The 57,495-nt window shown below is 59.3% G+C and carries 48 protein-coding genes and 2 pseudogenes (2 of these 50 only partly in view); 23 read left to right on the top strand and 27 right to left on the bottom strand.

Features of this window, described 5'->3' with window-relative positions:
- A protein-coding gene (metE, locus tag ASG55_RS19460) for a 5-methyltetrahydropteroyltriglutamate--homocysteine S-methyltransferase (protein WP_056789365.1) crosses the window boundary here: on the bottom strand, positions 1-707 show its beginning. It extends 1,582 nt beyond the left edge of the window; the window shows 707 of its 2,289 coding nt (coding positions 1-707); it begins with the start codon at positions 705-707; its stop codon lies off the left edge, out of view.
- 364 nt (positions 708-1,071) lie between these two features.
- Here metE and ASG55_RS19455 point away from each other — a divergent pair, with 364 nt between their 5' ends.
- From ASG55_RS19455 to ASG55_RS26470, 3 genes are all read left to right on the top strand, one after another.
- Complete coding sequence (locus ASG55_RS19455) at positions 1,072-2,448, top strand: pyridoxal-phosphate dependent enzyme (RefSeq protein ID WP_056789363.1); 1,377 nt, start codon at positions 1,072-1,074, stop codon at positions 2,446-2,448.
- Positions 2,445-3,617 (top strand): cystathionine gamma-synthase, encoded by a 1,173-nt coding sequence (locus ASG55_RS19450; RefSeq protein ID WP_056789360.1) that lies wholly within the window; start codon positions 2,445-2,447, stop codon positions 3,615-3,617. Before ASG55_RS19455 ends, ASG55_RS19450 begins: the two co-directional genes overlap by 4 nt.
- Positions 3,618-3,867: 250 nt before the next feature.
- On the top strand, positions 3,868-4,476 hold the full coding sequence (locus tag ASG55_RS26470) for a hypothetical protein (protein ID WP_177342729.1): 609 nt from the start codon (positions 3,868-3,870) through the stop codon (positions 4,474-4,476).
- Between the two features lie 50 nt (positions 4,477-4,526).
- Here the strand turns inward: ASG55_RS26470 and ASG55_RS19440 are convergent, their stop codons facing one another.
- A complete protein-coding gene (locus ASG55_RS19440; protein WP_056789355.1) occupies positions 4,527-6,155 on the bottom strand; it encodes an ATP-binding response regulator in 1,629 nt (542 codons plus the stop codon).
- A 114-nt stretch (positions 6,156-6,269) separates the two neighbouring features.
- Between ASG55_RS19440 and ASG55_RS19435 the strand changes: the two genes are divergently transcribed.
- On the top strand, positions 6,270-6,872 hold the full coding sequence (locus ASG55_RS19435; protein WP_056789353.1) for a LuxR C-terminal-related transcriptional regulator: 603 nt from the start codon (positions 6,270-6,272) through the stop codon (positions 6,870-6,872).
- Between the two features lie 6 nt (positions 6,873-6,878).
- Here ASG55_RS19435 and ASG55_RS19430 read toward each other — a convergent pair whose 3' ends face one another.
- On the bottom strand, positions 6,879-7,877 hold the full coding sequence (locus ASG55_RS19430; RefSeq protein WP_041480047.1) for a bile acid:sodium symporter family protein: 999 nt from the start codon (positions 7,875-7,877) through the stop codon (positions 6,879-6,881).
- An 82-nt stretch (positions 7,878-7,959) separates the two neighbouring features.
- On the opposite strand from ASG55_RS19430, the gene ASG55_RS19425 reads away from it, so the two are divergent.
- Positions 7,960-8,748 (top strand): AraC family transcriptional regulator, encoded by a 789-nt coding sequence (locus ASG55_RS19425; RefSeq protein ID WP_056789351.1) that lies wholly within the window; start codon positions 7,960-7,962, stop codon positions 8,746-8,748.
- A gap of 239 nt (positions 8,749-8,987) precedes the next feature.
- Positions 8,988-9,962, top strand: a complete 975-nt coding sequence (locus tag ASG55_RS19420; RefSeq protein WP_056789343.1) for a TerC family protein — start codon at positions 8,988-8,990, stop codon at positions 9,960-9,962.
- Positions 9,963-10,086: 124 nt separating this feature from the next.
- Here the strand turns inward: ASG55_RS19420 and ASG55_RS19415 are convergent, their stop codons facing one another.
- Together ASG55_RS19415 and ASG55_RS19410 are read right to left on the bottom strand one after the other, a co-directional pair.
- On the bottom strand, positions 10,087-11,187 hold the full coding sequence (locus ASG55_RS19415) for a polyamine ABC transporter substrate-binding protein (RefSeq protein WP_056789341.1): 1,101 nt from the start codon (positions 11,185-11,187) through the stop codon (positions 10,087-10,089).
- A gap of 249 nt (positions 11,188-11,436) precedes the next feature.
- On the bottom strand, positions 11,437-12,843 hold the full coding sequence (locus ASG55_RS19410; protein WP_056789339.1) for a purine-cytosine permease family protein: 1,407 nt from the start codon (positions 12,841-12,843) through the stop codon (positions 11,437-11,439).
- 323 nt (positions 12,844-13,166) lie between these two features.
- On the opposite strand from ASG55_RS19410, the gene ASG55_RS19405 reads away from it, so the two are divergent.
- Positions 13,167-13,652, top strand: coding sequence for a flavin reductase family protein (locus tag ASG55_RS19405; protein ID WP_056789336.1), 486 nt, complete (start codon positions 13,167-13,169; stop codon positions 13,650-13,652).
- A gap of 140 nt (positions 13,653-13,792) precedes the next feature.
- Here the strand turns inward: ASG55_RS19405 and ASG55_RS27730 are convergent.
- Positions 13,793-14,392 (bottom strand): annotated as a pseudogene (locus tag ASG55_RS27730) (methyl-accepting chemotaxis protein); the annotation flags it as partial.
- 306 nt (positions 14,393-14,698) lie between these two features.
- Positions 14,699-15,583, bottom strand: a pseudogene (locus tag ASG55_RS27725) (cache domain-containing protein); the annotation flags it as partial.
- A gap of 359 nt (positions 15,584-15,942) precedes the next feature.
- On the opposite strand from ASG55_RS27725, the gene ASG55_RS19395 reads away from it, so the two are divergent.
- Entirely contained in the window at positions 15,943-16,986 is a 1,044-nt protein-coding gene (locus tag ASG55_RS19395) for an LLM class flavin-dependent oxidoreductase (RefSeq protein WP_056789330.1), read from the top strand.
- A 93-nt stretch (positions 16,987-17,079) separates the two neighbouring features.
- On the opposite strand, the gene ASG55_RS19390 is transcribed toward ASG55_RS19395, so the two are convergent.
- From ASG55_RS19390 to ASG55_RS19365, 6 genes are all read right to left on the bottom strand, one after another.
- Complete coding sequence (locus ASG55_RS19390) at positions 17,080-17,424, bottom strand: hypothetical protein (RefSeq protein WP_056789328.1); 345 nt, start codon at positions 17,422-17,424, stop codon at positions 17,080-17,082.
- A 139-nt stretch (positions 17,425-17,563) separates the two neighbouring features.
- Positions 17,564-18,115 carry a hypothetical protein gene (locus ASG55_RS19385; RefSeq protein WP_056789325.1) on the bottom strand — a complete coding sequence of 184 codons (552 nt, stop codon included), beginning with the start codon at positions 18,113-18,115 and terminating at the stop codon, positions 17,564-17,566.
- Positions 18,116-18,580: 465 nt separating this feature from the next.
- A complete protein-coding gene (locus ASG55_RS19380; protein WP_056789322.1) occupies positions 18,581-18,856 on the bottom strand; it encodes a hypothetical protein in 276 nt (91 codons plus the stop codon).
- Between the two features lie 498 nt (positions 18,857-19,354).
- Positions 19,355-19,789: a hypothetical protein gene (locus ASG55_RS19375; protein WP_016775049.1), complete on the bottom strand. Its 435-nt coding sequence runs from the start codon at positions 19,787-19,789 to the stop codon at positions 19,355-19,357.
- Positions 19,789-28,440 (bottom strand): two-partner secretion domain-containing protein, encoded by an 8,652-nt coding sequence (locus ASG55_RS19370; RefSeq protein WP_236708182.1) that lies wholly within the window; start codon positions 28,438-28,440, stop codon positions 19,789-19,791. Before ASG55_RS19370 ends, ASG55_RS19375 begins: the two co-directional genes overlap by 1 nt.
- Before the next feature lie 25 nt (positions 28,441-28,465).
- The gene (locus tag ASG55_RS19365) at positions 28,466-30,172 is read right to left on the bottom strand and encodes a ShlB/FhaC/HecB family hemolysin secretion/activation protein (protein WP_056789319.1); all 1,707 of its coding nucleotides are present in this window, start codon (positions 30,170-30,172) and stop codon (positions 28,466-28,468) included.
- Between the two features lie 223 nt (positions 30,173-30,395).
- On the opposite strand from ASG55_RS19365, the gene ASG55_RS19360 reads away from it, so the two are divergent.
- A complete protein-coding gene (locus tag ASG55_RS19360; protein ID WP_016775055.1) occupies positions 30,396-31,214 on the top strand; it encodes an alpha/beta fold hydrolase in 819 nt (272 codons plus the stop codon).
- A gap of 115 nt (positions 31,215-31,329) precedes the next feature.
- Entirely contained in the window at positions 31,330-31,953 is a 624-nt protein-coding gene (locus tag ASG55_RS19355; protein ID WP_056789310.1) for a glutathione S-transferase family protein, read from the top strand.
- A 12-nt stretch (positions 31,954-31,965) separates the two neighbouring features.
- Here the strand turns inward: ASG55_RS19355 and ptrR are convergent, their stop codons facing one another.
- On the bottom strand, positions 31,966-32,844 hold the full coding sequence (ptrR, locus tag ASG55_RS19350; protein WP_038862196.1) for a putrescine utilization regulator PtrR: 879 nt from the start codon (positions 32,842-32,844) through the stop codon (positions 31,966-31,968).
- Between the two features lie 103 nt (positions 32,845-32,947).
- Here ptrR and ASG55_RS19345 point away from each other — a divergent pair, with 103 nt between their 5' ends.
- A complete protein-coding gene (locus tag ASG55_RS19345; RefSeq protein WP_056789309.1) occupies positions 32,948-34,339 on the top strand; it encodes an aldehyde dehydrogenase family protein in 1,392 nt (463 codons plus the stop codon).
- 252 nt (positions 34,340-34,591) lie between these two features.
- Here the strand turns inward: ASG55_RS19345 and ASG55_RS19340 are convergent, their stop codons facing one another.
- Positions 34,592-35,761 (bottom strand): DUF1624 domain-containing protein, encoded by a 1,170-nt coding sequence (locus ASG55_RS19340; RefSeq protein ID WP_056789307.1) that lies wholly within the window; start codon positions 35,759-35,761, stop codon positions 34,592-34,594.
- A 182-nt stretch (positions 35,762-35,943) separates the two neighbouring features.
- Between ASG55_RS19340 and ASG55_RS19335 the strand changes: the two genes are divergently transcribed.
- A complete protein-coding gene (locus tag ASG55_RS19335) occupies positions 35,944-36,540 on the top strand; it encodes a paraquat-inducible protein A (protein WP_016775060.1) in 597 nt (198 codons plus the stop codon).
- Positions 36,537-37,223 (top strand): paraquat-inducible protein A, encoded by a 687-nt coding sequence (locus ASG55_RS19330; RefSeq protein WP_056789305.1) that lies wholly within the window; start codon positions 36,537-36,539, stop codon positions 37,221-37,223. The genes ASG55_RS19335 and ASG55_RS19330 overlap by 4 nt, the downstream gene beginning before the upstream one ends.
- Here ASG55_RS19330 and ydiJ read toward each other — a convergent pair.
- A complete protein-coding gene (ydiJ, locus tag ASG55_RS19325; RefSeq protein WP_056789302.1) occupies positions 37,156-40,182 on the bottom strand; it encodes a D-2-hydroxyglutarate dehydrogenase YdiJ in 3,027 nt (1,008 codons plus the stop codon). The two genes, ASG55_RS19330 and ydiJ, sit on opposite strands and share 68 nt — an antisense overlap.
- A 157-nt stretch (positions 40,183-40,339) precedes the next feature.
- Here ydiJ and ASG55_RS19320 point away from each other — a divergent pair, with 157 nt between their 5' ends.
- Positions 40,340-41,224: a LysR substrate-binding domain-containing protein gene (locus ASG55_RS19320; protein WP_056789299.1), complete on the top strand. Its 885-nt coding sequence runs from the start codon at positions 40,340-40,342 to the stop codon at positions 41,222-41,224.
- Positions 41,225-41,326: 102 nt separating this feature from the next.
- Here ASG55_RS19320 and ASG55_RS19315 read toward each other — a convergent pair whose 3' ends face one another.
- Both ASG55_RS19315 and ASG55_RS19310 read right to left on the bottom strand, forming a co-directional pair.
- Positions 41,327-42,601 (bottom strand): glucarate dehydratase family protein, encoded by a 1,275-nt coding sequence (locus tag ASG55_RS19315; RefSeq protein ID WP_056789296.1) that lies wholly within the window; start codon positions 42,599-42,601, stop codon positions 41,327-41,329.
- Between the two features lie 30 nt (positions 42,602-42,631).
- Entirely contained in the window at positions 42,632-43,999 is a 1,368-nt protein-coding gene (locus ASG55_RS19310; protein WP_056789294.1) for an MFS transporter, read from the bottom strand.
- A gap of 119 nt (positions 44,000-44,118) precedes the next feature.
- Between ASG55_RS19310 and ASG55_RS19305 the strand changes: the two genes are divergently transcribed.
- Positions 44,119-45,018: a LysR family transcriptional regulator gene (locus ASG55_RS19305; protein ID WP_056789291.1), complete on the top strand. Its 900-nt coding sequence runs from the start codon at positions 44,119-44,121 to the stop codon at positions 45,016-45,018.
- Between the two features lie 140 nt (positions 45,019-45,158).
- Here ASG55_RS19305 and ASG55_RS19300 read toward each other — a convergent pair whose 3' ends face one another.
- A complete protein-coding gene (locus ASG55_RS19300; protein ID WP_056789290.1) occupies positions 45,159-45,764 on the bottom strand; it encodes a DUF6338 family protein in 606 nt (201 codons plus the stop codon).
- 190 nt (positions 45,765-45,954) lie between these two features.
- Positions 45,955-46,290, bottom strand: a complete 336-nt coding sequence (locus tag ASG55_RS19295; protein ID WP_056789890.1) for a hypothetical protein — start codon at positions 46,288-46,290, stop codon at positions 45,955-45,957.
- Positions 46,291-46,474: 184 nt separating this feature from the next.
- On the opposite strand from ASG55_RS19295, the gene ASG55_RS19290 reads away from it, so the two are divergent.
- Positions 46,475-46,714, top strand: a complete 240-nt coding sequence (locus tag ASG55_RS19290; protein WP_041480783.1) for a hypothetical protein — start codon at positions 46,475-46,477, stop codon at positions 46,712-46,714.
- A 64-nt stretch (positions 46,715-46,778) separates the two neighbouring features.
- Here ASG55_RS19290 and ASG55_RS19285 read toward each other — a convergent pair whose 3' ends face one another.
- Positions 46,779-46,976: a hypothetical protein gene (locus tag ASG55_RS19285; RefSeq protein WP_056789288.1), complete on the bottom strand. Its 198-nt coding sequence runs from the start codon at positions 46,974-46,976 to the stop codon at positions 46,779-46,781.
- 218 nt (positions 46,977-47,194) lie between these two features.
- On the opposite strand from ASG55_RS19285, the gene ASG55_RS19280 reads away from it, so the two are divergent.
- Entirely contained in the window at positions 47,195-47,557 is a 363-nt protein-coding gene (locus tag ASG55_RS19280; protein ID WP_056789888.1) for an NUDIX hydrolase, read from the top strand.
- A 3-nt stretch (positions 47,558-47,560) separates the two neighbouring features.
- Here the strand turns inward: ASG55_RS19280 and ASG55_RS19275 are convergent, their stop codons facing one another.
- Together ASG55_RS19275 and ASG55_RS19270 are read right to left on the bottom strand one after the other, a co-directional pair.
- On the bottom strand, positions 47,561-47,803 hold the full coding sequence (locus tag ASG55_RS19275; protein WP_056789285.1) for a DUF1652 domain-containing protein: 243 nt from the start codon (positions 47,801-47,803) through the stop codon (positions 47,561-47,563).
- 105 nt (positions 47,804-47,908) lie between these two features.
- A complete protein-coding gene (locus ASG55_RS19270) occupies positions 47,909-48,808 on the bottom strand; it encodes a polysaccharide deacetylase family protein (RefSeq protein ID WP_056789885.1) in 900 nt (299 codons plus the stop codon).
- 198 nt (positions 48,809-49,006) lie between these two features.
- Between ASG55_RS19270 and ASG55_RS19265 the strand changes: the two genes are divergently transcribed.
- Together ASG55_RS19265 and ASG55_RS19260 are read left to right on the top strand one after the other, a co-directional pair.
- On the top strand, positions 49,007-49,687 hold the full coding sequence (locus ASG55_RS19265) for an SOS response-associated peptidase (RefSeq protein WP_056789282.1): 681 nt from the start codon (positions 49,007-49,009) through the stop codon (positions 49,685-49,687).
- 263 nt (positions 49,688-49,950) lie between these two features.
- Positions 49,951-50,223 (top strand): hypothetical protein, encoded by a 273-nt coding sequence (locus tag ASG55_RS19260; RefSeq protein WP_056789279.1) that lies wholly within the window; start codon positions 49,951-49,953, stop codon positions 50,221-50,223.
- A 44-nt stretch (positions 50,224-50,267) separates the two neighbouring features.
- Here the strand turns inward: ASG55_RS19260 and ASG55_RS27020 are convergent, their stop codons facing one another.
- On the bottom strand, positions 50,268-50,411 hold the full coding sequence (locus tag ASG55_RS27020; RefSeq protein WP_164488351.1) for a hypothetical protein: 144 nt from the start codon (positions 50,409-50,411) through the stop codon (positions 50,268-50,270).
- Positions 50,412-50,540: 129 nt separating this feature from the next.
- Here ASG55_RS27020 and ASG55_RS19255 point away from each other — a divergent pair, with 129 nt between their 5' ends.
- A complete protein-coding gene (locus ASG55_RS19255) occupies positions 50,541-50,927 on the top strand; it encodes a DUF2784 domain-containing protein (RefSeq protein ID WP_041480792.1) in 387 nt (128 codons plus the stop codon).
- On the opposite strand, the gene ASG55_RS19250 is transcribed toward ASG55_RS19255, so the two are convergent.
- Positions 50,924-51,451, bottom strand: coding sequence for a DUF3087 domain-containing protein (locus tag ASG55_RS19250; RefSeq protein WP_056789277.1), 528 nt, complete (start codon positions 51,449-51,451; stop codon positions 50,924-50,926). The genes ASG55_RS19255 and ASG55_RS19250 overlap by 4 nt on opposite strands.
- A 223-nt stretch (positions 51,452-51,674) precedes the next feature.
- Between ASG55_RS19250 and ppnN the strand changes: the two genes are divergently transcribed.
- Positions 51,675-53,048: a nucleotide 5'-monophosphate nucleosidase PpnN gene (ppnN, locus tag ASG55_RS19245; protein ID WP_056789275.1), complete on the top strand. Its 1,374-nt coding sequence runs from the start codon at positions 51,675-51,677 to the stop codon at positions 53,046-53,048.
- 202 nt (positions 53,049-53,250) lie between these two features.
- Here ppnN and ASG55_RS19240 read toward each other — a convergent pair whose 3' ends face one another.
- Complete coding sequence (locus ASG55_RS19240; RefSeq protein ID WP_056789272.1) at positions 53,251-54,654, bottom strand: FAD/NAD(P)-binding protein; 1,404 nt, start codon at positions 54,652-54,654, stop codon at positions 53,251-53,253.
- On the bottom strand, positions 54,655-55,218 hold the full coding sequence (locus ASG55_RS19235) for a helix-turn-helix domain-containing protein (protein WP_056789270.1): 564 nt from the start codon (positions 55,216-55,218) through the stop codon (positions 54,655-54,657).
- An 85-nt stretch (positions 55,219-55,303) separates the two neighbouring features.
- Between ASG55_RS19235 and ASG55_RS19230 the strand changes: the two genes are divergently transcribed.
- Together ASG55_RS19230 and ASG55_RS19225 are read left to right on the top strand one after the other, a co-directional pair.
- Positions 55,304-56,239 carry a DMT family transporter gene (locus ASG55_RS19230; protein WP_056789268.1) on the top strand — a complete coding sequence of 312 codons (936 nt, stop codon included), beginning with the start codon at positions 55,304-55,306 and terminating at the stop codon, positions 56,237-56,239.
- Positions 56,240-56,409: 170 nt separating this feature from the next.
- A protein-coding gene (locus ASG55_RS19225) for a monovalent cation/H+ antiporter subunit A (protein WP_056789267.1) crosses the window boundary here: on the top strand, positions 56,410-57,495 show its beginning. The gene runs 1,833 nt beyond the window's last position; the window shows 1,086 of its 2,919 coding nt (coding positions 1-1,086); its start codon is at positions 56,410-56,412; its stop codon lies off the right edge, out of view.

The following is a 57,495-nucleotide window of genomic DNA, read 5'->3' as shown; positions in this document are numbered from 1 at the left end:
GGATCGCGCTGGATCTGGTTGTAGGCGCGCTCGAAGGCATTCTTCCAGTCCTGCGGCAGATCGAGCACCAGAATCGGCTCGTCGATCTGCACCCACTCCACACCCAACGCCGCCAGCCGCGCGAAGATCTGGCCGTACAGCGGCAGCAGGCGGTCAAGCAAATCGAGCTTGTCGAAGTCGACGCTTTTGGTTTTACCCAGCCACAGATAGGTCAGCGGACCGATGATCACCGGTTTGACGTTGTGCCCCAGCACACGGGCCTCTTCGGTTTCCTCAAACAACTGCTCCCAACCCAGCTGAAATTGTTGATCGACGCTGAATTCCGGTACGAGGTAGTGATAATTGGTGTCGAACCACTTGGTCATTTCCTGAGCGTGGCCTTCGCCGCAGCAAGCATTGCTGACGCCTCGGGCCATGCTGAACAGGGTCTGCAGCGTGGCTTTACCGTCGTGCGGACGGAAACGTTCGGGGATCACGCCGAACATCAGCGAGTGGGTCAGCACTTGGTCGTACCAGGCGAAATCGCCAACCGGCAGCAAGTCGATGCCGGCGTTTTTCTGCAAGTCCCAATGGACCTTGCGCAGCTCACGCCCGACGTCACGCAGGCCCGCCTCGTTCAGTTCTCCTTTCCAGAACGCCTCTTGCGCTTTCTTCAGTTCGCGGTCGCGACCGATGCGCGGAAATCCAAGGGAATGGGCCAGTGCCATGACAAACAACTCCAGATGCTTATTCGATGGCGGGTATTGTCGGGAACCGGTCTTGATGAAACAAACTCAATAAATTCTAGATCATCACAAGTTCTATTCATGCACAGGCGCCCCGTAGGAGCTGCCGAAGGCTGCGATCTTCTGGCCGTAGGGACGCAGAGCGTCCAAGGCTGCATTCCCACGCTTAGCGTGGGAACGATCAGAACACCTCAGGGCAACATGCAAGTTTTCGTTCTATCGTTAGATCCAAATGGCTGGATTTTCCAAGGATTAGAGGTTGCGAGAGAGGATGTCTGCGCCTAAGTTGCACGCGAGTCTTTTCCCCGCGATTGGAACGCGGTCAACACCATAAAGAGGTGAAGAAATGTCAAAGGAATCACGCCCTGCCGTGCTTGGGCTGATAGGCAATACTCCGCTGGTGCAGGTCACCCGCTTCGATACCGGACCGTGCACGCTGTTTCTCAAACTCGAATCGCAGAACCCTGGCGGCTCGATCAAGGACCGTATCGGTCTGGCGATGATCGACGCTGCCGAACGTGACGGTCGCCTGCAACCGGGCGGGACGATTGTCGAGGCCACTGCCGGCAATACCGGTCTGGGTCTGGCGCTGGTCGGTCGCGCCAAAGGCTATCGCGTAGTGCTGGTGGTACCGGACAAGATGTCCACCGAGAAGGTCCTGCACTTGAAGGCCATGGGCGCCGAAGTGCACATCACTCGTTCTGACGTCGGCAAGGGCCATCCCGAGTATTACCAGGACGTCGCCGCCCGTTTGGCCAAGGACATCCCCGGGGCGTTTTTCGCCGACCAGTTCAACAATCCCGCCAACCCGCTGGCCCATGAATGCAGCACCGCGCCAGAAATCTGGGCGCAGACCGAACATGATCTGGACGCCATTGTCGTCGGCGTCGGTTCGGCCGGCACGCTGACCGGGCTGAGTCGCTTCTTCAAGCGCGTGCAACCGGATCTGGAAATGGTCCTGGCCGATCCGGTCGGCTCGGTGATGGCGCAATACAGCCGCGACGGCACCTTGCCGACGCCCGGTTCGTGGGCAGTCGAGGGCATCGGCGAAGACTTCATTCCGTCGATCACCGACCTCTCCAGCGTGCGTCACGCCTACTCGATCAGCGACGCGGAAAGCTTCGATCACGCGCGCCAGTTGCTCAAGGCCGAGGGCATTCTCGGCGGCTCATCGACCGGCACCCTGTTCGCTGCCGCGCTGCGTTATTGCCGCGAACAGACCGAGCCGAAACGCGTGGTCAGCTTTGTCTGCGACACCGGCACGCGTTACCTGTCGAAGGTCTACAACGACCAGTGGATGACCGATCAAGGCCTGTTGCAGCGCAAGGGCTACGGCGATCTGCGCGATTTGATCGCACGGCGTTTCGAGGACGGCCGGGTGATCAGCGTCGGCCCGGACGACACCCTGCTCACTGCGTTTCAGCGCATGCGTCTGGCGGATGTTTCGCAACTGCCGGTGCTGGTCGAAGGCAAGCAACTGGTGGGTGTGATCGACGAGTCCGACATCCTCCTCGGCGTCCACGAAGATGCCGCGCGCTTCAGCCAGTCGGTGTCCAGCGTGATGACCGACAAACTGCAAACCCTCGCCCCGGCTGCGAGCCTGGCCGAGCTGGAAGCGGTGCTCAGCCGTGGCCTCGTCGCGATCATCGCTGACGGTTCCAGCTTCCATGGCCTGATTACCCGCACCGACATGCTCAACCAATTACGGAGATCCCTTGCATGAGTCAGCACGACGATAAATCCCAAGGCTTCGCCACCCGGGTGATCCACGCCGGGCAAGAGCCTGACCCGACCACCGGCGCGCTGATGCCGCCGATCTATGCCAACTCCACCTACCTGCAAGACAGCCCCGGCGTGCACAAGGGGTTCGACTACGGCCGCTCGCACAACCCGACGCGCTTCGCGCTGGAGCGCTGCGTCGCCGACCTCGAAGGCGGCACCCGCGCGTTCGCCTTCGCCTCGGGGCTGGCGGCGATCTCCACGGTGTTGGAACTGCTCGACGCCGGCTCACACATCGTTTCCGGCAATGACTTGTACGGCGGCACCTTCCGCCTGTTCGACAAGGTTCGTCAGCGCAGCGCCGGGCACCGTTTCAGCTTCGTCGATCTGACCGATCTGTCGGCGTTCGAAGCCTCGCTGCAGGACGACACGCGCATGGTCATGGTCGAAACCCCTACCAACCCGCTGCTGAGCCTGTCGGATCTGGCCGCCATTGCGCGCATCTGCCGCGCGCGGGGGATCATCTGCGTGGCCGACAACACCTTCGCCAGCCCCTACATCCAGCGCCCACTGGAGCTGGGTTTCGACATCGTCCTGCACTCGACCACCAAATACCTCAACGGCCACTCCGACGTGATCGGCGGCATTGCCGTGGTCGGGCAGAACGCCGCACTGGCGGAAAAACTCGGTTTTCTGCAGAACGCCGTCGGGGCGATTTCCGGGCCGTTCGATGCGTTCCTCACCCTGCGCGGGGTGAAGACTTTGGCGCTGCGCATGGAACGCCATTGCAGCAACGCCCTTGATCTGGCGCAGTGGCTCGAGCAGCAACCGCAGGTCAAGCGCGTCTACTATCCGGGCCTTGAGTCGCACCCGCAGCACGAACTGGCCAAGCGGCAGATGCGCGGTTTTGGCGGGATGATTTCCGTCGATCTGAACAGCGACCTGGCCGGTGCGCGGCGCTTTCTGGAAAACGTGAAGATCTTTGCGTTGGCCGAAAGCCTCGGTGGCGTGGAAAGCCTGATCGAGCATCCGGCGATCATGACCCACGCGACGATTCCACCGGAGACGCGCGCCAAGCTTGGTATTGGCGATGGCTTGGTGCGGTTGTCGGTCGGAGTTGAAGACGTTGAAGACCTGCGCGCCGATCTGGCTCAGGCACTGGCAAGAATGTAAACAGCTCCACCCAAAGAAGCCCGCGCAATGCGGGCTTCGTCTTTTTTTGTCCGTCGATCTTTCTGCCGTGGCAGTTCCCGAGGCCGATCCTATACTCAATCGGCTCGATCAAAATTATCTCGACACCCGCACGCCGTTCGGTGTGCCCGTGCCTTTCGCCAACCAGGTAGAACCCAAGCCAGTGAGTCGTGGCGTCTGTATGCATCGCGCGCGATTGATCGCTGTTTGGCAACGGGTCGTGGAGAAAACCATGAAATACAAGTTGTTGTCAGGCGTGCTTCTTGCGGTAGCGGCCAGCGTTGTGGTGCCGAATGTCTTGGCGGCGCAACCGCAGGCGTTGGCTTCGGATGGGGCTGATCATGTTGGCGCCGGCGCAGTGGCTGCCGATGGCGCTGATCGTGTCGGCGCGGGCGCGGTGGCTGCCGATGGTGCTGATCGTGTCGGCGCGGGCGCGGTGGCTGCCGATGGTGCTGATCGCGTCGGCGCTGGCGGAGTGGCTGCCGATGGCGCTGATCGTGTCGGTGCCGGCGCGGTGGCTGCCGATGGCGCTGATCGTGTCGGCGCTGGCGCAGTGGCTGCCGATGGCGCTGATCGTGTCGGCGCCGGCGCTGTGGCTGCCGATGGCGCCGATCGTGTCGGCGCAGGCGCGGTGGCTGCCGATGGCGCTGATCGTGTCGGCGCCGGCGCGGTGGCCGCCGATGGCGCTGATCGTGTCGGTGCCGGAGCATTGGCAGCGGATGGGGCCGACCGCACCGGCGTCAACCGAGTGGCCTACTCCCGGGTCGGAGTCGGTTCTGATCGCGTGGCATCGGCGCTGATGACCGGCAGCTATTCCGACCAGTTCAACAGCCCACAATAATCGCCGCGAAATAACGGGCGAGCTCCTGAGCCGCCCGTTTACATTGGCCTTTACAGCATCTGTTCAACCGCTGCGCCTTGTCGATCACGCAGGGCGCGCAACGTCGCGCGTAACTCGGCCGGCCGCACAGGTTTCGACAGAATCGCAATCTGCCGGTCATGCAAGGCTGCCTGAATCTTCTCGACGTCATGCCCGGTGATGATCATCGCCGGCACTGCCCAACCGCGCTGCCTGCGCACTTCATCGATGCATTCGATACCCGTGGCATGGGTGCCGAGGTCATAGTCGGCGACGATGATGTCGCAGTCGGTGACCAGGCCTTCAGCTGACCACTCGGCCTGCACCACGCAGCCCCAGCGTTCGAGCAACGCCGAAGTCGCGAGCAACACGTTGCGGTCATCCTCGACCAGACACACCTTCAGCCCGGTCAACAAACCCACCTGCCGCGCTTCACTGCGAACCACCGGTGACTGCGGCGCCGCCACGATCGGCAACCCCGCAAGCGTCACAGCTGTGCCGCGCCCCCACTGTGAACGCAGAGCAACGTGCACATCGATCAGTTCACCAAGACGCTTGATGATCGACAGGCCCAGCCCGACGCCCTCGACATCTTTGTCGCGCACTTGCCGTACCCGATAAAACTCCTCGAAGACCTTGTGCAGATGCTCTTCGGCAATGCCGTTGCCACGGTCATGGATGACGATGGCCAGCCCTGCCCCACGTTTACGCACGCCGATCAGCACGGGACGTTGCGCGCCGTATTTGAAACAGTTGGAGAGCACGTTCTGCACCATGGTCGCGAGCAGCGCCGGGTCGGTTCTGACCCAGTGGTTGCACGGTCGCAGCCGCAGCTCGACGCCTGCCCAACGGGCCGCTTCCTGGTGTTGGCGTATCAGATCCGCAAGCCATTCACCAAGATTCAGCGTTTGCATTTTCGCTTCAACCCGGCCGTTATCGAGGGTGTAGAGGTCGAGAATCGAGCGGAACAATTGCGAGACGTTGAGCAGTGAGCGGTCGATGTTATCGACCAGCCGCCGCTCGTCATCGCCCAGGCGCGACTCTCGCAGACACGCGGTAAACAGTCCGATGGAATGAATTGGCTGACGCAAGTCATGACTGGCCTGCGCCAGAAACCGCGACTTTTCCAGGTTAGCCGCCAGCGCTTCTTCCGACGCCTTGCGCGTGCGCTCAAGCAGCAAGTGCGCATAAAACGGAATCACCGTGCTGGTGATCAGCAGCATCAGCACCATGAACGGCTGCGCCTGCCAATACGGCGTCAGGCGATAGACCACCAGCAGCGCCACCAATGCAAGGCCGGTGGCGATTGCCAGATAGCGCGAGCCGTAGCGCATGCCGTTGCCAAGATTGACCCAGACCATCACCGCATACAACGGCAGCGCCGCTTCGCCGCCGATCACCAGTCCAAAACAGGTGCCGGTGTAATCGTGGACCATGGCAAAAATCCGCCGCGCCGGATAATGCCCGGGCCAACGCGCAATGGCTTGGCGGAACGCGATCGAAGCCAGCAGAAACAAGACAATGTAAGTGATGACCGGCAGGTAGGTATTGAAGCGATGGCCCGGCAGAAAACCCAGCACGACCATGTAAACCACCGCAATGGCAGCGATGATAATGCGCAGGTTGGCTTGGTCGAGTTCGGTATTTTTTTCGAACTTCATGGTAAACGTCCTTGTGCAGCAATCGTCAGTTTCGGAAGCAGCCTACAGGCAACCTTCGCGTCCAGTGCTAAGGTGCAGGCCTTGAATCACGCCTGACCCAGGGAGGGTCGCGTCATGACGTGCCGGATCATCATAGCCGACGATCACCCGCTGTTTCGCGAGGCGATGCTGCGCACAGTGCAGCGCTTGCTGCCCGATGCGGATACCTGCGAGGCTGGCGACTTCGACGCGGTGCTCAAGCTGCTGCCACAGGGCGACGAGCCGGACACGCTGATGCTCGATCTGCGTTTTCCCGGACTGACCTGCATCACTCAACTCGCCGACTTGCGCCAACGATTGCCGCGCACCACGCTGATCGTGGTGTCGATGGTTGACGATCAGACGCTGATCAGTGAAGTCATGGCGGCGGGCATTGACGGTTTTATCGGCAAGAACATTGCGCCGGATGAAATCGGCCAGGCAATTCTGGCGATCCGTGAAGGTGAGGTGCTGGTGAAGTCGGCGCCGTCCGGCTTGTTGCCGCTGGAAACTACGACGGCGCTGACGCCGCGTCAGCAGGACGTGCTGCGGTTGATTGCGCAAGGCAAGACCAACAAGGAAATCGCCCGTGAACTGGATATTTCGCCGTTCACGGTGAGGATCCACGTGTCTTCGTTGTTGCGCACGCTGGACGTGCCGACGCGGGCGGCAGCGGCGGTCAAGTATTCGGGTCTGTGAACCCTTTTATGGATCAACCTGCGCCATCAGATCCGGCACCGACTCCGGCCGTTTCGCATAGCGCTGCGCCAGCACCGCGCAGACCATCAGCTGAATCTGATGGAACAGCATCAGCGGCAGAATCAGCACGCCGATGGTGCTGCCGGCAAAGAGTACCTGCGCCATCGGCACGCCGGTGGCCAGGCTCTTTTTCGAGCCGCAGAACAGGATGGTGATGCGGTCTTCCTGATTGAAGCCGAAGGCTTTGCTCAACAGAATTGATGCCACCAGAACCAGCGTCAGCAGGATGCAGCAGACCACGACCAGACCGAGCAACTCGAACAACGGAATCTGCTGCCAGATGCCTTCGTTGACCGCCTCGCTGAATGCGCCGTACACCACCAGCAGAATCGAACCCTGATCAACGAATTTCAGCCAATTCTTGTTGCGCCCTACCCACGCGCCGATCCAGCGGCGGGCGATCTGCCCGGCAATGAACGGCAGGAGCAATTGCACGCTGATCTTCACGATCGCATCGAGGGTCGAGCCGCCGTCGCCGTGGACGTTGAGCAGCAAAGTCACCAGCAGCGGCGTAAGAAAAATCCCGAACAGGCTGGACGCCGCCGCGCTGCAGATCGCCGCCGGAATATTGCCTCGCGCCAGCGAAGTGAACGCGATGGCCGACTGCACCGTAGCTGGCAACGCGCAAAGGTAGAGCATGCCCATGTACAGCTGATCGCCGATCAGCGGTGACAACAGCGGTTTCAGCGCCAGGCCCAGGATCGGGAACAGTACGAAGGTCAGGCCGAACACCAGCAGATGCAGACGCCAGTGGCCAGCGCCGGCGATGATCGATTCGCGCGACAGCTTGGCGCCGTGCAGGAAAAACAGCAGGGCGATGGCGATGTTGGTCAGCCAGCCGAAGCCGACTGCGACCTGGCCGCTGGCGGGCAGGAAGCTGGCCAGCAAGACGACGCCGATCAAGGTCAGGGTGAAGTTATCGGGCAAAAAACGTGGGCGAGTCATGCGGTTCATCCGAAGGTTGCCAGTGCGTGCGAACGACTCTAACGTGACTGGCAATTACCGACTAACGCCGAAGAGCCGCCAGATGCCGCCTAAAGGACATTCCAAGAGCGTTCGCCGCAGTGTTCCCGGGCTACCGAGCCTGCCCCGCCCCGTGTATGGACGCACCGAATCGCTGCCCAACCGCGCCCTCACCCGCCGTCACAGTCATCCGTGGGTGCAGTTGTCCTACGCGATTCAGGGCGTGCTCGAAGTGCAGACCAGCGTCGGCCGTTTCGTCGCGCCGCCGGAGCGTGCGGTGTGGATTCCGGCCGGCGAGCCGCACCGGGTGTTCAGCGCGCCACACACGGAAATGCGCAGCCTGTACATCGACAGCAGCGTCACCGGTTGGGCGGCTGAGCATTGCCATGTGCTCGGCGTCAGCGCGCTGCTCAGGGAATTGATTCGCGCCTTCAGTCAGGTCCCGGTGGAATACGACGAGAGTGGCCCTGACGGACGCTTGGCCGAGGTGATCCTCGATCAACTCGCCGACGCACCGACCATCGACCTGATGCTGCCGCTGCCGCAAGACCCGCGCCTGAAGCAGATCTACCAGAGCCTGGAGCAACACCCGGAGCAGCAGACCACCCTGAGCCACTGGAGCGAAAAATTCGGTGTCACCGAAAAGACTCTGACGCGCCTGTTTTTGCGCGACACCGGCCTGACCTTCCGCGCCTGGCGCCAGCGCCTGCGCTTGCTTGGTGCCCTGACCCCGCTGGAAAAAGGCGAGCGTGTGACCGATGTTGCGCTGGCTTGTGGATACGACTCGACCTCGGCGTTTATCGCCGCGTTTCGTCAGCAGTTCGGCGAAACGCCGGGAGAGTTTTTCCGCTGACACTTCGTTTTTGCCGAACTGTCAGTCAGAAATAAACGATTTTTCTTTGCTCCAGATCCGTCGCTAGCATGGCCCCGTCTGACTTTGATCGAGAAGAGAAGATGATCCCTGTGGGAGCGAGCCTGCTCGCGAACGCGGTGGGTCAGCAACCTCAACTTCACTGTTCCATCGTATTCGCGAGCAGGCTCGCACCCACAGGGGATGTGCTTGCTGCAAATAAAAAGACAGGGGAGCGTGCCATGCCTGCCACGAACATCAACATCGGCGAACCCTGGATGTGGGGTGCCTTCATCGTCTTCGTTCTGGCCATGCTGGCCCTGGACCTGTTTGTCTTCGGCGGGCGCAAGGCGCACCGGGTGTCGGTGCGGGAAGCGTCGGCCTGGGTGGTTGCCTGGTGCCTGTTGGCGCTGAGCTTCGCCGGGTTGCTCTGGTGGTATCTGCATGGCGAATTCGGCAGTGAAATCGCCCGACAGAAAACCCTGGAATTTCTCACCGGTTATCTGATCGAGCAGTCCCTGTCGATCGACAACATGTTCATCTTCGTGATGATCTTCAGCTACTTCGCCGTGCCACCGGAATTGCAACGACGAGTGCTGCTGTACGGCGTGCTCGGCGCGATTGTCATGCGCGCGATAATGATTTTCGCCGGTGTGTGGCTGGTGTCGCAGTTCGAATGGCTGCTGTATGCCTTCGGTGTGTTCCTGATCATCACCGGGATCAAGATGCTGGTGTTCGCTGATCATCAACCGGATCTGGAAAAGAATCCGATATTGCGCTGGGTTCGCGGGCATATGCGCATCACCAGTGGCTTTCACGGCGAGAAGTTTTTCATCCTGCAGAACGGCGTTCGCTGGGCAACACCGATGTTCCTGGTGCTGGTGCTGATCGAGGCCAGCGACCTGATGTTCGCGGTCGACAGCATCCCGGCGATCTTCGCCGTCACCACCGACCCGTTCATTGTCTTCACCTCGAACATCTTCGCGATCATGGGCCTGCGCGCGCTGTACTTCCTGCTGGCGGACATGGCTGATCGCTTTCACCTGCTCAAGTATGGCTTGGCGATCGTACTGGTGTTCATCGGCGGCAAGATGGTGCTGATGCCGTGGTTCCACATGCCGGTGGAATGGTCGCTGGCAATCGTCGGGTCGGTGATTCTAGGGTCGGTGCTGTTGAGTCTGGCGACCAGCCGCGAGGCTGAACGCCGCACCGAATGACACCACACAACCCTACCTGTGGGAGCGAGCCTGCTCGCGAATACGCCGGATCATTCAACATAGGAGTTGAATGACACCCCGCTTTCGCGAGCAGGCTCGCTCCCACATTTGAAGTGCGATGCTCTTATTTATCGGATTTGATACTGGTCCACACCCGCGTGCGCACCCGCTCCATTTTCTGCGGCAACGGCTGCACCACATACAGGGTTTTCAGCGCTTCGCTGGTCGGGGTCAGGTTGGGGTTGTCGGTGATGTCCTTGTTGACCAGCGGCATCGAGTCCTTGTTGGCATTCGGGTAACCGAGGAAATCACTGATCGGTGCGATCACTTTCGGGTCGAGCAAGTGGTTGAGGAATTCGTGGGCCTCGGCGACGTTCTTCGCGCTCTTCGGAATGGCGAACGTGTCGAACCAGATCGGCGCGCCCTCCTTCGGCAAACGCCAGTCGACCACCACGCCATTGCCCGCCTCTTTGGCGCGATTGCCGAATTGGTAGAAGCTGCCGGAATAACCGATCGCCACGCAGATGTCGCCGTTGGCGATGTCGGTCATGTACTTGGCCGAGTTGAAGTAGGTCACGTACGGGCGAATCTTCATCATCAAGGCCTTGGCCTTTTCATAGTCCGCCGGGTTCTGGCTGTTCGGATCGAGGCCGAGGTAATGCAGGGCCAGCGGCAGGATCTCCGACGGCGAATCGAGCATCGCCACGCCACAGGCCTTGAGCTTTTCCATGTTCTCGGGCTTGAACACCAGATCCCAACTGTCCACCGGCGCGTTGTCGCCCAGGGCGGCCTTGACCTTGGCCGGGTTGAAGCCGATCAGCACGGTGCCGTACATGTACGGCACGCCGTACTGGTTGCCGGGGTCGTTGGCGTCGAGCAATTTGAGCAGGGCCGAATCCTGGTGCTGCCAGTTCGGCAATTTCGACTTGTCGAGTTTCTGGAACACGCCGGCCTTGATCTGGGTTTCGATGAACTGATTGGACGGCACCACCAGGTCGTAACCGGAGTTGCCGGTGAGCAGTTTGGCTTCCAGGGATTCGTTGGTGTCGAAGGTATCCCAGGTCACTTTGATCTTGCTTTGCTCGGCGAAGTCCTTGGGCACTGACGGCAGAATGTAATCCGCCCAGTTGTACACCCGCAGTTCGCGCTGCTCGGCCTGGACGGCGCTGGCCAGCAGCGTCAGGCCACACACGGTGGCGCCCAGAATGCGTTTGATCGTGACCATGGTTGTTTCCCCGAATGCGACGTGAGATCGATGGTTTTTATGTTCTGTACACGGCAGTGGCAGTAACGCTAGCCAAGGGCAAAAAAGGTCGAGCCTGTTGTTATGGTTTTGATTCTTGCTGACAGCGTAGCGCGATGACAGTAGGCGGCAGGCCAAAAGGGGATCGATATGGCCAATTTGCTTGACCGCCGAGATACGCACACAAAAATGCCCGGCACTGGGCCGGGCATTGCTGTGTTGCCGTTGGGATCAGTCGGTATAGCCGAGCCTGGCCGCCCTGCTCTGCTGCGCCTGACCACGGGTTGCGAGGCAGTAATACAGCGGCACCGTTACCACCAGACCGACCAGCCAGGACAGGTCGGCACCTTCCACCAAGTTGGCGTACGGCCCCACGTACAGCGAGGTGTTGGCAAACGGCAGCTGCACGATGATGCCGATGAAATAGGCAATGATCGCGTGCAGGTTGAAGCGCCCGTAGATCCCGCCGTCAGCGCGGAAGATCGAGGCGATGTCGTAGTTGCCGCGCTTGATCAGGTAGAAGTCGATCAGGTTGATCGACGCCCACGGCACCAGCACCAGCAGCAGCGCCAGAATCAGCCCGATGAATTGGGAAATGAAATCTGCCGAAGCGCCGAGGGCGACCACACAGCATCCGGCCAGGATCACGCTCGAGAGCACCACGCGCACCTTGATGCTCGGCGTCCACTGGCTGGCGAAGGTCTGAATCGAGGTGATGATCGACAACACCGCACCATACAAGTTGAGCGCGTTGTGGCTGATGATGTTGAGCAGAAACAGCACCATCAGAATCGGCCCCAGCCAGCCGGTAGACTGCTTGACCGCTGCCATCGCTTCAGTGCCTTCCGGCGTCGCCAGTACCGCCACCGCGCCAAAACTGAACGACAGAATCGTGCCCAGCGTCGCGCCCAAGTAAGTCGCCCAAAACGGTTTGGCGATACCGATGTCTGCTGGCAGATATCGCGAATAGTCGGAGACGTACGGCGAGAAGCTGATCTGCCAGATGATCCCCAGCGACACCGTCGCCAGCCAGCCGGAGAGATTGAAACTGCCGCGCGTCAGGAAGTCTGCCGGCAAGTCATGGGCGAAAATGTAGATGAATCCGGCGAGCAACGCGCCGCCCATCACCCAGGTGCCGATGCGGTTGAGGGTGTGGATGAAGTTGTAGCCGATCACACCGATCGCCGTAGCAGCCAGCGCGCCGATCAGAATGCTCAGCGGCGCCGGTACTGACGGCGCAATGCCGACAATGGATTTACCGGCCAGCACGATGTTGGAAATGAAGAAACCGATGTAGATGAGCGCCGCGAAGAACACGATCAGCAGTGCGCCATAACGACCGAACTGACCGCGACTCTGGACCATTTGCGGAATGCCCATGCGCGGGCCTTGGGCCGAGGCCAGCGCAATCACCACGCCGCCGATCATATGCCCCAGCGCAATCGCCAGCAGCCCCCAGAACAGATTGAGGTGGAACACCTGGACCACCATGGCGCCGGTGACGATGGGCAGTGGCGCAATGTTGGTGCTGAACCAAAGAGTGAACAGATCGCGGGCCTTCCCGTGGCGTTCCGCGAGTGGGACGTAATCGACCGTATGATTCTCGATCAACGGATCTTGCCGGGACATCTGGGACATATGCATGAACTCGAGTTTGTCTGTTTTTATCTTTGTATGAAGCCAAACCGGGAGGACTCTTGGGTCGCCCCTCAGATGCAGACCATATTATGGTATTCCAAGCTTTGCACAAGCCTGATCCGCTGATTCTGTCGCTGTCTGATCCGCTATCCTCGCTGATCCCGCCCCTGCACTGCTAGCTGGAAGCCCCGTAAACATTGAGTTTCCGACGAAATCGGCACGTTTATCGGTTCACCAGAAAAGCTCTTGCAAGATATGTATTACGGTATACCATCAGACCTACAACCCATAAAAACCGCGTCACACCACCCGAGGACCACCCAATGATCGATGCTGCCATTTACAAACAAGTCATGGGCTCGTTCCCGTCCGGCGTCACCGTCATCACCACGCTGGACGACGACGGCCAGATCGTCGGCCTGACGGCCAGCGCGTTCAGCTCGCTGTCGATGGACCCGGCGCTGGTGCTGTTCTGCCCTAACTACAGCTCCGACTCCTATCCCGTGCTGATCAAGAACAAACGCTTTGCGATTCACCTGTTGTCCAGCGTGCAGCAAAGCGAGGCCTATGCCTTCGCGCGCAAAGGCAAGGACAAGGCGCAGGGCATCGAGTGGACGTTGAGCGAACTGGGCAACCCGATACTCGACAATGCGACGGCGGTGATCGAGTGCGAGTTGTGGCGTGAATACGAAGGTGGCGACCACGCGATCATGGTCGGCGCGGTGAAGAACCTGATCGTCCCCGAGCAGGTCGCCGGACCGCTGGTGTATTGCCACGGCAAGATGGGTGCTTTACCGGTTGTGGCGTGATTTCACCAGATCTCGGATATCCCATGTGGGAGCGAGCCTGCTCGCGAATGCGATGGGTCAGTTGTTACATTTTTGACTGACCCGACGCCTTCGCGAACAAGCTCGCTCCCACAAGTTTTGGTGTTGCCTGGGCGACCGTGTCAGGTCCGAAACCGGCTCACCAACTGATTCAACGTCTGCGACAACGCCGTCAGGTTCTGCGCATCCTGGCGAGTCGAATCCGCCAGGCTCGCCACCAACTGCGCATCACCATGAATCTGGCTGATGTGCCGATTGATGTCCTCCGCCACTTGATGCTGTTCCTCCGCCGCCGTGGCGATCTGCGTGTTCATGTCGCGGATCACGTCAACCGATTCACGAATCAATTCAAAACTCGCCCGCGCCTCGTTGATCGACACCACGGTTTCCTGCGATACCTCGAGGCTGGCGTGCATCTGCTTGCCCATCTGATGGGTGCGCCGCGCCAGATTGCCCAGCAGTGCGTCAATCTCACCGGTGGAATCCGAGGTGCGTTTGGCCAGCGCCCGGACTTCATCGGCGACCACGGCAAAGCCCCTGCCCTGTTCACCGGCACGCGCGGCTTCGATGGCGGCGTTGAGCGCGAGCAGATTAGTCTGCTCGGCAATCGAGCGGATCGTGCCGAGGATCGACTGGATGTCGTTGCTGTCCTGCTCCAGTTGCTGCATCGACTCGGCACTGTGGCCGATCTCCTGGCTCAAGCGCCCGACGTTGCTCACCGCCGCATCGATCTGCTGCTGCCCGGTGTGTGCCTGACGCTGACCGTTGTCTGCCGAATCGGCCGCCTGACTGCACGAACGCGCGACCTCGTTGGAAGTGGCGACCATTTCGTGAAACGCCGTAGACACCATGTCCACCGCCTCACGCTGACGCGAAGCGACGTCGGCCATCTCCGCCGAGACCTCGGTGGCGCTGCCGGAGCTGCTGTGAATCTGCCCCGCTGCCTGGCCGATGCGTTGAATCAACGTGCGAATCGCTTCGAGAAACTGGTTGAACCAGCCCGCCAGTTGCGCGGTTTCATCCTGCCCACGTACTTCCAGTCGCGCAGTCAGATCGCCCTCGCCCTGGGCAATGCCTTCGAGTCCGCTGGCGACACCACGAATCGGCTTGACCATCAGTCCGGCGAACCACGCGCCGGCCATTGCAAACAACAGTGCGCAAACCACAGCGATAGCGCCGATCAACCAGGTCAAACGAGTCGCCCCGGCCATCACTTCGCTCGCCTTGACCAAGCCGACAAACCGCCAGCCCAACGCCTGCGACGGCCAGACCAGCGCCATGTAATCCTCGCCGGCCAATTGCACCTCGACCAGGCCTTTGCCCGCCTCGGCCAGTTGCTGATAACCGTCGCCGAGATCGCTGAGTTTCTTGAAGTTGTGCGCCGGATCACTCGGGTCGACCAGCACGGTGTTGTTGGCTTCCATCAACATCAGATAACCGCTCTCGCCGAGGCGAATCTGCTTGACCAGGTCGGTCAACTGCTTGAGCGACACATCGATATTGACCACGCCAGCATTGCTGCCCAACTGGTTGTTGAAACTGCGCACGGTGCTCACCAGCACCACGTCATCCGCCGCCCAATAATAGGCCTCGGTGCGCAGGGTTTTGCCGGGATTGGCCATCGCGGTTTTGTACCAGGGCCGGGTGCGCGGATCGTAGTTCGCCAGTTGCGCATCGCCCGGCCAGAACAGATAACCGCCCTGCTCGGTGCCGACAGATAGATAGGTATAGGCCGGGTGCGCCTTGGCCAGACCGTCGAACAGCTTGAACAGCTCTTGATCCTGCGGCCCCATCGGCACTTGCGCGGCGTCGCTGCTCAGGTAGCGTTTGAGGCTGGTATCGATGCTCTGCAGTTGTGGATGCTCGGCCAGGTAAGCAACGTTCTGGCTGATGCCCTCGAAGAACAGCTGCATCGCGTTTTCCACCTGACGCACCTCGCGCCCGGTGCTGTCGGTAAAGGTGTCGCGCGCGCCCTCGCGGACATTGAGGATGATCAGCGCTGCCACCAGTAACACCGGCAGGCTGGCGATTACCGCAAACGCCAGAGTCAGTTTTTGTTTTATGTTCATTGCTTGCGCCTTCCTTGTTCGAAGTGTTGGTCAGAAATATTTTGCGGATATTCCGTATTATGGTATACCAATAATCAATCAACCGAACAGCCGTCCTCGAAGGCGTGCTTGAATGGTGAGAAGACTCGCGAGCGCAACGCGTTCACGTCAGTTCGACAGGCCCGCACACGACCGGCCAATTACAAAAGACTCGAGGTAGCGTCATGAAATTTTCCCTGTTCGTACACATGGAACGCTGGGACGAAAGCGTCAGCCACCGCCAACTGTTCGAAGACCTGACCGAACTGACCCTGATGGCCGAGGCTGGCGGTTTCAGCACCGTGTGGATCGGCGAACACCACGCCATGGAATACACCATCTCCCCAAGCCCGATGCCGCTGCTGGCCTACCTCGCAGCGAAAACCACCACCATCCACCTCGGCGCCGGCACCATCATCGCGCCGTTCTGGCACCCGCTGCGCGTCGCCGGCGAATGCGCCCTGCTCGACGTGATCAGCAACGGCCGCATGGAAGTCGGTCTGGCGCGCGGCGCCTATCAGGTTGAATTCGACCGCATGGCCGGCGGCATGCCCGCCTCCAGCGGCGGCCAGGCCCTGCGCGAAATGGTTCCGGTGGTCCGCGCCCTGTGGCAAGGCGACTACGCCCACGACGGCGACATCTGGAAATTCCCCACCTCCACCAGCGTGCCGAAACCGATCCAGAAACCGAACCCGCCAATGTGGATCGCCGCCCGCGACCCGGATTCGCACAACTTCGCCGTCGCCAACGGCTGCAACGTCATGGTCACGCCATTGATGAAAGGCGACGAAGAAGTCCTTGACCTGAAGAACAAATTCCAGACTGCACTGGACAACAACCCAGACGTACCGCGCCCACAATTGATGGTGCTGCGTCACACCCACGTGCACACCGCTGATAACCCGGACGGCTGGAAGGTCGGCGCGAAAGCCATCTCACGTTTCTATCGCACGTTCGATGCCTGGTTCGGCAACAAGGAAACTCCGGTCAACGGCTTCCTCGCGCCGAGTCCTGAAGAGAAGTTTGCCGGGCGTCCTGAGTTTGAACTGGAGAGCCTGCACAAGACCGCAATGATCGGCACGCCGGAAGAGATCATTCCGCGGATCAAGTATTACCAGGAATTGGGGGTGGATGAGTTTAGTTTCTGGTGCGACAACAGCTTGCCGCATGAAGAGAAGAAGAAGTCGCTGGAGTTGTTTATCAAGCATGTGGTGCCGGCGTTTCGCTAAAGGTTTCGCAGGTTAAACCAAAAAAAACGCCCCGCTTCAGACGGGGCTTTTTTTGGAAAAAGGCATCAATTCGTGCAACCTGGCTTTCGCAGCCTATTCGCCGCTGCCATCCTCGCTGAGCACTTTGAAGGAGTGGAAGTTGAAAGCTATTTTTTCTTCTTCCTCATCAACCAGCTCATACCGGATACGATCCAATCCGCCTTCAACCCTCGACACGCAAAGATCCATGAACTGTGTCAGGCCACCACCAAATCCCCGCACGTTCAAACCGCCCACCTTAAAAAACATGACCGCGATAGTCGCTGCTCCAGGATCCGCAGACTTCGCCAGCGTCATCAACAGGTTGTAACCGCTAAGTCCATCTTCGGAATCCAGATGAAGACTTTCCACATAAACGTATTCATGTAGACCGTCATTCAGTGCTTTGAGATTGCTCAATGGTTGATCCTCGTATGCTGTCCATTGTCACCCTTGCCCGGCCCGTACTGGTAGGTATGAGTATGAGGATCCGTATGAAATGTATAACGCGAAGAGCGATTTATTTGTTCCACCTCACGAAAGGAAAACTATTCACAATCTATATTTTTTCAAAATAGGCATGAAAAGCTGCAATTATTTTATCCAAGGCTTTATCGTAACCTCTAAGACTCTGAAACTCTGCAGAGCTGATCAAGTTGCAGCTTAAACACTCAGAAAACTCACTAGAAGCATGCCGTGAATCGAAAGCCAGCACACCGTACTCTTCGCAAGCACTTTCAAACAATAGCCAATCAAAACTCACATTACCCATGACAACCGGATAATTTACTGTACCCTTGAAAAAATCTCGAAACCCCACGCTTAACTCCTCAACATCTTCTTGAGTATTCTCCCCATCAAAAAGATAACAAGTGCTAGCCAGCGGCGCATCGAACAGGGCAAACGCACTCGTCGAAAAAACTTTAAAGCTAGAACAGAGCAAACTATCGAGTACATCAACATTGCTCAAAAGAGGCCTCTCAAAAAAATAAAACTCTAATCCTGAATCTCGAAAAACCATTTCGGGCAAATCTTTATTCAGTTCAAGACGATTCGATAACATCGCGGTTATCTGATTTAGCTCTTGATGTTCGAGTTTGGTGAGGCTCATTTAGTTACCCTTGAATCGGATTTTGACAATCGTTTTTTTGATACCTGCAATATCCAGCGATGCAGTTGGTTCTTTAGTCGACGTCGACTCTGGATAGAACCTATAGGTCCTATCTCCCTTGGTCAATATTGAAACTTTTCCGTCTTGTGAGAATGTCCTGCTATAACCATTGACTTCAAGCATTTTTATTGCTTCTGCGGGAGAGGTAAAAGCATCGATCTGACCCGAGCTGTTTCGCGTCCATTTTGGCACAAACTCCACTGCGGTAGAGAGGTAACGGGGACAGACCACGTTTTCAGAGTGCTTTCTAAACGTGGTCTGTCCCCATTTACCCCCCGATGGCATCTTCAATATGTTGCGCCGACTCGGGGAAACGGGGACAGATCACGTTTTGGAATGCGTTTTAAACGTGGTCTGTCCCCGTTTATCTGGGTGCTAGGCCGGTGTCAGATCACATCTAGGCCTCTACAATTTACAAGAGACATTCAAACCACAAGCAGAGATAAAATCACGTATCGGTATATCAAGAACGCTACTTTCTCTAGCGGAGAGTACATCTTGCAATGTGACGATGCCTTTTTCAAAGTCTAAAGAAACGTCAAAGCAATTAAACTCGAACGCCCTGAACAGAATGCTCTCTGAGCAAACCCGCTCATCAAAGGCGTTTTTCAAAATAGAGCGAACGCTGTCGTCCAACTCTTGGGCCACAAATCGTTCTATTATCGTGCCGCCACTGCTCATAACCATTCCTAACCAGTACGAGAACGCAGTCTGGATCCCACCATCCCGAACATTTATTTTGATTGTCGAGATTGGAGCGCATCAGACGTTTGTTCCAATCACCTTACTTGGGAAAACGGCGGACAGACACGTTTTACTCCTTCATGTCGTAGAGGGTGCGGCCCTTGTTTTGCGCGGCCAGCAGGTTCAGATCATTACCGGCGTAGACGTAGGCTTCGTTGCCTGTGCAGATCTTCCCCGCGACCAGTGTGGTGTCGAGGTCCGGGCTGGTATTTGCGTCGCCGCCGGCGATGAATCAGCAGCTTCCTGAAAAGAGTAGTCGTCCTCTTCATGGACGCGTTTCTTGCCGTGCCTGCTGTGGATTTCGACGTTGTGTTCATCACCGGCCGAGACAGGGAGATATCGCGCTTGGCCTCGGCGGTAAGGTTGCCGGTAGCTTCGGCGATGGCGACAACGTTGATGTCGCGACCGGCATTGAGCTTCAGGTCGCCACCGCTTTTACGCTGGACGAGAATTGAAAGGTGGTCTGTCCCCGTTTATCTCCTCCATTTGTTGTGAATAACGCTTTTCTAATCTTTCAGCAGACCTTTGAACTCCATCGCGTTCATCTGGAAAGTAAGCAGAATAAACATCAGCTGCAATTTTCATCAGAGAAACGTAGTCAGCCACAGGTATGCTAGAAGTTAACGCTTCCCCCAAGAAGAAACTTACCTCATTGAATTCTTCTGGATCGTCCCAATCCTGATCAAGCGAGTAAAAAAAACCTTCAGCCACTGAGAACCCATGTCCCTGCGAAGCGTCGTAGATGAACGCAGGAAAATTAGTCCTCCCTCTTACGATAGAAGCCTCAATTAACTCGTAAAGACCCTCATAATCTGCGTCAGTTGAAGAAAATGATTCCTTGAGAACCTCTAACCAAACCAAATCAGCCATTATTTCATCCTCGGCGGCATAGTAATAAATGAGTTTGTTATATCTCCAGTTTTGCTATCACGCGTCACTTGAAAGTAATAACCATCAACTTTGATACTGGCCTCCCTCATGGCTGGATTAGCTCTGAACAAAGAGCCAGCTTCGACTGCCGCCCTGCTCGACATATCAGCCACCTTGATATCTGACAGAATTTTCGAATCATAAGTTGTTTTGGTGGATTTGGACTTGTATCCACCGACCAACTCGCCCCGAGTGTTAGTTTTAGGCAACTGATAACTATACTCCACAAGGCCAGGATAACGGACATCCGTAGTTTTGTTGGAGATTTTTGCCCCAGTTTTTTCAACCGACTCCAAGAAGGCATCGCTGTTATGAGCACCAGAAATCGTCCCCGCCTTACTATTACGCACGCCAATCTGGGTGTTATGACTAAGAACTTTCTCGCCAAAATCTTTCAAAAATGTAGAGGTTGCCTGACCTCCAACGGTGGCTGCCCCCTCTGAACCTATCGCTGCCGGCCTAACGACTGCCGCAATCTGCTCAGCCGTTAGCTTAGCCCCAGTTTTCGCTTCGATCTCCATCAAACCGCGGAGATCACTCAGTTCCTTGGCTGCGGCCCCACCTGCTGTGGCCCCTAACCCCACGGGAAGTGCCTCCGACATTCCTGCCTCAGCGGTCCAGATCGCGACTTCGTTCGCGCACAGCACTGGGTTTGCTGCACAAGTAGCTGCACCTCTCGTGGCCAACTGTCCAAGCAAACCAATCGCTTCCGGCGCAAGAGCAATAATTCCCGCTGCAGCCAACAATTTCACCGCATTAGCCGGATCCCCTTTCGGAAGGTGGTCGAGGACCGCTCGCGTCCTAGCGTTGGTCGAGTCGGCGATATTGCTATGAAGGAATTGATCTGTGATCCCCGAATCGTCATTTTCCCAAAGTTTATTTAATGCAAGAGAGCCTTCATCAATCTCAGCCTTGATCTGCGCGCAATCGCCGGTCGCCCAACAGTTATTGAGCCGCGCCGTGTTATCCGCATCACGCTTGGCAAACTCAGCTCGAACAGCATCACAGTTGTCTTTACACTCCTTAAGCGCTTTCTCGAGGTCTTTTACATCCTGATGATTCAGGAAGTTGTACTGTGTCGCGTTGTTGGCAACCCAAGAAGCGTTTTCCAATGACTCTTGATCAGTATTGCCCAGCGCAGTTGCGGAGAGCACCCCCACTATCTGCGACCCCATGAGCAACAACTCGGGATTGCCCTTGAACCATTTGTTCATCTCACCAACAAGCGCTTCATTCGCACCAGCCGCCAACGCGCCTGTCGCAAAATCCCCGCCGGTCATCTCCGACAACAGCCCACCCACCGCCGCATGAATGATGATTTTGCCCGCTGAGCCATCATCCAGAACGCCCTGCGTGAGATCGCCCACCATGTTGAAGCTGAACGCCGCGACGGTATTGAAAAGAGCCGTCTTCAGAACGTCACCGGCACTTGCATCGCCGCCGACTGCCTTGGTGATCAGCGCGGAAGTGCCACCCTGGATGATTTGGCTTCCAGCGAATCTACCGACGCCCTCCCACGTGGCTAACGACGGGCCGAGCAGCTTTCCGGTATTCGGATCGTATTTCATACCCGTCAGCTGGTTCAGGTATTCGGCCATCAATCCGGCTGTCACTCCGGAAATCACATAGCCCTTCAGTGCATCGGATGAAGTAACGTCCGCGAAAACCGCTCCAAGGTTTCCGCCGTTATTGATAAAACTGGTCGTGGCATTCGTGGCTGCACCTGTTGCCACAGCGGCGAGGCCTGCGGCCCAGGCTGTGCCCATGCTCGCGCTTAGCGAAGCGAACGCAGCAGGCCCGACAAAGGCAGCCATCACGATCGCAATAATCATCTGCGAAGCCGGGCCAAGCCCCGAGTTGCTGTATTTAAACGACTCGTGAATCTCCTTCACGCGCCGCCAATCAACATCTCCCCGAGCCTCCGCATCCTTCAACCACGCCAGTTGCGGATCAGCCTTGACCATCGCATCAATGGTCTGGCTGACGGACTCCTGACTCACATCCTTGATATCAATCTTCAGCCCATCGACCGCTTTCAGGACGATGTTGCCCTTGGCGATCATCTGCGTCTGGCGCAGGGTTTCGTCGGTGTTGCCGCGACCTTTCGCCGAGACCCACGCCGCGTTGTTGTTGGTTTTGGTATGGCTCTCGTCATGCAGATCCTTCACCCCTTCGAAGGTGATGGCGCCGCCGCTGTCGAGGAGGATGTCCTTGCCGCTGTCGAGTTTGGCCACCTGGTAATGCTGGTCGCCCAGGCTGACCAGAGACAGGTTGCCGCCGGTCTTGATTTCGCTGCCGACGTGGGTGACCTGGGTGACTTCGTCGCGCTGGAGTTTCAGGTTGCCGAAACCGCCCTTCTCCTTCATGTCGTAGAGCGTGTGGTCCTTGTTCTGCGCGGCCAGAAGACTGAGGTCGTTACCGGCGTAGACGTAGGCTTCATTGCCTGCGCTGATTTTGCTCGAGATCAGTGTGGTGTCACGCCCGGAACTGGTTTTTACGTCGCCGCCGGCGATGAACTCAGCTGCTTTCTGAACAGTGTGGTCATCCTGTTCATGGACACGTTTCTTGCCGTCCTTGCTATGGGTTTCGACGTTGTGTTCATCACCGGCCGAGGACATGTTGATGTCGCGCTTGGCCTCGGCGGTGAGGTTGCCGGTGGCTTCGGCTGTGCTGGCGACGACGTTGATGTCGCGACCGGCATCGAGCTTCAGGTCGCCGCCGGTTTTCACTGTCGACGCGAGGTTTTCCACCGTGGTGGTAATGACTGAGCGATGGCCGCCATCGAACGATTCGTGGAGTTCGTCTTCGTCGCGTGTCGCCAACAGGTTGATGTCGCGCGCTGCACTCAGGCTGGCGTCACCGCCGCTGCTGATGGCAGACGCGTTGGTCAGATCCTGTCCGGACTTGATGGTCAGGCTGTCGCGGGCGCTGATGATGCTGCCGTCGTCGACGAGGGTGCGCATGCCGTTGCCATCACGCACCGCGATGGCGGTGCGATCGTTGACGATATCGCCCTTGAGTGTCGTCAGTTCGACCTGATTGCCACGGATTTCGCCGGCCAGTGCGTTGCGAATGCTGTCGGTGGCCATGAGTTTGATGCGCTCATCGGCTTCCACCAGACCGCCCTGATAGAGGCTGCCCTTGACGTCGACGGACACGTCGTTGCTGGCCTTCAATGTGCCGACGTTGACCAGATCGCTACCGGCCAGCATTTCCAGATCTCGGCCCTGAATCAGGCTGCCACCGCGCACGTTGCGCGACTCGGCCTGCGCCAGATACAACACCGGCACCAGCACTTTCTGGCCGTCGACGATGCGCTCTTCCATCCAGACAATGTCGTGGGTCAGCGCAGCGACCTGCGCCGAGGTCAGGCTGACGCCGACAGAGAGGTTCAGTTGGTTTTTGCTGGCGAGAGCGTTATCCATCAGATAACGAAATTGCTCGTAGTCGTTCTCCAGGCCACCGGCGAGAAAACGCTGGCCGGTCTGGGCCATGACGGCGTCGCTGATCAGCCGCGATTCATAGCGACCGTCACCGAGGCGACGCGCCGCTTCATCGGCGCTGAAGTCGAGCTTGCCGAGCAGGTAGTCGGAGCTCATGAACGCCGTCGTCTGAGTCAGCTCTGGGTTGGTTTCGATCAGATAACGGCTCTGCGGATTCGTGCTTTGCACGAACATGCCGTACGGGCCTTTCGGCAACCGGAAGGTCGAGGAAGCCGTCGGGTCGACGGCGGCGAACGGCACACCTTTGAAGTCCACCGGTGTGAAGCTGATCTGCTTCACGCCATCGGCGTCGACATGCTCGATACGGGTAACGGATCTGGAGGTTTGGGCGACAGCGTCGGTGCTATGTTTGCCCAGGTTGATGTTGATGCCGCCGACCGCGTCAGTCTGGTCGCTGGCCAGAGAACCTGTCAGTTGGCCATAAGTGTTGTCGTATAGCGTGCCGTTCTGGATGCTGTTGGTGACGTCGAGCTTGACCTTGCCGCCGGCCTGCATCACCGCAGCGTAAACGGCGTTGCCGTTTGCGTTCCAGGTGGTGACGTCACTCATCAAAGAGAATCGCGAATCACTGGAGCGACTGATCAGTTCATCGAACCGCACCTGATCGAAGTTGCCGGCCGCGGTAGCCGCGTTGAACGCCGGAACATCGACGAACTCCATCTTGTCCCAGAGGCTGTTGTCGATACGCCCAGGGGTGCCCCTTTTCACCACGCGCGTCCCCGAACGCGACTCCCCGCCCTGGTTCAGCAGGCTGTCAGCCGTCACGGTCAGGTCGCCGTTGGCGGCCAGCAGGCTGTAACGGTTTTCAACCTGGTTGGCGTGGATGGTGAAGTTCTTGCCTGCCACGAATCGCGCCGCGCGCGAGTCCTTGAGCACCTCGTCGTTGAATTGGGTAGTGATGGTGATGGTGCCGCGCTTCCAGCCATCACCACCATCGCAGTGCTGACCGCACACCCAGCTCAAACTGCCGGACGACTGACCGGAAGTCAGCTCGAACTCGGCTTTGGCATTTTCGAAGGAAACCGCGTTGATGTCGACGTCACCCTCGCCTTCGATGGTGCCCGACAAATTGCTGAACAACGCCGCGCGCGCGCCATCGACAGCGTCGAAGCTCATGTTGCCGCGGCTGTAAATATCGCCGTAATAGTTATTCAGGCTGTTGCCGTGCAGCTTCATCGTGCCGCCGCTGAACAGCAGCGTGTCGGCATCGTTGTAGAGACCGTTGGCGGCGGTGAATTCGAGATCGCCTTGGGCGCCGAGGGTACCTTTGTTATTGATCCGTGCCGCCGTCACCGTGAGGTTCTGATTGGCGATCAGGCGACCGAGATTGTCCAGTGTGCCGCGCAAGGTCATCACGGTGTCGCCGCTGCTGACCAGTCGCCCGTCCTGCTGGATCACGTCGTTGGCGCTGATCGTGAGTTTCTGCTGCGCGGAGACTTTGCCGCTGTTGAGCAGATTGCCGCCGAGGGTCAGCGCCAGATCGCCGCCGCTGAGCAATTGTCCGGCATTGTTCAGGTTGGCCACGTTGAGGCTGAGCGCCGAAGCACTGGCGATCCGTTCGCCAGCATTGAGCGTCAGGTTCTGCGCACTGGTGTAGGTCAGCCCGCCGTTCAGTTGCCAGGTACCAACACCGTTGACCGAGCCGACATCCCATACACCATTGCCCAGCCCGGTGAGACTGCCCTGGTTGTTGGCCAGTTGGCTCACATCCAGGTCGAAAAGGCCCTGCGCCGCGTGGCGCACATTGCCGCTGAAGTTATTGATTTCGGCACCCGACAGCAGCAGGTCCTGACTGCCGATTTCGATCACGCCGCTCTGGTTGTTCAGATTGCCGGTCAGCTTGATCTGACTCGCAGCGCCACCGAGGGCGCGGAGCTGACCACCGGCGCTGTTATCCAAGCCGTGGGCAGTCAGCTTGAGGCTGTTTGCCGATTCGATCAGGCCGCCCTGATTGAGGACCTGCCCGACGGCTTCGAGCCCCAGCTGATTACCGCTGATCTCGCCGCTGGTGTTGTCCAGGCTGGCACCAGTGAAGATCACCTGATCCTTGCCGAACATCTTGCCGGCGCGGTTAGCCAGGCGCGTCACGGTCAGCGTCAAGTCATCAATCAGGCTGGAAATCAGCCCGGCTTTGCCGCTGGCTGCACTGTTGTCGAGGTCGGCACTGTTGATGCTCACCGAGTCGGCTTGCAGCGTGCCGCCCTGGTTTTGCAAATTGCCGTTGTTCAGCGCCAGTTCGGCATGGCTGCCGTTGGCCAGAATCACACCTTGCTGATTGAGCAGTGTTTTGCCAGTAATCTTCAGGCCGTCGCTGCCAGCGATGATCTGCCCGGCAGCGTTGTTGTTGATCCAGGCGCTATTGATGTCCAGGCGCTTGCCTTGCAGGGTGCCGCCCCGGTTATCCAGCGAGGTCAGTTGATCAAGGAGCAAGCGCTGTGCGCCAGCATCGACCAGACCGGTGACGTTGCTGAAGACTCCGGCAATGTTGAGGACGACATCGCCGCCATTACCGACGATGCCGCCCTTGTCGTTGTTGCCAAGTTGTTTGGCATTGATGTCGATAGCGTTGCCGAGCAGGACACCGGCGCTGTTTTCGATCTCGTCACCGTCGATGTGCAACTGACCTTCGCTCTGAATCCGGCCCTGTTGATTCAGCAGTTGCGACTGGCCCGGCGAGGTTTGCTTGAGGATCAACCGCGCGCCATCGGCACCTGCGGCCAACAACCCGTTGGCACGGTTATCAAGGCTGGCCGCGTGCAACTCCAGGTCGTCGGCGATCATCCGCCCGCCACGGTTGTCGACGTATCCGTCCTTGGCCACCACCAGCAATTGCCGGGCGGCGACTACACCGCCACGGTTATCGATAGAGCTGGCACGCAGTTCCACATCGCCTTTGATGGATTGCAGACGGCCCAATGCGTTGTTCAAGTGCTGCTGGACGAGGAGCGTCAGTTGCCCGGTTTCGGCGCTGAGCGTGCCGTCGTTGTTGCCGATCAGATTGCGCAGGTTTGCGTCGACGATGCCGCCCAAAAGTTGGCCGCTGGCGTTTTGCAGATCTTGCGCGGTCAGGCTCAGGCGATCGGTCCCCTGGATCAGACCAAGGCTGTTATCCAGGTCTGCACTGGAAACCACGCTGTCATCGGACGAAATCGTGCCTTGCGTATTATCCAGCGTGCCGCGACTGGCCACCTCGAGGGTTTTGCCCGTCAGACTTGCGTTGCGGTTGTTGATGCTCTGCGCAGTGACGGTCAAGCGATCCGAAGTCTGGACCTTGCCGTCGTGGTTATCGAAATCCTGCATCAGCGTCAGATCAGCAGCACCGTTTTCCGCGCTGATCACACCCTTGGCGCTGTTATCAAGGCGAGTGGCCGTGACGAGAATGTCGTCGGCTGCCAGCGTCCCACCCTGATTGAGCAACTCCCCTCCCGACAGTGCCAGTGTGGTTTTCGCCTGGATCTTGCCCGCGCCGTTATTCAGACGTTCGCGGGCGACAACCTTGGCCTCACCGTCGCTGGCGCCGATCAGGCCGCCGCTGTTGTCCAGTTGACGGGCGTCCACGTCGAGGCGACCGGCGATCACTTTGCCGCCGGTGTTTTTTACCTCCTGAGCATTGAGCTTGAGGCTGCCGCCGGCGATTTCGATACGACCCTGACGGTTGTCGATGCTGTCGACCACCAGTGTTGCCGCTTGCCCATCGGCGAAGCGAATCAGGCCGCTGAGGTTGACGATGGCCGGCGCGCTCACGACTAGACGGGTTTCACCATAAACACGCGCATTCACACCTTGGTTGACCAGGCGCGCCGCGTTCAAAGTGATGTCTTGAGCCTGCACGGTACCGTTCTGGTTCTCGAACGTTGCGGCTGCGCTGGCGGTCAGGGTCCGGCTGGCCAACACGCTGCCACTGTTGCTCACCGAAGCACTGTTGATCGACAGATCACCCTTGGCGTTGCGGCTGTTGTCTGCGTTCACCCCGGCTTCAATCACACCAGCGTTGGTCAGCCTGCCGCCGCTGCTCAGGCTGACGCTGTCACGGGCAGCGAGGCTTTGGCGATTGATCAGGTCTTCGGCGGTTTGTACGGTGACCTGCGTACCGGCATAAACCGCGCCCTGGGCATCGAGACTTTTGGCCTTTACATCGACGGCATTACCCGCCGTGACTTTAGCCAGGGTCAGCTGGCCATTGGCGTCGATCCGGATGTCACCGGCGCTGGCGGCAAGATCCCCCGCCAGCTTCACACCAACGCCCTGCTCGGTGCCGACCAGTTTGATTGCACCGGCATACATGCCGCCGAGCGCCGAGGAGTCGATGGCCAGTTGTGGTCTGGCGCTGCCGTCATCGGCACGGGCGGTGGCGCTGAGGGTGTCGGCGTTGACGTCGTTGCGGCCGGTGGTGATGTTCAGGTTTTTTGCATGGATCTGTGCATTGATCTGCGCACTGCGGGTAATGATTTCGAAACTGTCGACGTTGCTCGCATCAAGACCGACGCCGTCAATCGACACGCTTCCCTGATCAACCTGAAAGCGCTCCAGGCGACCATTGTCGAGCACCGGTTTACCGGTGGTCAGCGTGACACGTGGGGTGTTGATGAAACCGCAACCATTGCAACTGATGCCGTAAGGATTGGAAACGATCACCCGTGCCGATTGCCCTGCGACTTCGGTGTAGCCGCGCAACTGGCTCGGGCTGCCGCCATTGACTTCGTTGAGGATGGTTTGTGCCGCTGCGCCACGCAGGTTCGGGTTGCCGAGAATGATCCCGCCCAGTTGCGTCTGTTGCATGCGGTCGGTGGCGTTGTTGAGGATGACGCCTTGCGCACCGACGTTGTAGTCGTGGAACTGGTTATGCGACAGGCCACTGCCATTGGGCGCTGCGATGTTGACGATTGGCACGCCATTGCCGGCGCGATCCAGACTGGTGCCGGGTGCACTGACAACGATGCCGTCCGCCTGCGCCCACACCGGTTGCCAGAACATGACGTTCGCCAGCAAAAAGGCCAGACCACGCTTGGGCATGCCGCAGAATTGCTCGCGCTTTTTTACGGCCGCAGAAGGTTGGCTGGCCAGGCAGGCCAGGTGGCGAATGTCCATATCAGAATCTCGAAGCGGGCAAAAATTAAATGAAGAAATCCAGGCGGAAATAGATCGGCGCTTCACGCTCGGTCAGCGCGTCCGGTCGTTCCAGGGAATGCGCGAAAGTCACGCTGGCGGCCACATGCTGACCACGTGCGAACAACTCCAGCGAGTTGCTCGACATGCGTCCGTGCTGATCGCCGTTGTAGCGATCGCCGCGAATTACGCCCTGGTCGTATCCGAGGCTGGTGCCGTATTCGGCGAACACCGGTTGCAGCCATTCGGCGGTCACCGGGCGGCTCCAGCGCAGGTCGTTGCGCCAGTAGCCACCACTGTCGCCGGACAGCGATTGATCCTTGTAGCCACGGATCGACGCCGAGCCGCCGAGGCTCGTGCGTTGTGGGCTGAACAGCACATCTTCGCTGCGCTGGCCGGTCATCAGGCTGCTGAAGCTGAAGGATTCACCGAGCAATTTGAACGGCTGCAAATAGCTCAGCGTTGCGGTGTATTTGCGGTAGCGTGCGTCCGGCTCGCCAGGACCGGGATCGTGACTGCCCTGCGCATCGAAAGCGCCGATGCCCTCCTGCACGCCAGCATCGAAGTTGACGAACGCGCTGCCGACACGACGGCCGTGGTTGAAGCCGAATTGCGCTTCGCTGATGCGATTGCTGCTCAGTTTGAGTTTGCTGTCTTCGATGAAGTTGTTGCTGCGCAGGTACGAAAGTCCCGCACTGAGGGAGGTCTTGCTGACCGCGTCGCGATGGATCACGCGTTCGGCGCGCAACTGATGGTTTTCGCTGTCGCCGGTCTGCTTGAAGTTGTAGCCGTTGGCGGCAATCTGCGAGCGGTACTCGCTCTGGCTGTAGGTGTAACTGAACGTCCACCAGCCCCACGGCAGACTGTAATTGAGCATGGCGTTGTTGGAGGTGTGCTGGTGATCGGTCATCGCATCGTGACCGCCGCGCAGGCTCAGCTGGTCGGCCAGACCCAGCGGGCTGTCCCAGTCGAACGACGTGCCCCACTGCTGCTCGCCGGTGCTGCGCTGGCCATCGTTGCTGCGCGACAGGCCGGCGCGCCATGGCTTCTGCGGCGTGTTGGTCACGCGCACCTCGCTGCCGCCGACATTCTGCCCCGGCGCCAGCTCCATTTTGGCCTGGTTGGACGGCAGGCGATTGAGCTGGTCGACCATCTGCTCGATCTTGCGCAGGTTGACCAGTTCACCGCTTTTGCCGGGAAAGGCCATGGCCAGTTCGCGATCCGAGAGCCGGCTGTTTTCTGCGCCTTTCATGCCTTCGAGTTTGCCTTCGACCACGAGCACTTTCAGGTGCCCGGCGGACAGATCCTGTTGCGGCAGATAAGCGCGGCTGGTGACCAGACCTTTGTCGATGTAGTGATCGGTGATGACTTTGAGCAGCTCGTTGAGCTGCGGCACGCCGAGGCATTCGCCGATATAAGGCTTGAGCAGCCGCGCCTTGTCGCGCTCCGAGAGGCTGTCGGCGCCCTTGAGCTCGATGTCCTTGATGGTGAAGCAGCGCGTATCGGCGGGTGCTGTCGGTTGCGCCGGTTTGGCGTCTTTGCCGGGCAGATCCTTGAGTTCTTCGAGGCGCCGCTGCTGCTCTTCGAGCAAACGGTTCTGACGTTCGCGGATCAGGTCGGTTTCACCAGGAGTGGGCGCGGCCCAGGCAGATTCAAGCGGAGAAAGGCAGAGCAGCGCCAGGCACAACCGCGCCGTGAAGGCGGGTGAAAACATGTTCGATCCCTCGACATAAAAAGTGACATCAAAATAGTGGCGCGATATTAGAGGGCCATCATTTTGACGTCAAACTTATGTTTACACCGTTCATCGGCGTTTGCCGCACCTTCATACGGGTGAAACCAGCACCTGCGTACAAGTGGCCGGCGCGTTTTGCGCGGATAGTGGCCGTTGCCCATTCGGCATCTATTCTTGCCACACACGATCACAAGGAGTTTGCATGAGCACCTTCAAGACCCAAGACGGTACCGAGATCTATTACAAGGACTGGGGCAGCGGCAAGCCCGTGCTGTTCAGCCACGGCTGGCCGCTGGATGCCGACATGTGGGAATACCAGATGGAATACCTGAGCAGTCGCGGCTATCGCACGATCGCCTTCGACCGCCGTGGTTTCGGTCGCTCCGATCAACCTTGGACCGGCTACGACTACGACACCTTCGCCGATGACATCGCCGGTTTGATCAACCATCTGGACTTGCGCGACGTAACCCTGGTCGGCTTCTCCATGGGTGGCGGCGACGTCAGCCGCTACATCGCCCGCCACGGCAGCGAGCGTGTTGCCGGCCTGGTATTGCTCGGCGCGGTCACGCCGCTGTTCGGCAAGAAAGCCGACTTCGCCGACGGCGTCGACAAATCGGTGTTCGACGGCATCAAGGCCGGCCTGCTGAAGGATCGTGCGCAATTCATCGCTGATTTCAACGCGCCGTTCTACGGCACCAATCAGGGCCAGAAAGTCTCTGACGGCGTGCTCACGCAAACCCTGAACATCGCGCTGATGGCCTCGCTCAAGGGCACCGTCGATTGCGTGACCGCGTTCTCGGAAACCGACTTCCGCCCGGACATGGCCAAGATCGACGTGCCGACCCTTGTGATCCATGGTGACGGCGACCAGATCGTGCCGTTCGAAACCACCGGCAAGCAGGCCGCTGCGCAAATCAAAGGCGCTGAGTTGAAGGTTTACGCCGGCGCGCCGCACGGGTTCGCCGTAACCCATGCGCAGGCGTTGAATGAGGATCTGCTGGCGTTCCTCAACCGGTAATCCCGCCCGGCAAAAGCCGTAGTCAGATGCTGATGAACCAAGGCCCGCGCAATGCGGGCCTTGTGTTTTACGCTATGGTATTTTTCTGCGTCCACTACCCGGAGAAGGAAATCCCATGCTGCGACTACTCGGCAAAGCCTCATCGATCAACGTGCGCAAAGTGCTGTGGACCTGTGCCGAACTGGACATCCCGTTCGAGCGCGAAGACTGGGGTTCGGGTTTCAAGTCGCCAAACACGCCGGAGTTTCTCGCGCTGAATCCCTGCGCCATGGTGCCGGTGATCCAGGACGGCGATTTCACCTTGTGGGAATCAAACACGATCATTCGTTATCTGGCGACGCGTTACGGCGGCGCGCATTTGTATCCCGCTGAGCCTGTTGCCCGGGCGCGGGTCGATCAGTGGACCGACTGGCAGGCCTCGGAGCTGAATCGCTCGTGGTCGTATCCGCTGATGGCGCTGGTGCGCAAGTCGCCGGACTATCAGGATCGCGATGCCCTGGCCGCCGGCTGCCGGGACTGGACGCGCAACATGCAAATCCTCGATCGCCAACTGGAGAAGACCGGCGCTTACGTCAGTGGCGAGCAGTTTTCCCTGGCGGACATCCCGATCGGGCTGTCGGTCAATCGCTGGTTCGAAACGCCGCTCGATCACGGGGATCTTGCTGCGGTGCGCGCCTATTACGATCGCTTGAATCAGCGCGACGGTTATCGTTTGTACGGGCGCAACGGCACGCCATAAAGACATGCTCGATCAGGCTTGCTCACGCACCACGCCCCGCTCTTCAAGCAAGCGCACGAACATGCTCAGACTGCGCGACACTGTGCCCCGGCGCCACACCAGCCAAGTGGTCAGATAGCGGAAGTCCGCGGTCAGCGGCCAGACGCTGACCGTCGCGCTGCCGGGCATGCTTTGCAGCATTTTTCGCGGCATCAGTGCCAGGCCGGCACCGGCGCTGACGCAGGCGAGCATGCCGTGGTAGGACTCCATTTCGAAGATCTTGCCGGGTACGGCAGCGTCGGTGCTGAACCATTTTTCGAAATGATGCCGGTAGGAACAGTTGGATCGGAAGGCGTAGATATTCTCGCCGTTCACGTCCGCCGCACGTTCGACCGGTGAATGATTGAGCGGCGCGATGATGACCATTTCCTCCTCGAACGCCGGCACACCTTCCAGGGCCGGATGCAGCACCGGGCCGTCGACGAATGCCGCAGCCAGGCGCCCGGACAGTACGCCGTCGATCATCGTCCCCGATGGCCCGGTCGAAAGATCGAGATCGACCTTCGGGTGCTGCTGGTTGTACGCCGCCAACAGTTCTGGAATGCGCACCGCTGCGGTACTTTCCAGCGAGCCCAAGGGGAACGCCCCCTGGGGTTCTTCGCCTGCCACCGTAGCGCGGGCTTCCTGCACCAGATCGAGAATGCGCCGCGTGTATTCGAGAAAACTCCACCCGGCCGGCGACAGGCGCAATCGGCTTTTCTCACGGATGAACAGATCGACGCCGAGATCCTGCTCAAGCTGTTTGATCCGTGTGGTCAGGTTCGACGGCACGCGGTGGATCTGCGTGGCGGCGGCGCTGATGCTGCCGTGCTCGGCCACGGCCTTGAAGATTTCCAGTTGCACCAAATCCAAAGTCATTCTCCAATCGTGAAAGAAACGCTCTTTATTATTCAGTTTCCAGAAAACTAACGCCACCCTACTCTAGGCCCATCCGACGAACCTACAGGACAACGTCATGAGCCAGATTTCCAGCCAGACCCACGCCATCTCGATCAACCCCGCCACCGGTGAGCAGATCGGGCAATACGCGTTTGAATCCGCCGTTGCCCTTGATGCGGCACTGACTCGCGCTGCCTTCGCTTTTGGCAAGTGGAAGCGCAAGCCGCTGCAGGATCGTTCGCGCCTTTTGACCGCCCTCGCCGGCGCGCTGCGTGAAACCTCAGAAGCGATGGCAACCATGATCACCCAGGAAATGGGCAAGCCGATCGCCCAGGCCCGTGGCGAAATCGAGAAATGCGCCAAGCTCTGCGAGTGGTACGCGGAACACGGCCCGGCCATGCTCGACGCTGAGGCGACCCAGGTTGAAGGCGGCAAAGCGCGTATCGAGTATCGTCCGCTGGGGCCGATTCTGGCGGTGATGCCGTGGAATTTCCCGATCTGGCAAGTGCTGCGCGGCGCGGTGCCGACGTTGATCGCTGGCAACACTTACGTGCTCAAGCATGCGCCGAACGTGATGGGCAGCGCTTACCTGCTGCGCGATGCGTTCGTCCGCGCCGGTTTCCCCGAGGGCGTGTTTGAAGTGATCAACGTCACCCCGGAAGGCGTTTCCAGCGCCATTGCCGATTCGCGCATCGCCGCTGTGACGCTGACCGGCAGCGTCCGCGCCGGCATGGCCATCGGCGCTCAGGCCGGTGCGGCATTGAAGAAATGCGTGCTGGAACTCGGCGGCTCCGATCCGTTCATCGTGCTCAACGATGCTGACCTGGATGAGGCGGTGCACGCGGCGGTGGTCGGTCGTTATCAGAATTCCGGCCAGGTCTGCGCGGCTGCCAAACGCTTGATCATCGAACAAGGTGTGGTCGAGGAATTTACCCGTAAGTTCGTCGAAGCTACACGCCAGTTGAAAGTGGGCGATCCGCTGAACGCCGACACTTACATCGGGCCGATGGCGCGGTTCGATCTGCGTGATGAGCTGGATCAGCAAGTGCGCGACACGTTGGAGGAAGGCGCGACGCTGTTGCTGGGGGGCGGCAAGGTTGAGGGTTCGGGCAACTACTATGAGCCGACGGTACTGGCGGATGTCACCGACCGCATGACTTCGTTCAAGCAAGAGCTGTTCGGCCCGGTCGCTTCGATCATCACCGCCCGCGATTGCGCACACGCCGTGGCCTTGGCCAACGACAGCGATTTCGGCCTGACCGCGACTATCTACACCGCGAACGTGGCGCTGGCTGAGCAACTGACCAGTGAACTGGAAACCGGCGGCGTGTTCATCAACGGCTACTCCGCCAGCGATCCGCGTGTGACCTTCGGCGGCGTGAAAAAAAGCGGCTTCGGTCGTGAGCTGTCGCACTTTGGCGTACGGGAATTCTGCAACGCGCAGACCGTGTGGCTGGATCGTAAATAAGCCGGATGCTGTAAAACCTGTGGGAGCGAGCCTGCTCGCGAAAGCGGTGTATCAAGCGATGAAGATGCCGAATCCACCGGCGCCATCGCTGGCAAGCCAGCTCCCACAAATACTGCGGTGGAAACTGATACAGCAAACACCATAGAACCCTGTGGGAGCTGGCTTGCCAGCGATGGCGGTGCATCAGCCAGCATTTATACCGGCTGATTCACCGCTTTCGTGAGCAAGCTCACTCCCACAAGTCCACGCAATTTACAGATATTTCAGCCAGCTGATGTCCCGCCGCCGCGCTTTCAATGCAGAGAACCAGCGCACTGCCGGGAACAGCACCACGGCAAGAACCACCGCCGCCAGCCACACCGCCGTCACCGTCGAAAAGCCGAAATAGCTGCCCTGATTCAGGCCGAACAGCGCCACGCCAATCAGGTACAACACCTTCAACACATACAAGTGCAGCAGATAGAAAAACATCGGCGCCGAACCGAACACGGTCAGCCAGCCAATCCAGCGGCGACTTTGCACGCGCTCAAAGACGAGCAACAGCAACAGCCCCACGCTCACAGTCAGCGCGATGAACAGCAGCGACGGCGGATATTTGGTGATGTTGAAAAAACTCATCAGTGTCTGCACCAGCGAATCGCTGATCGCCCACGGTTTTTCGCCGTAGCCGTTAATCAAGCGCAGCACCACAAATCCCAGCAATCCACCGCCCCCGGCAATCAGCAAACGACGCTGACGCACCGCCGCATCCATGCCCCGGGCAAACCACGGTCCCAGTGCATAGCCCAGGCCGATTACACCAATCCACGGCAGCAGCGGGTACGAGGTGCGCAGGCGCAGGGTGTCGCTGATCTCGATCCAGCCTCGATCATGCAGAATCGCCCAAGGCACATGCAGCGCCGACTCGACCGGGAAATGCAGCGTATCAAGCAAGTTGTGCCCGGCGATGATCGCCAGGCTCAGCGTCAGCAGCAGCGCACGTGGCAACCAGACCAGTAATGCCAGAGCGATCATGCTCAGGCCGATCGCCCAGATCACTTGCAGGTAGATCACGCTGGGCGGCAACTGGAACGTCCAGGCGAAGTTGACCAAAGTGAATTCCAGCGCCACGAGGAACAATCCGCGCTTGAACAGAAACGCGCTGACATCGGCTTTGCCAGCGTATTTTTCGCCGTAGAGCCATGCCGACAAACCGGTCAGCAAGACAAATACCGGCGCACACAAATGCGCCAATGTGCGGCTGAAAAACAGCGCCGGCTCGGTGCTGGCGATGTCCATCGGATCGGAGACCTGTCGGTGCAAGAGAAAGGTTTCGCGCACGTGATCGAGCAGCATGAACAGGATCACCAGGCCTCGGAGCGCATCAATAGACAGCAGCCGGCCAGTCGTCAATGGGGCAGAACGGGGAAGCACAGGGGTCATGGATCTTTCGCAATCGAGAGGAATAACACCGGACGGCCGCAACGCCGCCCGCAAATTAGCGTTACCTTATAACATCAAAAAAGCAAAACCCAAACAAGTCAGGATCAAGGTTGCCCATCGGCCCCGGGCTTCTATAGTGAACAGGTCTGCCCTGCTGTCGCGGCCCTCCTCGAGCGTTGTCCATGGTCAACACCGAACATCTGATCATCTGCGAGCACTGTGATTGTGTGTACGAGAAAGTCGTGCTCGCCAAACACCAGAAAACCCTGTGCGTGCGCTGCGGTGGCGTGCTGCAGCGCTTCAACGGCCTGACCATCGAGCAGCGTCTGGCGCTGACGTTCACGGCGGCGATGCTGTGGCTGTTCGCCAATTTCTACCCGGTGATGAGCATCAGCCTCAAAGGCATGAAAAACAGCGCGACCCTATGGGATTCGGTGCTCGCGCTGAGCCAGGGGCCGATCACCTTTATCGCCATGGTCGCGGCGATCGCGATCATCATCGCCCCGGCATTTCAGCTGGTGTTGCTGGTCTGGGTGTTGAGTTTTGCCCTCGGCCTGCGTCGGGCACCGGGATTCAACCTGTGCATGCGCTGGCTGGAAACCCTGCGCCCGTGGAGCATGCTCGAAGTGTGTCTGCTGGGGGCGATGGTCGCGGTGTTCAAACTCGCCGGCTTGCTCGATGTGCTGCCCGGGATCGGCCTGTTCGCCCTGGCGGTGCTGAGCCTGATGATGATCCGCATTGCCGGCCGGGACATTCGTGAACTGTGGGACATTTTATGAAGCGTCCACCGACCGCCAGCGAACTCAACCTGTGCCTGTGCCACAGCTGTGGCCTGGCCTGTGACATGACCGACGAGCCACACCAGTGCCCGCGCTGTGATGCGCCGTTGCACCGGCGCAAGACCAATTCGCTGGCGCGCACCTGGGCGTACATGCTCGCCGCGCTGGCGTTTTATGTTCCTGCCAATCTGCTGCCGGTGATGAATACGGTGATGCTTGGCAACGGTGCCGACAGCACGATCATGAGTGGCGTGCTGGAGTTCTGGGAGGCCGGGGCGTGGGACATTGCCCTGATCATTTTCATCGCCAGCATCGCGGTGCCGGGGGTCAAATTCGTCGCCCTGACCTTGCTGCTCGTCACCGTGCAGCGCAACAGCGACTGGGCGCGCAAGGAGCGTTCCAAGCTGTATCGCTTCGTCGAGCTGATCGGTTACTGGTCGATGCTCGATGTGCTGGTGGTCGCGCTGGTTGCTGCGCTGGTGAAATTCCAGGCGCTGGGCGATATCGAGCCACGACCGGGCATCCTCTTCTTCGGCCTGGTCGTGGTGTTCACCATGCTCGCGGCGATGAGTTTCGACCCGCGCCTGATCTGGGACAAGGAAACCAGCGACACGGTCAGCGACGCAGCGTCTGGAGCAGCACCTGCAACGGATGGCGCAGCGCCTGATCCGACTGGCGCTTGACCTGGCTGCGGCAAGAATAGCCAGTCGCCAACGCCTCGCCCTGCTCCGCCGAAGCCTGCACCTGACGCGCCCACGATTGCTCATAAATGACTGCCGAGGTCTGGCGATTACGTGCTTCGTGGCCGTAGGTACCGGACATGCCGCAGCAACCGGTGGCTTGCGTGGCCAGCTGCAAGCCGGCCCGTTGGAACACCTGTTCCCATTGGCGGGTCGCGGCCGGCGCGTTGGTTTTCTCCGTACAATGGGCGAGCAGACGGAACGCTTTCGGCTGAGCATCAGGCGTCCGTTCTGGCATGACCTTGAGCAACCATTCCTGCACCAGCGCCACTTCAGGACATTCATTCAGGCCCGGTACTTTCAGGTATTCCTGGCGATAGACCAGGGTCATCGCCGGATCGAGCCCCAACAACGGCACGCCGGTCTGCGCCAGGGCCTGCAACTGCTCAGCGTTACGCAACGCCGCGCGATTGAACGCCGAGAGAAAGCCCTGCACATGCAGCGGTTTGCCATTGGCGCTGAACGGCGCGAGATAGACCTGATAACCCAGGCGTGAAATCAGCTCGACCAGATCCGCCAACAACGGGGCTTCGAAGTAGCGGGTGAAGGCGTCCTGCACGATGATCACGCTGCGTTCGCGTTGCTCTGGGCTCAGCGCCGACAGCGTTGCGACGGTTGCCGGCTGCACCTGCCAACGGCGCATCGCCGCGTAGAAATCGAAACGGCTGAGCAACGGCACATCGACCATGCCACCGATCCGCGCCAGTGCGCCACGCACCCAGCCGGCGCCCATCACACCGTTGTACAGCGCCGGAATCCGCGCCATATAGGGAATGGTGTATTCCAGCGAGGCAATCAGGTAATCCCGTGCCGGCCGCAGATAACGACTGTGATACAGCTCGAGAAAACGCGAGCGGAATTCCGGCACGTTGACCTTGACCGGGCACTGCCCCGCGCAGGATTTGCAGGCCAGGCAACCGGCCATGGCGTCATACACTTCATGGGAGAAGTCCGCCGACGGATCGCGGCTGTTGCGCCAGCGCTGCCACAGCGAGCGGAAAAAAGCCGGTTTGCGAATCGCATCCGAGAGCACGTCGACGCCCGCCTCGCCCTGCAACCGCAGCCATTCGCGAATCAGCGAAGCGCGACCCTTGGGCGACTGCGCGCGTTCGCGGGTGGCTTTCCACGACGGGCACATGGCGTCATCAGGATCGAAGTTGTAGCAGGCGCCGTTGCCATTGCAGTGCATGGCCGCGCCGTAGCTTTGCCAGACTTTCTCGTCGATCTGTCGATCCAGCTCGCCGCGCAGGGTCACTTCGTCGATCTTCAGCAGTGCTGCGCCGCTGTTGGCCGGCGTGGCGATTTTGCCCGGATTGAACTGGTTGAACGGGTCGAACGCGGCTTTCAAGGCTTGCAGCGCCGGGTACAACTCGCCGAAGAATGCCGGCGCGTACTCCGAACGCAGGCCCTTGCCATGTTCGCCCCAGAGCAGGCCGCCGTAGCGCTGGGTCAAAGCGGCGACGCCATCGGACACCGGGCGTACCAGCGCCGCTTGCTGCGGGTCTTTCATGTCGAGAATCGGCCGCACGTGCAGTACGCCGGCGTCGACATGGCCGAACATACCGTACTGCAAACCGTGGCTGTCGAGCAGCTCGCGCAGCTCGGCGATGTATTCGGCCAAATGCTGCGGCGGCACTGCGGTGTCTTCGACGAAAGGCTGCGGGCGGGCTTCGCCGGCGACGTTGCCGAGCAGGCCCACCGCCCGTTTGCGCATGCCGTAAACCTTGTTCACCGCTGCCTGACCGACCGCCAGCGTATGCCCGAGGCGCTCCACCGTGCGGTCGCTTTGCAGATGTTCGAGGAACGCTTCGACGCGGCGCTGCAGGTCTTCGGGATCGTCACCGCAGAACTCGACCAGGTTGATGCCCAGAGTCGGCCGCTCAGCATTTTCAGGAAAATATTCGGCAACGCCGTGCCAGACGATGTCCTGCATCGCCAGCAGCAAAACCTTGGAATCGACGGTTTCGATCGACAACGGCTTGAGCGCCATCAACGCCCGTGCATCGCGCAAGGCATCCATGAACCCGGCGTAGCGGATATTCACCAGCATCGTGTGCTTGGGAATCGGCAGCACGTTGAGCCGCGCTTCGACGACGAAGCCCAGCGAGCCCTCCGCGCCACACAGCACGCTGTTGAGGTTGAAGCGCTGATCGGCCTCACGCAGGTGCGCCAGGTCATAACCGGTCAGGCAGCGGTTGAGATCCGGAAAGCGTGCCTTGATCAGCTCGCCCTGTTCATCAATGATCTGCCGCGCACAACGATAGACTTCGCCGACCCGATCGTCGCGGGCGCACTGCGTTTCAAGCTCGTCCTCCGTCAGCGGCAGACCGTGCAGACGCTCGCCGCCGCGCAGGATCATCTCCAGTTCCAGCACATGGTCGCGGGTCTTGCCGTAGGTGCAACTGCCTTGGCCACTGGCGTCGGTATTGATCATGCCGCCGACCGTGGCGCGATTGGAGGTCGACAGTTCCGGGGCGAAGAACAGCCCGGCGGATTTCAACGCGGCGTTGAGCTGATCCTTGACCACCCCGGCCTGCACCCGCACCCAGCGCTGTTCAACGTTGATTTCCAGAATGCGGTTCATGTGCCGCGACAGGTCTACAACGATGCCGTCCGTCAGCGATTGGCCATTGGTACCGGTGCCACCGCCACGCGGGGTGATCACCACTTTCTCGTACGCCGGTTCGGCAATCAGCCGTGCGACACGTGCCACATCGTCCGCATCCAGCGGAAACACCGCCGCTTGCGGCAAGCGCTGATAGATCGAGTTGTCGGTCGCGAGCACCACCCGGCTGGCGTAATCAGCGCTGATTTCACCGCGAAAGCCGCTGTCTTTCAGGGCGGCGAGGAATTGTTGGTAATCGCCGGTCAGGGCTTTGGCAGGCGACAGCTGGGCAATCATCGGTCAGGTCATCTCGGTCAAATCGGGCTGTGTGGCGGTGAACAGTTGTGCGCAAGGAATGATTGCGTCAGGCTCCGCCATCTGATTGCGCCCATGTTCATTGCTGGCCAGCCATGGAACAAGCGTAATTTCGACCCGCTATCGATGAGTTTTACGAATGAATCCGCGCACCCTCACACCGTCCATGTCGCTGCTGCTGGCTTTCGAGGCCGCCGCTCGACACGAGAGCTACACCCGCGCCGCCCATGAACTGTCACTGACGCAGAGCGCGGTCAGCCGTCAGGTACAGATTCTCGAGAAGATGCTCGGCATGCGCTTGTTCAGCCGCGAAGGCCGGCAGGTGGTGCTGACGGATGTCGGGCGCATGTATCAGCGCGAACTCAGCGAAGCCCTCGGGCAGATTCGCAGCGCCACTTTGCAGGCAATGGCGTTTGGTTCGGGCATCCACAGCCTGCGTCTGGCGACGCTGCCGACCTTCGGCTCGAAATGGCTGCTTCCACGGCTTAAGGATTTCTACACGGCGCACCCGGGCATGACCGTGCACCTGCACTCGCGGATCGAAACCATCGACTTCGATACCAGCGAAATCGACGCGGCGATCTGCGTCGGCGGCGGTGAATGGCCAGGCCTGACCGCCCTGCCCCTGCACACCGAAGAACTGGTGGCCATTGCCAGCGCGCAGTTGTCGGCACCTGAACGCGACGAAGCTGAGCAGCACATTGCCGGGCAGTTATTGCTCAACGTCAGCAGCAATGCCCAGGCGTGGGCGGAATGGTTCAGCCATCACCAACTTGCGCATCGAAGCATGCGGATCGGACCGAGCTTTGAAATGACCTCGCACTTGATCCAGGCGGTACGCGCCAATATCGGTGTTGGCCTGGTGCCGCGAATTCTGGTCGAAGACGAATTGCTCAAGGGCGAATTGCTGCAACTGGGCGAGCCGATTACCAGCCGACGCAGCTATTACCTGGTGTACCCGCCGCGTAATGAGAATTTGCCTTCGTTGAAGGCGTTCAGGGATTGGCTGATTGATACCCTCTGAAGGATCGAGTCGCGGCCATTCGCGAGCAGGCTCGCTCCCACAGGGAAACGTATGTCAAGTGTGGGAGCGAGCCTGCTCGCGAAGAAGCCAGTCGCAACGAACTTAAAACCTCGGCTTGACCGCCCGCCAATCCGCCTTGTACCGCTGCATCTGCCGCACATCATCCCTCTGGCGAATCCCGCACGTCAGGTACTGGTCATGCAGCTTGGCCAGTTGCTCATGGTCCAGTTCCAGCCCCAACCCCGGCGCACGGCTGATCTTCACACAGCCATCGACAATCGGCAGCTTGCCGCCCTTGATCACTTCCTCGTCCGGCTCCTGCCACGGGTAGTGGGTGTCGCAGGCGTAATCCAGATTCGGCACCGCCGCCGCGACGTGCGCCATGGCCATCAGGCTGATGCCCAGGTGCGAGTTGGAATGCATCGACACGCCGAGGCCAAACACATCGCACATTTTCGCCAGCGTCTGCGTATCCCGCAGGCCACCCCAGTAATGGTGGTCGGCGAGGACGATTTGCACGCTGTTCTGCGCAACGCTGCGGCGGAACTCGTCGAAATCGGTGACGACCATATTGGTCGCCAAGGGCAGACCGGTGCGCTTGTGCAGTTCGGCCATGCCATCAAGGCCCGGGGTCGGGTCTTCGTAATACTGCAGATCATCGCCGAGCAGTTCGGCCATGCGAATCGCCGTCTCCAGCGACCAGTTGCCGTTCGGATCGATGCGAAGCGGAAATCCCGGAAAGGCTTTCTTCAGTGCCTTGATGCATGCCACCTCATGCTCCGGCGGCAAGGTGCCGGCCTTGAGCTTGATGCTCTTGAAACCGTACGCCTCGATCATCCGCGCTGCCTGCGCGACGATCTGTTGCTCGCTCAGGGCTTCGCCCCAGTTGTCCGGCTTGTAGGGGGACTCGATATGTTCGGCGTATTTGAAAAACAGGTAGGCGCTGAACGGCACTTCATCGCGGATCGCTCCGCCGAGCAGGTCCACCAGCGGCACGTTCAGGTAGTGCGCCTGCAAATCGAGAAACGCCACTTCGAATGCCGAGTAGGCATTGCTCACCGCTTTGCTGGCGTGGGAACCGGGGGCCAGTTCGGCACCAGCGACGCCGGCGGGTTTATTCGCCGCCACGGTGGCCTGCACGATCGCGCGCAATTGATTGAGGTTGAACGGATCGAGGCCGATCAACTGGCTCTGCAATTGTTGCTGGATCGCCAGCGCCGGGGCATCGCCGTAGCTTTCGCCGAGGCCGATGTAGCCGTTATCACTTTCAATCTCGATGATCGAGCGCAGAGCAAAGGGTTCGTGGATGCCGCTGGCGTTGAGCAGTGGCGGATCGCGAAAGGCAATCGGGGTGACGCTGACACGGGTGATTTTCAAGATAACGCTCCTGACAGATCAACAATCGATTCAGTGGCTCGCAGCCGGACGAGCCGGCGCCACAACGGCGGCTTCGTCACTTGGCTTTGCCGGGGTTTTATCTTTGGCGCCAGGCGCCGTGCGGGCGAAGAAGATCACCACGGCAGCGATCAGCGATGTCGCCGCCAGGCCATAGAGGCCGCCCTCGATGGAGCCGGTGGTTTGTTCGAGAATGCCGAACGCGGTCGGCGCGACGAAGCCGCCAAGGTTGCCGATGGAGTTGATCAGCGCGATCACCGCCGCAGCGATGCGCGCGTCCAGATAGCTTTGCGGAATCGGCCAGAACAGCGCCGACGCTGCTTTGAAACCGATAGCGGCGAAGCAGATGGCGACGAAGGCAAACAGCGGCCCGCCAGTGGTCGACATGAACATGCCGATGGCGGCGATCACCAGGGTCAGCGCGACCCAGGCCTGCTGGAATTTCCACTTGCCGGCCAGCGCCGCGAAGCCGTACATGGCGACAATCGAAATGATCCACGGAATGGAGTTGAGCAGCCCGACCTGGAAATCACCGAGGTTGCCCATCTTCTTGATCATGCTCGGTAGCCAGAAGGTTGCGCCGTAGATGGTCAGGGCAATGGAAAAGTAGATGAAGCAGAACAGCGCGATCTGCCGGTCGGCCAACAGCTTGAACATCGACGGCTTGGCGACTTGTACCGCTTCGCGAGCGCGCTGCTCCTCGGCAATCGCCGCGACCAGCGCTTCACGCTCCTCCTCGCTCAGCCACTTGGCTTGGCGCGGGTGCGATTGCAGCCAGAACCAGACGAAAGCACACAGCACCACCGACGCTGCGCCTTCGATCAGAAACATCCACTGCCAGCCGTGCATGCCCAATCCGCTGATATGCAACAGCGCACCGGACACCGGGCCGGAAATGACCGAGGCAATCGCCGAGCCGCTGAGAAACACCGCCATGGTTTTGCCGCGCTCGGACGCCGGCAGCCATTGGGTGAAGTAGTAAATGATTCCCGGGAAGAACCCGGCCTCAGCCGCGCCAAGAATAAAGCGCAGTACGTAGAAACTGGTTTCGCCCTGAACAAAGGCCATGGCCATGGCCGCAGCGCCCCAGGTAAACATGATCCGCGTCAGCCAGACCCGCGCGCCGTAGCGCTGCAACAGCATGTTCGACGGCACTTCGAACAGCGCATAACCGATGAAAAACAGTCCGGCGCCAAGTCCATAAGCCGCTGCGCCAATACCCAGATCGGTCTCCAGATGACTGCGCACGAAACCGATATTGACCCGGTCGATGTAGTTGACGATGAACATCACCACGAACAGCGGCAGTACGTGGCGTTTGACCTTGGCGGCGGCGCGGGCGAGCACCGTGATGTCCGGCGGACTCTGGAGGGTTTTCAAGGGGCGACTCCCGATCTTGTTTTTTTAGGGATGACTTGAAGCAATGAGCCGATCATGGACGTCGTGCATTGATCCCGTCTAATCTAAACAGGCATTCGATTGATACCTGGATTAGATCAATGTTCGAACTCACCCAACTGCGCTGCTTTACCACGGTCGCCACCGAACTCAACTTCCGCCGCGCCGCCGAGCGTCTGAACATGACGCAGCCGCCGCTGAGTCGGCAGATCCAGTTGCTGGAGCATCACCTTGGCGTCGAGCTGTTCACCCGCAGCACACGCAGCGTTGCGCTGACGGCGGCAGGCCGGGCATTTTTCGTTGAAGCGCAGAATCTGCTGGAGCGCGCCCAGCAAGCAGCGATCACCGCACGCCGGTTTGCCGAGGGCGATATTGGTTCGGTAAACATCGCGTTTGTCGGCAGCGCGGTGTATGAGTTTCTGCCCAAGGTGATCGCCGAAGCGCGACTTAAACAGCCCCAGGTGAAAATCGATCTGGCAGAGATGAACACCTATCAACAGCACGAGGCGTTGCGAGCTCGCCGTATCGACCTGGGCATCGCACGGGCGCCATTGCAGGAACCGGGCTATGCCACCGAATGCCTGGTGCGCGAACCATTTGTGCTGGCAGTGCCCAGCGGGCACAAGTTGGCAAACGCGACTGAAGTGTCTGTCGCCGATCTGGATAAACAACCGTTCCTGATGTACTCCCATGAAGCCTATCCGCCGTTCAACGAACTGTTGACCGGCACGCTACGCTCAGCGCGGGTGGCGCCGGATTACGTGCAGTGGCTGGGCTCGTCGCTGACGATTCTGGCGCTGGTCAACGCTGGCATGGGTCTGGCGCTGGTACCGCGTTGCGCTACCAGCGTGGTGTTCAGGAATGTGGTGTTTCGCGAGATCGATCTGGGCGAAGGGGTGCAAAGCGAACTGCATCTGATCTGGCGGGAGAACAATGACAACCCGGCGTTCGCGATGTTGCTGGAGGCGATTCGCCGGGCGGTGGTGCAGGGTTGGGGCTGAAAATTATTGTGGCAACCTGTATTTGAGCGGAGGCGGAGCGCTCGGGGCTTTGATCAACGGCTCCTCCAGCGGCTTGCCGTCAGGCCCTGTGAACAGGCGTTCGTATTGCTTTGGCATTGGTCGCGGTGCTCTTGCAGTCGTCATGATGAACCCTCTGATACCGGGCTGAATTCAACCCACTTAACTTGCGCGGAATCTATCAGCAAAATTTCGGCACCAAAAGGAGTCGACTTGCCATCGTCATTGACCCAACGTGGATTCTGCATCACGAACTGGCCGCAACTGGATTCGGACGGCCACTCGACAGGCCAGCCAAACACGCGCCTCTCGTCATGTAAATGCAGGGTTATGAACCGGTCGAATTGGGCAAAGGCGCAGAACCATTCACTGGGGAAAGAAGATTGTTTCGTGACGTTTCGCTCACGTAACCAGCCGTGCAATTTGTCACTCGTAGCCAGGTAACAGGCAAACAATCCCAGCATCAGCGAAAACATAAATGCCCAGAGCGTTTGCGCCCGATCATCCCAGTTTCCTAATGAAAAACCCTTCGAGCCAATCCACAAACAGAGGTTGCCCACCGCCAACACCGCGCCCTGAATCACAAAAGTAAATATCAGCGCCTGCACGATCTGGCCGAACGTATCCGGTCGCTTGAATGCCGTAAGTGAATAGAAGATCCAGGTCGATAGAAACCCGGGGATGAGGTACTGCAACAGCGGAATGATGTCCTTGACCAGATCATCCATGATCCGAGGCTCCTTTTAGTCATGCCGAACCCGTCGCGGGCCGACATTCAAAGCCTAGTCCAGGATTCGGCAGCGCCTCTCGGCAACTGTCACAGACCATTGCGGCGCTTGCCCAGTGCCTCACCCAATGAAAAAAGGCAGACACCGAACTTCGGTGTCTGCCTTTTTTTGGGCGAATCGGGCGCCTGTTCTACAGGCAATCACGCACCGATTGGCGCAGCGATCCGGACTTGGCCCACGGCGGCCCCTGGTAGAGGGACACCTTGCTACCGTCCTTGTATTTGACGATATCGAGAATCTCATCCGCCGTGATAATGCTCGGCGCGGTAATCCGGTAGCCGTTGGAAATCGACGTCTGCGAGGTCCTGGCAACATCCTTCTGCCACAACGGTAACAAACACGCAGCATATTCCTTGGGTGGCTTGTCACTGGCCTTGCTGAGGTTTGGCTCGCCCGGCACCAGCGACGCCGGTAACGAGCACCCCGTCAACAGAGCAAGTGCCAGACTGCCGATCCATACGCGCATGTTGTTTACCTGTGCGGAAAAAAGCTGAATGTACCGTTTAACCGCTTGCACATCCATCGTGGCAACCCGCCGTTACCGGCGTTTGGACAATTTTTCACATCGGTTCAGCCGGGCGTCAGATGACTTGGCCGCATCCGGGAAAATGCGACTACTCTTTTCTACCGAGAACGTTCAGGAGGTGATCATGCGGCTCAATGAATACGAACACGAACTTCAACGGGATTTGCAAAGCGTGGCGTCGGACCTGAGATGGTCGGCGGTCGATCTCAAGCGCATCGCTGAACAACTGCGTAAATCCGGCAACGAGGCAGACGCCCAGACCGTGTTGCGGTCGTGCGAAATCCTGCAAAGCGACGAAGAGAGATTGCAGATCTATGCCAAGGAGGTAAAAGCCCGGACCATCAGCCGAATCAAGGTGCACTGACAAGCGTTCCAAAGCCACAAATAAGAAGCCCCGGTCGAAACCGGGGCTCTTTCGTTATAACGCATCAACTGACGTTCTGGCTTTGCACCCGTTTGGGGCGTTGCTTGTAACCAGGAAGCGCCGCCGCATAGGCCATCGCTTCCTCCCTGCTGGTGAATGACGCCAACCGGTCGCCCTGAGTGCATACCCGCCACGGGCCGTTGTTCACACTGAGCACATCGTAACCATTCATGTGCAGCTTGTTCAGCATTGGAATGCTCATAAGCACCTCCCTTTTGCCAACGGTGTTTTCGGTGTACAGGCCCACCTTACACCCGGTACCTGCTTCGTTGTAAACCCGAACTCACCCTGCATTCGTCAATCCACTGGCACTTTTTGCTGGGCAAGTAGCTCCCAATCAACGGGGAACCTTTAAATCTGCTTGCGGCTCGAATATTGCAGTTTGATTACAGATTTATGACGCACATCAACAGGGCATTCATGAAAGTACGCGCTACCGTCATTTGCGAACAGGATCGCCATATCCTCCTGGTGCGCAAACCCCGCCATCACTGGTCACTACCCGGCGGCAAGGTCGAACCCGGGGAAACCCGTGCGGCGGCGGCCGTGCGCGAGTTGCAGGAGGAAACCGGGCTCAATGCTGAGAACGTCCTGTACCTGATGGACTTCCAGGCGGGCACTACGCGCCATCATGTGTACGAGGCTTCGGTGGTCAACATCGACGAGGTGCGCCCGCAGAATGAAATCGTCGATTGCATCTGGTATCCGCTCGATGCCGTGCACAATCTTGAAACCAATGACGCGACACGGCGCATCGTGCAGGCCTTTCAACGCCGTTTATGACAATCAGCCGGCGAACGCCCGGCGACCGGCGCTGATTTCCGTGCGCAACTCACCGATGAAATTGGAAATATCGCGAATCGTCACCAGATGCTCGGGAGATACGCCGTCAAGCAACAGCTCGACGTGACCACTGCCCGGCTCATACACCTTGATCCGCAACAGACCTTGTCCAGTCGGGGTGCAATCACACTTGAACGTGGGGAAGCCTGACTCGACGATCCGGCAAATATCGGCAATGGCAAGCATGGACGGGCGCCTCGCAGGCGGAGAATCGATCCATCGAGCATAGACCCACGGTCTGTTAATTGCCCGCTCGGGAATGCCAAGCCGATCACAACTCACTCACGCCATTCAATGCGCGTCGTGATCCCAGATCCAGTTCCACATACCGGGCAGATTCACCGGCTCAGCGCTTTGCTGAACCGTACGCGCCAACGCGGCTTTTTCCATTGCGGCCTGATTGTCGTAGAACGGCTTGTCCGCCAGTCTGACCCCGGTCGCCGCCGCGCTATCGAGCAGAATCTGTAGATATTCGCGAGTGTGGCGCGCGGTGTAGCGATTGAGATCATGGAACGTCACCACGACCGGAATCACGCCATCCACGGTCGGCAATTGACCCACGGCGATGCGCTCGCGCACTTCCGATAACTGCCGCAGCATGTTCGCCCGACGCCGAGGGCTGGCGTTGAAGCCCCAGATCTTGCCGTCGTTGGCACTCAGGTCCGTGAGCAAGACGTGCAAGCCGTGTTTTTGATAGGCCGCAAATGTGCGCTTGTCGTAGTTCCAGAACGGTGGGCGCAACAGCTTGGGCGGCGCTCCGGTGATGGCGGCAATGTCAGCGCTGCCATCGGTCAGCGATTGCTCCAGCTCTTGCGGATCGAGCGAACGATGGTTGGTGTGCCAGTGAGTCGCTGTGTGAAACGCGAGGATATGTCCCTCGGCGTGCTCACGACGCATCAGGCTGCGACCGATCTCGCTGTCACCCGCCCTCGGTGCTCGGGTCTGCACGAAAAACACGGCTTTGATGTTTGGCTGCAAGGGGTTGCCTTTGAGGCTGTCGAGCACCGTCGCCGTTGGATTCCACAACCCTGAAGCGCTGGGGCCATCATCGAACGTCAGGAGAAAACGTACGGGCGCCTGGGCCATCAGGCGCGTTTCGGTTTGCGTGGTCATTTCAATCGGCGCGGCGATGCAACCGGCCAGACCGAGCGCGATGAGCGCAACACAAAGAAGTTTGCATCCGGATGTCATGTCTTGCCCCGAGGCCGCGGCCGTGGTGTTGTCGAATGGCAAACCTCCCTCGCCTTTGTCCATCCCTGCGCGGCTATCCGCGAGCGCAGGTTGGATAAGGTACACAGGGTTTGGTTCCGGTGCTGGTTTCAGTGCGTCATCGGCCAGGCACATCGGCATGTCCGACTAGACTCAAATTTCCTCAAGGAGATTTCAGCCATGTGCGGAAGACTCACGCAGTACCGTGGGATTCACGATTTCGTCGCGGTGCTCAGCATCCCCGATGCGTTGATCAATCACGTTGGCGATGCGCCGCTCAATCGCTACAACGCAGCGCCCACCACTGCGCTGGCGGTTCTGCACCAGCACGAACAGGCCATTCATGCCGACAATCTGCGCTGGGGCTGGCGGCCGCATTGGGCCAAGGATCGTGCCGCGCCCATCAACGCACGGGTGGAAAAAGTCGCCCACGGCGCGTTCTTCCGGGCGATCTGGCGGCAGCGGCTGATTGTGCCGGTCGACAACTGGTTTGAATGGGTTGATACCGGGGAAAAATCCCGCCAGCCCTGGTTGATTCGTCGGGCGGATCAGGCTCCGGTTTTCTGTGCTGGTATCGGCCAGTTTCCGGCACCGGGGGTTGCGCCGAGGGAGGACGACGGATTCGTCATCATCACCGCTGACAGCCTGGGCGGCCTGCTCGATATTCACGACCGCCGCCCAGTGGTCTTCGATTCGGCACGAGCTATGGAATGGCTTGATCCGGCTACGCCGCTGGAACGCGCCGAGCAGATGCTGCTGTTTGAAGGCGAGCCCAGTGATGCCTTCGAATGGTACAAAGTCGGCAAAGCGGTCGGTAATACGCGTAATCAAGGTGCGCAATTGATAGAACGAGTCGACTAAATAATTACTTCACTGCTGCGTTAATCAAGCGAGCCCGTCACTGAATCCCGCGCGTTACAAAAAGTGTTTCAACCGCGATACAACCCCCATAAAACAGCCGTTTGAGCGAATCAACCGCCTGTCAGACATTTCGACAGTCATACATACATTTCCCCGCGCTGCGGATAGCATGCGCGCCGCCTTTCCGATTGGTATACCAGTTGACCAAAGAGTCAAAGAAATCAGGAATCCATCAACAACTTTCAAGCCTTGCAGAGAAATAAGTGAGCGACGATTTTGCAATCAAACAGGTCAGCGGCCTGAAGTGTGTCCATCTGTCCAAGACAGAACGCCTGGAACTCGACTGTTTTATCGGCCATTACATCAAGACCCGAAACCTGCACAGCGTGCCCGATATCGAACGCATCCTGCGCAGCACCCTCGAGGGATATCCCGGCCATCCGCCGGTGATGGTCAATGAGCTCAATGCGTGGATCGATCGAACGTTGGGGTATCGAGCGACCTACCCGGATTTCACGCAGCTGGAAGACTTCTGAAACGCGAAGAGCCCCGCTGATGCGGGGCTCTTCGTATGCGCTGTTCAAGGTTTCAGAGGACGCTCCTGGTCGCGGTCCGACAGCTCGCGGCTGTCATCATGCTTCCAGGTTTTTTCCTGCCTCTTCTGCTGCTCGATTTCTTCTTCCGTTGGCTCATCATCTTCCGCACGCGTTTGCTCAGTTGCCATGTGCACCTCACCTCAGAACAGTTGATGATCGTTAAAGGGTAGAACACTTTTGCGCGCCCAGATTCACCAACGCATTTTGTCCCGCGCGGCGTACCATAGCGCCATCTCCCCTTACGTCAGGAAGACGCCATGCTGTACCGAATCGCCGCCGACGGGCTGGTGCTGTTTCACTTGTGTTTCATCTTGTTCGTACTGTTCGGCGGGCTGCTGGTGCTGCGCTGGCCACGGTTGATGTGGCTGCACCTGCCGGCGGCTGCCTGGGGCGTAGCGGTCGAGGTGTTGCACCTGACCTGTCCGTTGACCTACTGGGAAAATCTCATGCGCCACGCGGCCGGGCAGACCGAATACGCCGGCGGTTTCATTGAGCATTACATCTGGCCGATCATCTACCCGGCCGGTCTGACGCCGCAGATTCAACTGGCACTTGGCAGCGTGGTGCTGGCGGTCAACCTGTTGGTGTACGCACGACTGCTGCGCTCGTGGAAACTGCGTCGCGCCCGGCGCATTCCGTTTTAACGCGAGGCCGGTTTCAACGTTTCCAGCCACTGCGGATCGAAGCGTGGCTGGTCAGGATCAAGGCCCAGCGCCTGCATCCGCGCCTTGTGCTGTTCGACTTCATCACGCAGTTGTCCATGATCGCTGGAGTTGCCGTCCAGCTCATGCATTTGCAGCAATCCGAGGTGATAGAAACGCAACACCTTCATCGCCGTCGGATCGTTGGTCTGCACTGCCGCTGTCACCTGATGCATGACATTGGTGATGCTCATCAGATTGCGCTTGAGGCGCCAGCTGTACACCGCCGGGGCCATCCAGGTCTGATGCCAGAAACGCCCGCGCAACAGCGCCGCCGTCAGCAGAAACGCCACGAATACGCCGCCGACATTGAAACGCAGGTTATCCCCGTCGGGTTCACCGAACACTGCCACCGCAACCGAGGAAAACAGCATGGCCAGCAGCAGAAACAGCACGGCGACGATAATCGTGCTGCGGCGGGTCTGCTGACGAAAGGTAGCGGGGTCCATCGGCTGAATCTCGAACATCGAAAATGACTTCCTTGAGTGGCAAAACGCGCAACGGAAAAAACTCGCCGGCGCATTATCGCATCGCACCGGGTTTTAGCTATGCTGGGGCTCCTTTTCATCTTTTCAGCGTCCAACGGGGACATGGCGGTATAGCGCAGATCGTGCCATCTTCATTCATGGATACACACTATTCGGATGCCATCCGCTGCGTTGTGGATGACATCGTTTTAAGGATCACTGCATGACCCAACGACACGTAATCAATGCCTCGGTCAGCCCGAAAGGCAGTCTGGAAACCCTTTCTCAACGTGAAGTCCAGCAACTGAGCGAAGCCGGATCCGGCAGCACTTATACCCTCTTCCGCCAGTGCGCCCTGGCCATCCTCAACACCGGCGCGCATGTCGACAATGCCAAGACCATCCTCGAAGCCTACAAGGACTTCGAAATCCGTATTCACCAACAGGATCGCGGCGTACGCCTGGAGCTGCTGAACGCTCCGGCGGACGCGTTCGTCGACGGCGAGATGATCGCCAGCACCCGCGAAATGCTCTTCAGCGCCCTGCGCGACATCGTCTACACCGAGAACGAACTCGACAGCCAACGCATCGACCTGAGCAATTCCCAAGGCATCAGCGACTACGTGTTCCATCTGCTGCGCAACGCGCGCACCCTGCGCCCGGGCGTCGAGCCGAAGATCGTGGTGTGCTGGGGCGGCCACTCGATCAATACCGAAGAATACAAATACACCAAGAAAGTCGGCCACGAACTGGGCCTGCGCAGCCTCGACATCTGCACTGGTTGCGGCCCTGGCGTGATGAAAGGTCCGATGAAGGGCGCGACCATTGCCCATGCCAAACAACGCATTCACGGCGGTCGCTACCTCGGCCTGACCGAGCCAGGCATCATCGCCGCCGAAGCGCCGAACCCGATCGTCAATGAGCTGGTGATCCTGCCGGACATCGAAAAACGTCTGGAAGCCTTCGTCCGTGTCGGCCACGGCATCATCATTTTCCCGGGCGGCGCCGGTACGGCCGAAGAGTTCCTGTACCTGCTCGGCATCCTGATGCACCCGGACAATGAAGGTCTGCCGTTCCCGGTGATCCTCACCGGGCCGAAGCATGCCGCGCCGTATCTGGAACAGCTGGATGCGTTTGTCATCGCGACCCTCGGCGAAGAAGCCAAACAGCATTACGAGATCATCATCGATGATCCGGCCGAAGTAGCGCGGCAGATGACTCAAGGCTTGAAAGCGGTGAAGCAGTTCCGCCGCGAGCGTAACGATGCGTTTCATTTCAACTGGCTGTTGAAGATCGATGAGGGCTTCCAGCGTCCGTTCGATCCGACCCACGAAAACATGGCCAACCTGAAACTGCACCGCGACCAGCCACCGCATGAACTGGCGGCCAATCTGCGTCGGGCGTTTTCCGGGATCGTCGCCGGTAACGTCAAGGACAAGGGCATTCGTCTGATCGAAGAGCACGGGCCGTATCAGATCCGTGGCGATGCGGCGATCATGCAGCCGCTTGATGCACTGCTCAAAGCCTTCGTCGCCCAGCACCGGATGAAACTTCCGGGTGGCGCGGCGTATGTGCCTTGCTACCGGGTAGTCGCATAATCTCAAGCCGTCACAAAAGCCCAATGTGGGAGCTGGCTTGCCAGCGATAGCGGTCTTTCATTCAACAGAGACGTTGAATCAGATGACGCTTTCGCGAGCAAGCTCGCTCCCACAGGATTTATGGTGTGCCGCAAATTGTAGTAACAACCTGAATCCCATTGTGGGAGCGAGCCTGCTCGCGAAGAGGCCCAAGAAAAACACATCAGTCTCTCAGGCTATCCACCAACCGCCGAGCCAACGCTTTAGCCTGCGCAGCGACGTCCGTCACTGCCGTACTCTCCCACCACATCCCGCGCAACGGCGGGCCCATGGCAAACAGCTGACTACTCACGCGCCCTTCGGCACCCACCACTGCGCCGTCCTTTGCCGAGATCCCCAGCGCCAACGGCCCCGGCCGCACCAGCCCCCGCGCCAGCAACTGCTGTGGCAACGGTCGTGCGACTCGCCGCCAGTCGTATTCAATACCGCTGGAGTTGATCAGCGCTGCACCGCTGACCACGCCTGTTTCAGTCTCACCCCGAGCACGGATGCGAATGGCCACAGCATCGCTCGCGCCGGGCTCAATCCCCTTGAATGACGCGGCGTGAATGCGCAAGCGTCCTTCCTTGTGCAGCCGTTCGATCAACTCGGCACTCAGTGGCGGCGAACGATGGTGGTGACTCTCCCACCATGGCCGTACATGCCGTACGAATTGTCGACGCTGCACGTCAGTCGCCTGACTCCACAACCGCGCGATATGCGCGCGAACCGTATCCAGCGGCGCCTGCCAGTCGATGCCTTGGGCGATTGCGTCGCGACAATGTCGGCGCAATTCGCGCACCAACTGGCGTGGCGTGCGGATGCTGTGATCTGCTGCCAGAAAATCCACCCAGGCCGGCGGTTGACGGCGCACGTGCGGCAGCAGGCCATGCCGGGAGAACACCTCGATCGGCCCGCGATGCCCGGCCTGCTCCAGCGACACCACGGCATCGACCATGGTCAGACCGGAGCCGATGATCAGCACGGTGGACTGCGGGTCGAGTTCGCGCATGCCCGCCACATCCCAGGGATCAAGCGCTGCGGCGTTAAGGCCACTGGATTGCGTCTGCGGCGTGCGAGCGGCTGGAAACATGCCGGTGGCCAGCACCGCCTTCGATCCACGCAAAATCCGGCCATCGCTCAAGGTGAGCTGCACTGAACCAGCATCAACTTGCAGGTCGACGACCTCAGCACAGAAATGTTCAACGGTCGAACCTTGCAGCGTACCCACTGCCCTGGCCTCAGCCAGACGCTGTTGCACATAGACCCCGAAAAGGCCGCGCGGCGGAAACAGTTCACTGACCGGCACGTCCTGCTCGGCAGATTCCGGCCAGCTGCCATCGGCAATATGCGCGGTCAACCACTGCGTCAGATCATCAGGATTATCCGGGTCGACGCTCATCCGCGCCGCGTTGCCGTTCAGCGTATGTCCCAACTCGACTGCGCTGTAAGCCTCACCACGTCCCAGTTCAGCGCGAGGCTCGATGATGAGAATCTTTCGTTGCCCCGGCAGGCGCAGCAATTGCACCGCCAGCATCGTGCCGCTGAGACCGCCGCCGATGATCAGGATGTCCGCAGGCTTCTCCATTCAGATCACCACATTACGCACGAACCGCGCAGCCACATCGCCATCGTTGCGGTAGGCATGCGGTTGATTGCTGGCGAACATGAAAAACTCTCCTTTGTTGATGTACTGCGGCTGATCGCCGAGCATCAGCGTCAGGCAACCCTCAAATACGTAGATCTGCTCGCTCCAGCCATCGGCGTCCGGTTGCGACGGATAAACCTCGCCCGGTTGCAGGCACCACTCCCATTGCTCGACTTCGCGGCTCGCGGTGGCTTTGGACAGTAGCACGGCTCTGCTGCCGGGAATCGTGCCCGCCCAGGCAACCTCATTGATCCGGCTCGGGTCGCGCGCATCGTGCGCCTGGATCAGATCACTGAACGCAACGTCGAGCGCTTCGGCGACGCGATCAAGCGTGGTCAGGCTGACATTCTTTTCGCCTGCCTCGATCGCCACCAGCATCCGTCGGCTGACCCCGGACTTTTCCGCCAACGCGGTCTGGCTCATATCCGCCGCATGGCGCAGGCGTCGAACGTTCTGGCTGACGTGTTGCAGGACGGAGGCTCGCTGGGTCGAATCTTTGTGCACTATATTGCTCACTCGGTGGGGTTGGGCAGTATACTGCGCAACGTTGGCGGCATTGTGCGGCCTCCCTTTTAATGTGCGCAAGGTCATGATGTCGCCAAACAATTCTGCGTCCCGAATCCGCTTTTCCCGCTTCAGCAAAGCCGAGTGCGTGCTGGTGCTGATCACCATGATCTGGGGCGGCACGTTTCTGATTGTGCAACATGCCATGACGGTCAGCGGCCCGATGTTTTTTGTCGGCCTGCGCTTTGCCGCCGCGGCGGCGATCGTGGCGATGTTCTCCTGGCGTCATCTGCGCGAACTGACCCTGTTCGAAGTGAAGGCCGGGTCGTTCATCGGCGTGGCGATCATGCTCGGTTACGGCCTTCAGACAGTCGGGCTGCAAAGTATTCCGAGCAGTCAGTCGGCGTTCATTACCGCGCTGTATGTGCCGTTTGTGCCGCTGCTGCAATGGCTGGTTCTGGGACGGCGTCCGGGGTTGATGCCAAGTATCGGGATCATGATGGCGTTTGCCGGACTGATGTTGTTGTCCGGCCCCTCGGGGGAGGCGTTGAATTTCAGTCCCGGAGAAATCGCGACCTTGATCAGCGCCGTTGCGATTGCGGCCGAGATCATCTTGATCAGCACATTCGCCGGACAGGTTGATGTGCGGCGGGTGACGGTGGTGCAACTGGCGGTGACGGCGGTGTTGTCGTTCTTGCTGGTGGTCCCGACCGGTGAAGTGATTCCGGAATTTTCCTGGTTGTTGCTGGTGACCGCTTTGGGTCTGGGCGCAGCAAGTGCGGCGATTCAGGTGGCGATGAACTGGGCGCAGAAGAGTGTTTCGCCGACTCGGGCGACGTTGATCTATGCCGGTGAACCGGTGTGGGCCGGGATTGTCGGACGGATTGCCGGAGAGCGCTTGCCGGCGATTGCACTGGTGGGCGCCGGGCTGATTGTGGCGGCGGTGATTGTCAGTGAGTTGAAGACCAAGGGAAGGACCACCGAGGCAGAAGCTGAGCTGGAGCGGGAAACGCAGGCGTGACCCGCAATCTTTTCTGGCTGCTCGCGAAAGCGCCGCACCATTGTTGCCCCTGAAACAACGCCAAACACAAAATTCCGGACTACTTTGTAGGATTCTGAGACATCCTCGCGTTTGGTGATCAGGGAGCTGGCACGTATGATGCTTCACAAACTTCCGCAGATTAGAAGCCTATGTCCCTGATAGTTCTACTGCTTCTGCCGTTCATCGGCAGCTGTCTGGCAGCGGTGCTGCCGCACAATGCGCGCAATGCCGAATCGCTGCTGGCGGGTCTGGTCGCTTTGATCGGCACCGTTCAGGTCGCGATGCTGTACCCGCAAATCGCCCACGGTGGCGTGATCCGCGAAGAATTCATGTGGTTGCCCAGCCTCGGGCTGAACTTCATTTTGCGCATGGACGGCTTCGCCTGGCTGTTCTCGATGCTGGTGCTCGGCATCGGCACACTTGTCTCCTTATATGCCCGTTATTACATGTCGCCGGACGATCCGGTGCCGCGTTTTTTCGCGTTTTTTCTCGCGTTCATGGGCGCCATGCTTGGCCTGGTGATCTCCGGCAACCTGATTCAGATCGTGTTCTTCTGGGAGCTGACCAGCCTCTTTTCGTTTCTGCTGATCGGCTACTGGCACCACCGCGCCGATGCGCGGCGCGGGGCTTATATGGCGCTGATGGTCACCGGTGCCGGCGGGTTATGTCTGCTGGCGGGGGTCATGATTCTCGGCCATGTCGTCGGCAGCTATGACCTGGACAAGGTCCTGGCCGCCGGCGATCTGATTCGTGCACATGCCCTCTACCCTGTTCTTTTGCCACTCATCCTGATCGGCGCGCTGAGCAAAAGCGCGCAATTCCCGTTTCACTTCTGGCTGCCCCACGCCATGGCGGCGCCGACACCCGTCTCGGCCTATCTGCACTCGGCGACCATGGTCAAGGCCGGGGTTTTCCTTTTGGCGCGTCTGTGGCCGTCGCTGTCCGGCAGTGAGGAATGGTTCTACATCGTCAGCGGAGCGGGCGCCTGTACACTGTTGCTTGGCGCGTACTGCGCGATGTTCCAGAACGATCTCAAAGGTTTGCTGGCCTACTCGACCATCAGCCATCTCGGTCTGATCACTTTGCTCCTGGGCCTCAATAGTTCACTGGCCGCAGTGGCAGCAGTTTTTCACATTCTCAACCACGCGACGTTCAAAGCCTCGCTGTTCATGGCCGCCGGCATCATCGACCACGAAAGCGGCACCCGTGATATCCGCAAGCTCAGCGGTCTGATC

Source organism: Pseudomonas sp. Leaf434 (assembly GCF_001425545.1).
In the GTDB taxonomy this organism is placed as follows: Bacteria; Pseudomonadota; Gammaproteobacteria; order Pseudomonadales; family Pseudomonadaceae; genus Aquipseudomonas; species Aquipseudomonas siliginis.
Note: the sequence above shows the minus strand (reverse complement) of the source record. Positions and strands in the feature narration are given on the sequence as shown.

Excerpts from the sequence above, each read along its gene's own strand:
- ASG55_RS19455 (WP_056789363.1), top strand. The coding sequence starts at position 1,072 with ATGTCAAAGGAATCACGCCCTGCCGTGCTTGGGCTGATAGGCAATACT.
- ASG55_RS19450 (WP_056789360.1), top strand. The coding sequence starts at position 2,445 with ATGAGTCAGCACGACGATAAATCCCAAGGCTTCGCCACCCGGGTGATC.
- ASG55_RS26470 (WP_177342729.1), top strand. The coding sequence starts at position 3,868 with ATGAAATACAAGTTGTTGTCAGGCGTGCTTCTTGCGGTAGCGGCCAGC.
- ASG55_RS19440 (WP_056789355.1), bottom strand. The coding sequence starts at position 6,155 with ATGAAGTTCGAAAAAAATACCGAACTCGACCAAGCCAACCTGCGCATT.
- ASG55_RS19435 (WP_056789353.1), top strand. The coding sequence starts at position 6,270 with ATGACGTGCCGGATCATCATAGCCGACGATCACCCGCTGTTTCGCGAG.
- ASG55_RS19430 (WP_041480047.1), bottom strand. The coding sequence starts at position 7,877 with ATGACTCGCCCACGTTTTTTGCCCGATAACTTCACCCTGACCTTGATC.
- ASG55_RS19425 (WP_056789351.1), top strand. The coding sequence starts at position 7,960 with ATGCCGCCTAAAGGACATTCCAAGAGCGTTCGCCGCAGTGTTCCCGGG.
- ASG55_RS19420 (WP_056789343.1), top strand. The coding sequence starts at position 8,988 with ATGCCTGCCACGAACATCAACATCGGCGAACCCTGGATGTGGGGTGCC.
- ASG55_RS19415 (WP_056789341.1), bottom strand. The coding sequence starts at position 11,187 with ATGGTCACGATCAAACGCATTCTGGGCGCCACCGTGTGTGGCCTGACG.
- ASG55_RS19410 (WP_056789339.1), bottom strand. The coding sequence starts at position 12,843 with ATGTCCCAGATGTCCCGGCAAGATCCGTTGATCGAGAATCATACGGTC.
- ASG55_RS19405 (WP_056789336.1), top strand. The coding sequence starts at position 13,167 with ATGATCGATGCTGCCATTTACAAACAAGTCATGGGCTCGTTCCCGTCC.
- ASG55_RS19395 (WP_056789330.1), top strand. The coding sequence starts at position 15,943 with ATGAAATTTTCCCTGTTCGTACACATGGAACGCTGGGACGAAAGCGTC.
- ASG55_RS19385 (WP_056789325.1), bottom strand. The coding sequence starts at position 18,115 with ATGAGCCTCACCAAACTCGAACATCAAGAGCTAAATCAGATAACCGCG.
- ASG55_RS19380 (WP_056789322.1), bottom strand. The coding sequence starts at position 18,856 with ATGAGCAGTGGCGGCACGATAATAGAACGATTTGTGGCCCAAGAGTTG.
- ASG55_RS19375 (WP_016775049.1), bottom strand. The coding sequence starts at position 19,789 with ATGGCTGATTTGGTTTGGTTAGAGGTTCTCAAGGAATCATTTTCTTCA.
- ASG55_RS19370 (WP_236708182.1), bottom strand. The coding sequence starts at position 28,440 with ATGGACATTCGCCACCTGGCCTGCCTGGCCAGCCAACCTTCTGCGGCC.
- ASG55_RS19365 (WP_056789319.1), bottom strand. The coding sequence starts at position 30,172 with ATGTTTTCACCCGCCTTCACGGCGCGGTTGTGCCTGGCGCTGCTCTGC.
- ASG55_RS19360 (WP_016775055.1), top strand. The coding sequence starts at position 30,396 with ATGAGCACCTTCAAGACCCAAGACGGTACCGAGATCTATTACAAGGAC.
- ASG55_RS19355 (WP_056789310.1), top strand. The coding sequence starts at position 31,330 with ATGCTGCGACTACTCGGCAAAGCCTCATCGATCAACGTGCGCAAAGTG.
- ASG55_RS19345 (WP_056789309.1), top strand. The coding sequence starts at position 32,948 with ATGAGCCAGATTTCCAGCCAGACCCACGCCATCTCGATCAACCCCGCC.
- ASG55_RS19340 (WP_056789307.1), bottom strand. The coding sequence starts at position 35,761 with ATGACCCCTGTGCTTCCCCGTTCTGCCCCATTGACGACTGGCCGGCTG.
- ASG55_RS19335 (WP_016775060.1), top strand. The coding sequence starts at position 35,944 with ATGGTCAACACCGAACATCTGATCATCTGCGAGCACTGTGATTGTGTG.
- ASG55_RS19330 (WP_056789305.1), top strand. The coding sequence starts at position 36,537 with ATGAAGCGTCCACCGACCGCCAGCGAACTCAACCTGTGCCTGTGCCAC.
- ydiJ (WP_056789302.1), bottom strand. The coding sequence starts at position 40,182 with ATGATTGCCCAGCTGTCGCCTGCCAAAGCCCTGACCGGCGATTACCAA.
- ASG55_RS19320 (WP_056789299.1), top strand. The coding sequence starts at position 40,340 with ATGAATCCGCGCACCCTCACACCGTCCATGTCGCTGCTGCTGGCTTTC.
- ASG55_RS19305 (WP_056789291.1), top strand. The coding sequence starts at position 44,119 with ATGTTCGAACTCACCCAACTGCGCTGCTTTACCACGGTCGCCACCGAA.
- ASG55_RS19300 (WP_056789290.1), bottom strand. The coding sequence starts at position 45,764 with ATGGATGATCTGGTCAAGGACATCATTCCGCTGTTGCAGTACCTCATC.
- ASG55_RS19295 (WP_056789890.1), bottom strand. The coding sequence starts at position 46,290 with ATGCGCGTATGGATCGGCAGTCTGGCACTTGCTCTGTTGACGGGGTGC.
- ASG55_RS19290 (WP_041480783.1), top strand. The coding sequence starts at position 46,475 with ATGCGGCTCAATGAATACGAACACGAACTTCAACGGGATTTGCAAAGC.
- ASG55_RS19285 (WP_056789288.1), bottom strand. The coding sequence starts at position 46,976 with ATGAGCATTCCAATGCTGAACAAGCTGCACATGAATGGTTACGATGTG.
- ASG55_RS19280 (WP_056789888.1), top strand. The coding sequence starts at position 47,195 with ATGAAAGTACGCGCTACCGTCATTTGCGAACAGGATCGCCATATCCTC.
- ASG55_RS19275 (WP_056789285.1), bottom strand. The coding sequence starts at position 47,803 with ATGCTTGCCATTGCCGATATTTGCCGGATCGTCGAGTCAGGCTTCCCC.
- ASG55_RS19270 (WP_056789885.1), bottom strand. The coding sequence starts at position 48,808 with ATGACATCCGGATGCAAACTTCTTTGTGTTGCGCTCATCGCGCTCGGT.
- ASG55_RS19265 (WP_056789282.1), top strand. The coding sequence starts at position 49,007 with ATGTGCGGAAGACTCACGCAGTACCGTGGGATTCACGATTTCGTCGCG.
- ASG55_RS27020 (WP_164488351.1), bottom strand. The coding sequence starts at position 50,411 with ATGGCAACTGAGCAAACGCGTGCGGAAGATGATGAGCCAACGGAAGAA.
- ASG55_RS19255 (WP_041480792.1), top strand. The coding sequence starts at position 50,541 with ATGCTGTACCGAATCGCCGCCGACGGGCTGGTGCTGTTTCACTTGTGT.
- ASG55_RS19250 (WP_056789277.1), bottom strand. The coding sequence starts at position 51,451 with ATGTTCGAGATTCAGCCGATGGACCCCGCTACCTTTCGTCAGCAGACC.
- ppnN (WP_056789275.1), top strand. The coding sequence starts at position 51,675 with ATGACCCAACGACACGTAATCAATGCCTCGGTCAGCCCGAAAGGCAGT.
- ASG55_RS19240 (WP_056789272.1), bottom strand. The coding sequence starts at position 54,654 with ATGGAGAAGCCTGCGGACATCCTGATCATCGGCGGCGGTCTCAGCGGC.
- ASG55_RS19230 (WP_056789268.1), top strand. The coding sequence starts at position 55,304 with ATGATGTCGCCAAACAATTCTGCGTCCCGAATCCGCTTTTCCCGCTTC.